The sequence below is a fragment of the Nocardia sp. NPDC056564 genome, assembly GCF_042793755.1.
In the GTDB taxonomy this organism is placed as follows: Bacteria; Actinomycetota; Actinomycetes; order Mycobacteriales; family Mycobacteriaceae; genus Nocardia.
The window spans coordinates 595,195-650,531 of the sequence record NZ_JBHTUR010000002.1 but is presented as its reverse complement, the minus strand read 5'-3'; the positions used below and the strand labels follow the sequence as shown (position 1 = coordinate 650,531).

Annotated in this window: 58 protein-coding genes and 2 tRNA genes (1 of these 60 running past the window's edge); 23 read left to right on the top strand and 37 right to left on the bottom strand. The window is 68.4% G+C overall.

Annotated features, from left to right (window positions below; genetic code table 11):
- Positions 1-895 precede the first annotated feature (895 nt).
- The 5 genes from hflX to ACFQ9K_RS07120 all read right to left on the bottom strand — a co-directional run bounded on the left by hflX (position 896) and on the right by ACFQ9K_RS07120 (position 6,249).
- Positions 896-2,350, bottom strand: coding sequence for a GTPase HflX (hflX, locus tag ACFQ9K_RS07140; RefSeq protein WP_378719167.1), 1,455 nt, complete (start codon positions 2,348-2,350; stop codon positions 896-898).
- 323 nt (positions 2,351-2,673) lie between these two features.
- Complete coding sequence (gene dapF / locus ACFQ9K_RS07135) at positions 2,674-3,567, bottom strand: diaminopimelate epimerase (RefSeq protein WP_378719165.1); 894 nt, start codon at positions 3,565-3,567, stop codon at positions 2,674-2,676.
- A gap of 33 nt (positions 3,568-3,600) precedes the next feature.
- Positions 3,601-4,437 carry a TrmH family RNA methyltransferase gene (locus ACFQ9K_RS07130; RefSeq protein ID WP_378719110.1) on the bottom strand — a complete coding sequence of 279 codons (837 nt, stop codon included), beginning with the start codon at positions 4,435-4,437 and terminating at the stop codon, positions 3,601-3,603.
- Entirely contained in the window at positions 4,434-5,366 is a 933-nt protein-coding gene (miaA, locus tag ACFQ9K_RS07125; protein WP_378719108.1) for a tRNA (adenosine(37)-N6)-dimethylallyltransferase MiaA, read from the bottom strand. The genes ACFQ9K_RS07130 and miaA overlap by 4 nt, the downstream gene beginning before the upstream one ends.
- A gap of 133 nt (positions 5,367-5,499) precedes the next feature.
- Complete coding sequence (locus tag ACFQ9K_RS07120) at positions 5,500-6,249, bottom strand: hypothetical protein (protein ID WP_378719106.1); 750 nt, start codon at positions 6,247-6,249, stop codon at positions 5,500-5,502.
- Between the two features lie 253 nt (positions 6,250-6,502).
- On the opposite strand from ACFQ9K_RS07120, the gene ACFQ9K_RS07115 reads away from it, so the two are divergent.
- Positions 6,503-7,864, top strand: a complete 1,362-nt coding sequence (locus tag ACFQ9K_RS07115) for a DUF349 domain-containing protein (RefSeq protein ID WP_378719104.1) — start codon at positions 6,503-6,505, stop codon at positions 7,862-7,864.
- 214 nt (positions 7,865-8,078) lie between these two features.
- On the opposite strand, the gene ACFQ9K_RS07110 is transcribed toward ACFQ9K_RS07115, so the two are convergent.
- From ACFQ9K_RS07110 to miaB, 3 genes are all read right to left on the bottom strand, one after another.
- Positions 8,079-8,711, bottom strand: a complete 633-nt coding sequence (locus tag ACFQ9K_RS07110) for a hypothetical protein (protein ID WP_378719163.1) — start codon at positions 8,709-8,711, stop codon at positions 8,079-8,081.
- A 110-nt stretch (positions 8,712-8,821) separates the two neighbouring features.
- Positions 8,822-8,944 carry a hypothetical protein gene (locus tag ACFQ9K_RS07105; RefSeq protein WP_378719103.1) on the bottom strand — a complete coding sequence of 41 codons (123 nt, stop codon included), beginning with the start codon at positions 8,942-8,944 and terminating at the stop codon, positions 8,822-8,824.
- Positions 8,941-10,500: a tRNA (N6-isopentenyl adenosine(37)-C2)-methylthiotransferase MiaB gene (miaB, locus tag ACFQ9K_RS07100; protein WP_378719100.1), complete on the bottom strand. Its 1,560-nt coding sequence runs from the start codon at positions 10,498-10,500 to the stop codon at positions 8,941-8,943. Before miaB ends, ACFQ9K_RS07105 begins: the two co-directional genes overlap by 4 nt.
- A gap of 370 nt (positions 10,501-10,870) precedes the next feature.
- Here miaB and ACFQ9K_RS07095 point away from each other — a divergent pair, with 370 nt between their 5' ends.
- The 6 genes from ACFQ9K_RS07095 to ACFQ9K_RS07070 all read left to right on the top strand — a co-directional run bounded on the left by ACFQ9K_RS07095 (position 10,871) and on the right by ACFQ9K_RS07070 (position 17,610).
- A complete protein-coding gene (locus ACFQ9K_RS07095; protein ID WP_378719161.1) occupies positions 10,871-11,599 on the top strand; it encodes an amino acid ABC transporter ATP-binding protein in 729 nt (242 codons plus the stop codon).
- Between the two features lie 97 nt (positions 11,600-11,696).
- Complete coding sequence (locus tag ACFQ9K_RS07090) at positions 11,697-12,533, top strand: glutamate ABC transporter substrate-binding protein (protein ID WP_378719098.1); 837 nt, start codon at positions 11,697-11,699, stop codon at positions 12,531-12,533.
- 94 nt (positions 12,534-12,627) lie between these two features.
- The gene (locus tag ACFQ9K_RS07085) at positions 12,628-13,308 is read left to right on the top strand and encodes an amino acid ABC transporter permease (protein WP_364721091.1); all 681 of its coding nucleotides are present in this window, start codon (positions 12,628-12,630) and stop codon (positions 13,306-13,308) included.
- Entirely contained in the window at positions 13,305-14,204 is a 900-nt protein-coding gene (locus ACFQ9K_RS07080) for an amino acid ABC transporter permease (RefSeq protein ID WP_378719096.1), read from the top strand. The genes ACFQ9K_RS07085 and ACFQ9K_RS07080 overlap by 4 nt, the downstream gene beginning before the upstream one ends.
- 622 nt (positions 14,205-14,826) lie before the next feature.
- Positions 14,827-15,138 carry a hypothetical protein gene (locus tag ACFQ9K_RS07075; protein ID WP_378719094.1) on the top strand — a complete coding sequence of 104 codons (312 nt, stop codon included), beginning with the start codon at positions 14,827-14,829 and terminating at the stop codon, positions 15,136-15,138.
- 363 nt (positions 15,139-15,501) lie between these two features.
- Complete coding sequence (locus tag ACFQ9K_RS07070) at positions 15,502-17,610, top strand: M20/M25/M40 family metallo-hydrolase (RefSeq protein WP_378982891.1); 2,109 nt, start codon at positions 15,502-15,504, stop codon at positions 17,608-17,610.
- An 11-nt stretch (positions 17,611-17,621) separates the two neighbouring features.
- Here ACFQ9K_RS07070 and ACFQ9K_RS07065 read toward each other — a convergent pair whose 3' ends face one another.
- Genes ACFQ9K_RS07065 through ACFQ9K_RS07055 form a run of 3 tightly spaced genes read right to left on the bottom strand, consistent with a single transcriptional unit; the run spans position 17,622 to position 19,177 of the window.
- The gene (locus tag ACFQ9K_RS07065) at positions 17,622-18,476 is read right to left on the bottom strand and encodes a helix-turn-helix domain-containing protein (protein WP_378725847.1); all 855 of its coding nucleotides are present in this window, start codon (positions 18,474-18,476) and stop codon (positions 17,622-17,624) included.
- The gene (locus ACFQ9K_RS07060) at positions 18,457-18,975 is read right to left on the bottom strand and encodes a DUF6879 family protein (protein WP_378725849.1); all 519 of its coding nucleotides are present in this window, start codon (positions 18,973-18,975) and stop codon (positions 18,457-18,459) included. Before ACFQ9K_RS07060 ends, ACFQ9K_RS07065 begins: the two co-directional genes overlap by 20 nt.
- On the bottom strand, positions 18,956-19,177 hold the full coding sequence (locus tag ACFQ9K_RS07055) for a hypothetical protein (RefSeq protein WP_135232271.1): 222 nt from the start codon (positions 19,175-19,177) through the stop codon (positions 18,956-18,958). The genes ACFQ9K_RS07060 and ACFQ9K_RS07055 overlap by 20 nt, the downstream gene beginning before the upstream one ends.
- Before the next feature lie 352 nt (positions 19,178-19,529).
- Here ACFQ9K_RS07055 and ACFQ9K_RS07050 point away from each other — a divergent pair, with 352 nt between their 5' ends.
- Positions 19,530-19,850: a hypothetical protein gene (locus tag ACFQ9K_RS07050; protein ID WP_378725850.1), complete on the top strand. Its 321-nt coding sequence runs from the start codon at positions 19,530-19,532 to the stop codon at positions 19,848-19,850.
- 743 nt (positions 19,851-20,593) lie between these two features.
- Here ACFQ9K_RS07050 and ACFQ9K_RS07045 read toward each other — a convergent pair.
- The 5 genes from ACFQ9K_RS07045 to ACFQ9K_RS07025 form a co-directional block, all read right to left on the bottom strand.
- A complete protein-coding gene (locus tag ACFQ9K_RS07045) occupies positions 20,594-21,508 on the bottom strand; it encodes a DUF6193 family natural product biosynthesis protein (protein ID WP_378725851.1) in 915 nt (304 codons plus the stop codon).
- Positions 21,509-21,567: 59 nt separating this feature from the next.
- Positions 21,568-21,777, bottom strand: a complete 210-nt coding sequence (locus ACFQ9K_RS07040) for a hypothetical protein (RefSeq protein WP_378725853.1) — start codon at positions 21,775-21,777, stop codon at positions 21,568-21,570.
- 35 nt (positions 21,778-21,812) lie between these two features.
- On the bottom strand, positions 21,813-22,361 hold the full coding sequence (gene recX / locus ACFQ9K_RS07035) for a recombination regulator RecX (RefSeq protein WP_378725854.1): 549 nt from the start codon (positions 22,359-22,361) through the stop codon (positions 21,813-21,815).
- Positions 22,362-22,704: 343 nt separating this feature from the next.
- Positions 22,705-23,748, bottom strand: coding sequence for a recombinase RecA (gene recA, locus ACFQ9K_RS07030; protein ID WP_378725856.1), 1,044 nt, complete (start codon positions 23,746-23,748; stop codon positions 22,705-22,707).
- Positions 23,749-24,009: 261 nt separating this feature from the next.
- Positions 24,010-25,032: an Lrp/AsnC family transcriptional regulator gene (locus ACFQ9K_RS07025; protein ID WP_378725858.1), complete on the bottom strand. Its 1,023-nt coding sequence runs from the start codon at positions 25,030-25,032 to the stop codon at positions 24,010-24,012.
- A 98-nt stretch (positions 25,033-25,130) separates the two neighbouring features.
- On the opposite strand from ACFQ9K_RS07025, the gene ACFQ9K_RS07020 reads away from it, so the two are divergent.
- The gene (locus ACFQ9K_RS07020) at positions 25,131-26,540 is read left to right on the top strand and encodes an MFS transporter (RefSeq protein WP_378982888.1); all 1,410 of its coding nucleotides are present in this window, start codon (positions 25,131-25,133) and stop codon (positions 26,538-26,540) included.
- Between the two features lie 176 nt (positions 26,541-26,716).
- Here ACFQ9K_RS07020 and ACFQ9K_RS07015 read toward each other — a convergent pair whose 3' ends face one another.
- Genes ACFQ9K_RS07015 through ACFQ9K_RS07005 form a run of 3 tightly spaced genes read right to left on the bottom strand, consistent with a single transcriptional unit; the run spans position 26,717 to position 28,586 of the window.
- Complete coding sequence (locus ACFQ9K_RS07015) at positions 26,717-27,166, bottom strand: nuclear transport factor 2 family protein (RefSeq protein WP_378726541.1); 450 nt, start codon at positions 27,164-27,166, stop codon at positions 26,717-26,719.
- A 24-nt stretch (positions 27,167-27,190) separates the two neighbouring features.
- Positions 27,191-28,078: a pyridoxamine 5'-phosphate oxidase family protein gene (locus tag ACFQ9K_RS07010; protein WP_378726543.1), complete on the bottom strand. Its 888-nt coding sequence runs from the start codon at positions 28,076-28,078 to the stop codon at positions 27,191-27,193.
- A gap of 46 nt (positions 28,079-28,124) precedes the next feature.
- Positions 28,125-28,586: a VOC family protein gene (locus tag ACFQ9K_RS07005; RefSeq protein ID WP_378726545.1), complete on the bottom strand. Its 462-nt coding sequence runs from the start codon at positions 28,584-28,586 to the stop codon at positions 28,125-28,127.
- A 155-nt stretch (positions 28,587-28,741) separates the two neighbouring features.
- On the opposite strand from ACFQ9K_RS07005, the gene ACFQ9K_RS07000 reads away from it, so the two are divergent.
- Positions 28,742-29,260 carry a CGNR zinc finger domain-containing protein gene (locus tag ACFQ9K_RS07000; protein WP_378726547.1) on the top strand — a complete coding sequence of 173 codons (519 nt, stop codon included), beginning with the start codon at positions 28,742-28,744 and terminating at the stop codon, positions 29,258-29,260.
- Between the two features lie 3 nt (positions 29,261-29,263).
- Here the strand turns inward: ACFQ9K_RS07000 and ACFQ9K_RS06995 are convergent, their stop codons facing one another.
- From ACFQ9K_RS06995 to ACFQ9K_RS06985, 3 genes are all read right to left on the bottom strand, one after another.
- The gene (locus tag ACFQ9K_RS06995; RefSeq protein ID WP_378726549.1) at positions 29,264-30,508 is read right to left on the bottom strand and encodes a phosphotransferase; all 1,245 of its coding nucleotides are present in this window, start codon (positions 30,506-30,508) and stop codon (positions 29,264-29,266) included.
- Complete coding sequence (locus ACFQ9K_RS06990) at positions 30,505-30,696, bottom strand: DUF3046 domain-containing protein (RefSeq protein WP_378726551.1); 192 nt, start codon at positions 30,694-30,696, stop codon at positions 30,505-30,507. Before ACFQ9K_RS06990 ends, ACFQ9K_RS06995 begins: the two co-directional genes overlap by 4 nt.
- Before the next feature lie 91 nt (positions 30,697-30,787).
- Positions 30,788-31,951 (bottom strand): glycosyltransferase, encoded by a 1,164-nt coding sequence (locus ACFQ9K_RS06985; protein WP_378726552.1) that lies wholly within the window; start codon positions 31,949-31,951, stop codon positions 30,788-30,790.
- 142 nt (positions 31,952-32,093) lie between these two features.
- Here ACFQ9K_RS06985 and ACFQ9K_RS06980 point away from each other — a divergent pair, with 142 nt between their 5' ends.
- The gene (locus ACFQ9K_RS06980) at positions 32,094-32,654 is read left to right on the top strand and encodes an HD domain-containing protein (protein ID WP_378726554.1); all 561 of its coding nucleotides are present in this window, start codon (positions 32,094-32,096) and stop codon (positions 32,652-32,654) included.
- Here the strand turns inward: ACFQ9K_RS06980 and ACFQ9K_RS06975 are convergent.
- The 3 genes from ACFQ9K_RS06975 to ACFQ9K_RS06965 form a co-directional block, all read right to left on the bottom strand.
- Positions 32,642-33,346 (bottom strand): PIG-L deacetylase family protein, encoded by a 705-nt coding sequence (locus ACFQ9K_RS06975; RefSeq protein WP_378726556.1) that lies wholly within the window; start codon positions 33,344-33,346, stop codon positions 32,642-32,644. The two genes, ACFQ9K_RS06980 and ACFQ9K_RS06975, sit on opposite strands and share 13 nt — an antisense overlap.
- A 242-nt stretch (positions 33,347-33,588) precedes the next feature.
- Positions 33,589-33,759, bottom strand: a complete 171-nt coding sequence (locus tag ACFQ9K_RS06970) for a hypothetical protein (protein ID WP_378726539.1) — start codon at positions 33,757-33,759, stop codon at positions 33,589-33,591.
- Between the two features lie 125 nt (positions 33,760-33,884).
- Positions 33,885-34,817 carry a LysR family transcriptional regulator gene (locus ACFQ9K_RS06965; RefSeq protein WP_378726537.1) on the bottom strand — a complete coding sequence of 311 codons (933 nt, stop codon included), beginning with the start codon at positions 34,815-34,817 and terminating at the stop codon, positions 33,885-33,887.
- Between the two features lie 100 nt (positions 34,818-34,917).
- Between ACFQ9K_RS06965 and ACFQ9K_RS06960 the strand changes: the two genes are divergently transcribed.
- A complete protein-coding gene (locus ACFQ9K_RS06960; protein ID WP_378726535.1) occupies positions 34,918-35,412 on the top strand; it encodes a cupin domain-containing protein in 495 nt (164 codons plus the stop codon).
- Between the two features lie 2 nt (positions 35,413-35,414).
- Complete coding sequence (locus ACFQ9K_RS06955) at positions 35,415-36,326, top strand: BTAD domain-containing putative transcriptional regulator (RefSeq protein WP_378726533.1); 912 nt, start codon at positions 35,415-35,417, stop codon at positions 36,324-36,326.
- 109 nt (positions 36,327-36,435) lie between these two features.
- Here ACFQ9K_RS06955 and ACFQ9K_RS06950 read toward each other — a convergent pair whose 3' ends face one another.
- Positions 36,436-37,224 carry a PRC and DUF2382 domain-containing protein gene (locus ACFQ9K_RS06950; RefSeq protein ID WP_378726531.1) on the bottom strand — a complete coding sequence of 263 codons (789 nt, stop codon included), beginning with the start codon at positions 37,222-37,224 and terminating at the stop codon, positions 36,436-36,438.
- Positions 37,225-37,260: 36 nt separating this feature from the next.
- Positions 37,261-37,428: a hypothetical protein gene (locus ACFQ9K_RS06945; protein WP_378726529.1), complete on the bottom strand. Its 168-nt coding sequence runs from the start codon at positions 37,426-37,428 to the stop codon at positions 37,261-37,263.
- A 382-nt stretch (positions 37,429-37,810) separates the two neighbouring features.
- Between ACFQ9K_RS06945 and ACFQ9K_RS06940 the strand changes: the two genes are divergently transcribed.
- On the top strand, positions 37,811-38,005 hold the full coding sequence (locus ACFQ9K_RS06940; protein ID WP_378726527.1) for a hypothetical protein: 195 nt from the start codon (positions 37,811-37,813) through the stop codon (positions 38,003-38,005).
- A 516-nt stretch (positions 38,006-38,521) separates the two neighbouring features.
- Here ACFQ9K_RS06940 and ACFQ9K_RS06935 read toward each other — a convergent pair.
- The 5 genes from ACFQ9K_RS06935 to pgsA form a co-directional block, all read right to left on the bottom strand.
- A complete protein-coding gene (locus ACFQ9K_RS06935; protein ID WP_378726525.1) occupies positions 38,522-39,397 on the bottom strand; it encodes a hypothetical protein in 876 nt (291 codons plus the stop codon).
- A gap of 136 nt (positions 39,398-39,533) precedes the next feature.
- Entirely contained in the window at positions 39,534-40,364 is an 831-nt protein-coding gene (locus ACFQ9K_RS06930) for a PspA/IM30 family protein (protein ID WP_150405798.1), read from the bottom strand.
- A gap of 200 nt (positions 40,365-40,564) precedes the next feature.
- Complete coding sequence (locus tag ACFQ9K_RS06925; protein WP_378722990.1) at positions 40,565-41,047, bottom strand: helix-turn-helix domain-containing protein; 483 nt, start codon at positions 41,045-41,047, stop codon at positions 40,565-40,567.
- 115 nt (positions 41,048-41,162) lie between these two features.
- On the bottom strand, positions 41,163-41,711 hold the full coding sequence (locus ACFQ9K_RS06920; protein ID WP_378722991.1) for a CinA family protein: 549 nt from the start codon (positions 41,709-41,711) through the stop codon (positions 41,163-41,165).
- Entirely contained in the window at positions 41,708-42,367 is a 660-nt protein-coding gene (pgsA, locus tag ACFQ9K_RS06915; protein WP_378722992.1) for a CDP-diacylglycerol--glycerol-3-phosphate 3-phosphatidyltransferase, read from the bottom strand. Before pgsA ends, ACFQ9K_RS06920 begins: the two co-directional genes overlap by 4 nt.
- 143 nt (positions 42,368-42,510) lie before the next feature.
- On the opposite strand from pgsA, the gene ACFQ9K_RS06910 reads away from it, so the two are divergent.
- From ACFQ9K_RS06910 to ACFQ9K_RS06900, 3 genes are all read left to right on the top strand, one after another.
- The gene (locus ACFQ9K_RS06910; protein WP_378722994.1) at positions 42,511-43,119 is read left to right on the top strand and encodes an amino-acid N-acetyltransferase; all 609 of its coding nucleotides are present in this window, start codon (positions 42,511-42,513) and stop codon (positions 43,117-43,119) included.
- A gap of 17 nt (positions 43,120-43,136) precedes the next feature.
- On the top strand, positions 43,137-43,421 hold the full coding sequence (locus ACFQ9K_RS06905) for a YciI family protein (protein WP_378722995.1): 285 nt from the start codon (positions 43,137-43,139) through the stop codon (positions 43,419-43,421).
- Positions 43,422-43,580: 159 nt separating this feature from the next.
- Positions 43,581-44,108, top strand: a complete 528-nt coding sequence (locus ACFQ9K_RS06900) for a hypothetical protein (RefSeq protein WP_378722996.1) — start codon at positions 43,581-43,583, stop codon at positions 44,106-44,108.
- Between the two features lie 15 nt (positions 44,109-44,123).
- On the opposite strand, the gene ACFQ9K_RS06895 is transcribed toward ACFQ9K_RS06900, so the two are convergent.
- Positions 44,124-45,107 (bottom strand): TerC family protein, encoded by a 984-nt coding sequence (locus tag ACFQ9K_RS06895; protein WP_378722997.1) that lies wholly within the window; start codon positions 45,105-45,107, stop codon positions 44,124-44,126.
- Positions 45,108-45,240: 133 nt separating this feature from the next.
- On the opposite strand from ACFQ9K_RS06895, the gene ACFQ9K_RS06890 reads away from it, so the two are divergent.
- The 4 genes from ACFQ9K_RS06890 to ACFQ9K_RS06875 all read left to right on the top strand — a co-directional run bounded on the left by ACFQ9K_RS06890 (position 45,241) and on the right by ACFQ9K_RS06875 (position 47,167).
- Positions 45,241-46,077 carry a class I SAM-dependent methyltransferase gene (locus ACFQ9K_RS06890; RefSeq protein WP_378722999.1) on the top strand — a complete coding sequence of 279 codons (837 nt, stop codon included), beginning with the start codon at positions 45,241-45,243 and terminating at the stop codon, positions 46,075-46,077.
- Between the two features lie 36 nt (positions 46,078-46,113).
- Positions 46,114-46,740 (top strand): hypothetical protein, encoded by a 627-nt coding sequence (locus tag ACFQ9K_RS06885; protein ID WP_378723000.1) that lies wholly within the window; start codon positions 46,114-46,116, stop codon positions 46,738-46,740.
- A gap of 271 nt (positions 46,741-47,011) precedes the next feature.
- Positions 47,012-47,083 (top strand) — tRNA-Arg (locus tag ACFQ9K_RS06880).
- A 10-nt stretch (positions 47,084-47,093) separates the two neighbouring features.
- A tRNA-Leu gene (locus ACFQ9K_RS06875) sits at positions 47,094-47,167 on the top strand.
- Between the two features lie 562 nt (positions 47,168-47,729).
- Here ACFQ9K_RS06875 and ACFQ9K_RS06870 read toward each other — a convergent pair.
- Positions 47,730-48,515, bottom strand: a complete 786-nt coding sequence (locus ACFQ9K_RS06870; RefSeq protein WP_378723002.1) for a hypothetical protein — start codon at positions 48,513-48,515, stop codon at positions 47,730-47,732.
- Between the two features lie 260 nt (positions 48,516-48,775).
- Positions 48,776-49,063 carry a hypothetical protein gene (locus ACFQ9K_RS06865; protein ID WP_378723004.1) on the bottom strand — a complete coding sequence of 96 codons (288 nt, stop codon included), beginning with the start codon at positions 49,061-49,063 and terminating at the stop codon, positions 48,776-48,778.
- Between the two features lie 132 nt (positions 49,064-49,195).
- Here ACFQ9K_RS06865 and ACFQ9K_RS06860 point away from each other — a divergent pair, with 132 nt between their 5' ends.
- Both ACFQ9K_RS06860 and ACFQ9K_RS06855 read left to right on the top strand, forming a co-directional pair.
- Positions 49,196-51,910: an AAA family ATPase gene (locus tag ACFQ9K_RS06860; protein ID WP_378723005.1), complete on the top strand. Its 2,715-nt coding sequence runs from the start codon at positions 49,196-49,198 to the stop codon at positions 51,908-51,910.
- A 141-nt stretch (positions 51,911-52,051) separates the two neighbouring features.
- On the top strand, positions 52,052-53,086 hold the full coding sequence (locus tag ACFQ9K_RS06855) for an alpha/beta fold hydrolase (protein WP_378723007.1): 1,035 nt from the start codon (positions 52,052-52,054) through the stop codon (positions 53,084-53,086).
- Between the two features lie 41 nt (positions 53,087-53,127).
- Here ACFQ9K_RS06855 and ACFQ9K_RS06850 read toward each other — a convergent pair whose 3' ends face one another.
- Positions 53,128-54,723, bottom strand: a complete 1,596-nt coding sequence (locus tag ACFQ9K_RS06850) for an ABC-F family ATP-binding cassette domain-containing protein (RefSeq protein ID WP_378723008.1) — start codon at positions 54,721-54,723, stop codon at positions 53,128-53,130.
- A 302-nt stretch (positions 54,724-55,025) separates the two neighbouring features.
- A protein-coding gene (locus tag ACFQ9K_RS06845) for an alpha/beta fold hydrolase (protein ID WP_378723009.1) crosses the window boundary here: on the bottom strand, positions 55,026-55,337 show its end. The gene runs 540 nt beyond the window's last position; 312 of the gene's 852 nt are visible here — the last part of the coding sequence; the start codon falls outside the window, past its right edge — the gene reads right to left on this strand; its stop codon occupies positions 55,026-55,028.

Here is a 55,337-nt window from a genome sequence, read left to right as displayed (position 1 = left end):
CGCTCCACGACGCCTCGCGCGCGTTCGGCAACAGTCGCTTGCTGCTCACTTCCGCACGTACCAAGGGCGACTACCCACGACTGGTCAACCGTGGGATCCCTCGGCGCCGAACCGCGTGTGCCACCCTGACCAAGTCGCACCTGACGACAGCGAACTTATCGAGCGGGACCTGGCAGCGGGGAAGCCCGGGTAAGCCCTCCACCTGGTCCCGTCCGACGACAGCAAGCACACCGAACGGGACATAGCTGCGACAAAGTGCGAGTACGCGCTCAACCAAGTCCCACGCGACGGCCGTGAACACATCGAACGGGACGTAGCCACAGCAAACCTGGCCAGCCCCCCAACCTGGCACCGCTCAACGACAGCAAGCACGCCGAAGGGACATGGCTGCGACAAAGTGCGAGTACGCGCTCAACCAGGTCCCACTCGACGACAGCAAACTCACCGAACGAGACCTAGCAACGGCAAAGCACGGGTAAGGCCTCTAACTGGTCCCGTCCGACGACAGCAAGCACACCGAACGGGACATAGCTGCGACAAAGTGCGAGTACGCGCTCAACCAGGTCCCACTCGACGACAGCGAACTCATCGAACGGGACCTAGCAGCGGCAAAGTACGGGTAAGGCCTCTACGTGGTCCCGTTCGATGACAGCAAGCACACCGGACGGGACGTGGCTGCGACAAAGTGCGAGTGTGCGCTCAGCCAGGTCCCGTTTGACGCGAGAGTCTCGTTGGGTGGGACCTGGCTGGGTGTAGGGGCGGTTGCGGCCCCAGAGGCGATAGGGCTGGGGGAGTTGGTCCGGGTTGAAGGTGGGTGTTGCGTCGGCCGGAGCCTGTCGGGCTCGGTGAGCGTGGCTTCGTCCGGGCTTGGGGGTTGGGTTTGGGACCGGTTAGGTCAGGGGTGGGGGTGGCCGTTGGATTCGGGGGTGGGAGGGCCGCCGGCGTGGGCGTATTCGGAGAGGGCGGCGGCGAGGGAGTGGGGGACTCGGGCGTGGACTCGGGTGCCGCCCTCCTCGTGGGTGGAGTCGATGATGCGGCCGTCGGCGTGGATTCGGGCGAGGAGGTCGCCTCGGCTGTAGGGCAGCAGGATGCTGATCTCGGCGTCCAGGCCGCCGAGCACCTCGGCGAGGCGTTCGCGCAACGCGTCGATGCCGAGACCGGCGCGCACGGAGACGTAGGCCGCGTCGGGGAGCTGGCCGCGCAGGCGGGTGAGGGCCATCGGATCGAGGGCGTCGATCTTGTTGACCACCAGCAGTTCCGGCGGCGCGGAGGTGCCCTGTTCCTTGATCACGTCGGTGATCACCTCGCGGACCGCCTTGATCTGCTCGGCGGGCAGCGCGTCGGAACCGTCGACCACGTGCAGCAGCAGGTCGGCGCCGGTGACCTCCTCCAGCGTCGACCGGAAGGCCTCGACCAGCTGGGTCGGCAGGTGCCGGACGAAACCGACGGTGTCGGTGAACACGACCTCGCGACCGTCGTCGAGATCGGCGCGACGGGTGGTCGGGTCCAAGGTGGCGAACAGCGCGTCCTGCACCAGGAGTCCGGCGCCGGTGAGCGCGTTCATCAGGCTGGACTTGCCCGCGTTGGTGTAGCCGACGATCGCGACCGACGGGATGCCACTGGAGCTGCGGCGGGCCCGCATGGTGTCGCGCGCGGTCTTCATCTCGCGGATCTCGCGGCGCAGCTTGGCCATCCGCTCGCGGATGCGGCGACGATCGGTTTCGATCTTCGTCTCACCGGGACCACGCAGGCCCACGCCGCCGTTGCTGCCGGCCCGGCCACCGGCCTGCCGGGACATGGACTCACCCCAGCCGCGCAGTCGCGGCAGCATGTATTCCATCTGCGCGAGCGCGACCTGCGCCTTGCCCTCGCGGGAGGTGGCGTGCTGGGCGAAGATGTCGAGGATCAGCGCGGTCCGGTCGATCACCTTGACCTTGACCACCTTCTCCAGCGCGGTCAGCTGCGCGGGGGTGAGCTCACCGTCGCAGATGACGGTGTCGGCGCCGGTTTCGAGCACCACGGCCCGCAGCTCCTCGGCCTTGCCGGAACCGATGTAGGTGGCCGGGTCCGGCTTGTCGCGGCGCTGGATCAGCCCTTCGAGCACCTCGGAACCGGCGGTCTCGGCGAGCGCGGCCAGCTCGGTCATGCTCGCGTCGGCCTGCGCGGCGCTGCCCGTGGTCCAGACGCCGACCAGCACGACCCGTTCCAGGCGCAGCTGCCGGTACTCGACCTCGGTGATGTCGGTGAGTTCGGTGGACAGTCCGGCGACGCGCCGCAGCGAGCTGCGTTCGTCGAGCTGCATCTCGCCGACCGTCGGTTCGGCGGACGTCCAGCCACCGGAGCGCTTCATCCGCGCGGCGTGCTCGGCGACGACATCACCGGTTACGGCGTCGTCGGCCCCAGCGCCGTCAGCGGCGGCGTCGAGCTGGATGTCGTCATCGGCCGTCTCGGTGAAGTCGTCGGCCGGAGTGAATTCGTATGTCTTGGATTTCGTCATCAAACCTCATCGATTGCTATCGGGACTGGCAGAAAGACCGCTCCCCCGGTAAGCAGATCGACATCATCGTTGGCACTTGGTTGTGTGCCGGTGTCCCCTCAGATTACGCCCATCACGGTTCCCTACCGCCGGAGCGCGGTCAAGCGAGTTTCGCCGGCGGGCAGTCGTCCAGGCAGTCAGAGGTGCTGCCACCAGCCCTCGGCGATGGCGCCCGACGCGACGAGTACCGACGGGCCGCGCAGCCAGGCGGTGCCGTTGGCCAGGCCGACGGTGACCTCGCCGCCGGGGATGCGGACGCGGACCTCACCGGTGCCGGTGCCGATATCGAAGCCTTCGCGCGCCAGCGCGGCTGCCGCCGCGGCGACGGTTCCGGTTCCGCAGGAACGGGTTTCGCCGACGCCGCGTTCGTAGACGCGCATGTCGACGGAGCCGTCGGCGAGCGCGGTCACGATTTCCACGTTGACGCCGTGCGGGAAGAGGTCGGGGTCGTAGCCGGGGGGCACGGACAGGTCGAGCTTGGCCAGCCCGTCGGCGGACAGCTCGGGGACAACGCAGGCCAGGTGCGGATTGCCGACATCGATGCCGATGCCGGAGTACGCCCAGCCCGCGACGGTAGCGGTGGATTCGCCCAGCTCGCGCACGACGCCCATGTCCACGGTGACCATGTCCACCGTGACGTCGCCGTCGACCGAACCGGCGGAATGCACGACGACCGGCCTGCCCCCGGCGCGGCTGCCGACCACGAACTCGCGCGCGCTCTCCAGACCGGAAGACACCAGGTAGTGCGCGAACACGCGCACCCCGTTGCCGCACATCTCGGCGATCGAACCGTCGGCGTTGCGGTAATCCATGAACCAGTCGGTCTCGCTCACCGCGGGCGGCAGCTCCGCGAGCACGCCCGCGGCCCGCAAGGCACCGGCCCGAGCCACCCGCAGCACACCGTCGGCCCCGAGGCCGCGCTGCCGATCGCACAGCGCGCTGATCCGCTCGGCGGTCAACTCCAGCTGAACCTCGAGGTCAGGCAGCACCACGAAATCGTTCTGGGTGCCGTGCCCCTTGGTGAACTCGATATCCGACACGTACGCGTTCTCCCTAACTACTCGTCATTTAGCAAACGTCCGGCGCTGCCGGGAAATTTCGTAGAGCGCGACCGCGGCGGCCGAGGGCGCGCCGAGCGAGCTCGCGGTGCCGCCCATCGGAATGTGCACCATGTCGTCGCAGGCGTCGGCCCAGGCGGCGCTCATTCCGCTGGTCTCGTTGCCGACGACGAGGATGGTGGCCTCGGTGAAGTCGTGGTCGTAGGCCGCGCGCGGCCCGTTCTCGTCGGTGCCGACGATCCGGGTGGGAATCCCGCGCCGCACCTGCCGATCCCGGAACTCCAGAACCTGGGCGGCGCCGGCCGCGCGCAGCACCGGCATCGCGAACAGCGAACCGGTGGAGGCGCGCACCGCCTGCGGGTCGTACTGGTCGGCGCCGTGCCCGGTGACGATCACCCCGCTGGCGCCGAACGCGTCGGCCGAACGGATCAGCGTGCCGAGGTTGCCCGGTGAGTTCGGGCGGTCGAACACGACGACCACGGGCGCGTCCTCCCCCGGCTCCCCCGGTTCGAAGGTGTCGAGCTCCTGCTGCCGCGACACCGCGACCGCCACCAATTCCGGTATGCCGCCGGCCTTTTCCCCCAGCTCGGCCATCAGTTCCGGCACCAGGCCGACCTGCGGCACGTCGCTGGTGTCCAGCACCTCCCTGGCCCAACTGGACAAGTCGGGAGTCCCGAGGCGGTAGAGCAGCGTCTCCAACGGCCAGTCGTTGGCCACGGCCTGGGTGATCGGGCGCACGCCCTGCACCAGGAAGCGCCCGTCGCGATGACGTTTGGTCCGGTTGTTCAGGTACGCCTGCCACACCTGGACCGAGGCATTGCGGGTGCTCACACGTCGGGTCACTGCGGAGTCCGTTCTTTCTCGTCGAGCAGGGCGAGCGCGGTCGCCACCAGATCGGGGGCGGCGCCGTCCACCCAGTGCACCCGGGGGTCGCGCCGGAACCAGGAGCGCTGCCGTCGAACGTAGCGCCGGGTGCCGATGAGGGTGCGTTCTTGCGCGTGCTTCAAGTCGTATTCGTTGTCGAGGTAGGACAGGACTTGTGCGTATCCGATGGCGCGCCGGGCGGTGACGCCGTCGCGCAGGCCGTGGTCGAGCAGGCCGCGGACCTCGTCGACGAGTCCGGCGGCGAACATCAGCTCGGTGCGGCGTTCGATCCGCTCGTCCAGGGCGGCGGTGTCCCGGTCGACGCCGATGATCACGGTGCCCCAGCGCGGCGTGCCGATCTCCGGAGCGGACGCGGCGAACGGCTGACCGGTGAGTTCGACGACCTCGAGCGCGCGCACCATGCGGCGTCCGTCGGTGGGCAGGATGGTGGCCGCCGCGGCCGGATCGGCGGCGCGCAGCGCGGCGTGCACGGCATCGACTCCGCCCTCGGCGAGCACGGCTTCCCAGCGGGCGCGCACGGCCGGGTCGGTGGCCGGGAACTCCCATTTGTCCAGCAGCGCTTGCACATACATCATCGAGCCGCCGACGATCACCGGGACACGACCGCGCGCCATGATGTCGGCCACGTCCGCGCCGGCCGCGTCCTGGTAGGCCGCGACGGTCGCGGTTTCGGTCACGTCGAGCACGTCGAGTTGGTGATGCGGAATGCCCCGCCGCTCTTCGACGGTGAGCTTCGCGGTGCCGACATCCATGCCGCGGTAGAGCTGCATCGCGTCGATGTTGACGATCTCACCGCCGAGTCGTTCGGCCAGTTCGAGGCCGAGGTTCGATTTGCCGGTCGCGGTCGGGCCGACAACGGCGATCGGGGTGATGCCGGGATCGCTCACGACTCGGCCCCGCGGTGCGCGGCGAGATCGCGTGCCGCACGCGCGTGATCGGGTCGCCGGGAGCTCGCGACAACCAGCTTCGAGGCGAACCAGGCCGGTGCGCGCCCCCGGTCCGATGCCCTGGCGCCTGCACTCATGCGGACTCCGCCGGTCGCCACAGACTCACGTCGTAACCGACGCCGAACGGAGCGTCCTGGTAGAGCGTCTCGACCACCGGATCGGTGTCGAACAAGCCGGCGAGGACCTGATACGCGGCCCGGCCGGACAGCGCCAATTCCGCGCACAACTCGAGATCCAGGGCACGTAGTCCGGCCCGGTCTCCCGCGGCCAGCGCACGGTCCACCTCGGCCTGCACCGCGGGAGCCCGCTCGTCGAGATACCCGGGAGCCTTCAGGGACAACGTCGCCGCACCATCGGCGATCACGAGCACACCGTTCCGCTCGTCTGAATTGTCTAATTCCGCGCGTAGTTTCGCGCCGAGTTCGAAGCAGCAAGCCACCGGAGTGTCCTCGGCCACAACGCGAACCTCGGCACGCACGCCCGGCGCCACCTGCCCCCGCAACCATCCAGCGATCAACACCGGCAGCGGATGCTGGGGATCCGGCTCCCCCGACGCGTCCGGCGACAGCGCGACCCGCACATCCGCGCCGAAGCCGCGGAACGTCCCGACGGCCTCGGGGCCGAACACCTGGTCGGCGGCTCCCGTGCCGAGCACTGTCCAGCGGTCTGTCACTCCCGCAAGCCTTTCCGCGGCGGCCAGCACGGCCGCCCGCAGCACCGCCCGCGGATCGTCGGATCGGCCGGGAATCGCGCCCGTCGCACCGCCGCAGAGCTCGGGCACCAGGATCGGCGGCGACGGGACCAGGGCGGCAATCGAGAACACGGGACAACCGTAACCGTTCCGCACGCCGCCCCTACGCACCGCGGGTACCGCCCGGGTTCGAGTGTCTCTGCCGCAAAGCTGGTCGAGATTGATACTGTTCGATGAGCTACAACCCAGGTCATCAGGGGTTGCAATCCCCGAGATTCCTGCACGTGAAGGCCTGGGTCGATGGTCACAAGCGCTCGGACCGGGTTCAATGGGATGAGCTAGGGCGTAACCAGGCAGCCGTGACGCGCGGCAGGGACGAGGAGCAATGACCGACAGCAACGGAACCGCGAAAGCCAGCCCCGGCGCGATGCCGCGCTCTTCCGGTGCCCCGAAACCCGGCGGCTCGGTCCAGCCTCCCAAGCCGCACGCGACGCCGGGCCAGACCCAGCATCCGCATCCCGTCGTGCCCACCACCTCCGATCCCAGCGCCTGGGGCCGGGTCGACGACGACGGCACCGCCTGGGTGCAGACCGCCGACGGCGAACGTCAGGTCGGCTCCTGGCAGGCCGGTGACGCCGCCGAGGGGCTGGCCCACTTCGGCCGCCGGTTCGACGACCTGGCCACCGAGGTCGCGCTGCTGGAAGCCCGCCTCGCGGCAGGCGCGGACGCGCGCAAGACCAAGGCCGCCGCCGTCGCCCTCGCCGAATCGCTGCCCACCGCCGCCGTCATCGGCGACATCGATGGCCTGGCCAAGCGCCTGGCCGCGATCGCCGAACACTCCGAAGAGGCTGCCGCACAGGCCAAGGAGGAGAAGGACAAGGCGCGCCACGAGCACACCGAACGCAAGGAAATGCTGTGTGCCGAGGCGGAGAAGATCGCCGCCGAGTCCACCCAGTGGAAGGCCGCGGGCGATCGGCTGCGCGAGATCCTCGACGAGTGGAAGTCGATCCGCGGCGTGGACCGCAAGGTCGACGACGCGCTGTGGAAGCGCTACTCGAAGGCACGCGAGGCGTTCAACCGCAGGCGCGGTGCGCACTTCGCCGAACTCGACCGGGAACGCGCGTCGGCGAAGACGCGCAAGGAAGAGCTGTGCGTGCGCGCCGAGGAGCTGTCCGGCTCGACCGACTGGGTCGGCACCGCGGGCATCTTCCGCGACCTGCTGGCCGAATGGAAGGCCGCGGGCCGGGCGCCGCGCGAGGCCGACGAGGCGCTGTGGCGGCGGTTCAAGAGCGCTCAGGACGTGTTCTTCGCCGCCCGCAACGCCGCCGTCACCGAACGCGACGCCGAGTTCGACACGAACGCCGCCGCCAAGGAAGAGCTGCTGGCGGCCTACGAGCACATCGACCCGGCCAACGGCCTGGAGGCCGCTCGCGCGTCGCTGCGTGAGCTGCAGGACAAGTGGGACGCCATCGGCAAGGTCCCGCGCGAACGCATGCAGGAGCTGGAAGGCAAGCTGCGCGCCATCGAGAAGCGGGTCCGCGACGCGGTCGACGCGCAGTGGCGGCGGACCGATCCGGAGGCGATGGCGCGGGCCGCCCAATTCCGTGAGCGGGTAGCGCAATTCGAGGAGCAGGCGGCCAAGGCCCAGGCGGCGGGCAAGGCGCGCGACGCGGAGAAGGCGCTGGAACAGGCCAAGCAGTGGCGGGAGTGGGCCGAGGCCGCGGAGGGCGCGGTCACCAACCGCTAGCGACCCGCACGGCGGCACCGATCGCCGAAGCCGCACACGTCCTGACGCGTCGCATACCGAATTGCATGCGATTCGGTATGCGTCTCGTCAGATGGTGTGCGGGTGATCCGTGCCGCGCATGTCGATCCGGCGAATCCCACGAACAGGTGGCGTCCAGGAGTCGTGCGCCCGCTCGCGAACGGCGTGATGCACCCGCGGAAGTTGAACCGCTACTTCACTTTTCGCCGGTGAGGCGACGGCGGTCGCGCTCCTCGGCGGCGGCCGACGCGTTGCGGCGCTGCTCTTCCGCCGCCAGTTGCAACGCGGTGCGACTCCAGACCACGCGGATCCAGTGGAACGTCAACACGATCGCCGCGATGGTGCCCAGGATGAGCCCGATGGCCGGGCCGGCGCCGTGGTAGTTGTTGATGCCGGGCGTCTGCCGGTGCCAGATCGAGAAGACGCCGAACACGCTGGTGATCGCCGTGCCCGCGACCGCGATCCAGGCCAGGAACCAGCGCCGGGTCATCAGCGCGAGCGTCGAGAAGCCGACCCCGAAGACGACCAGGAACCAGACGAAGATCCGCGACGGCAGCCCGATGTGCTCCATCCGCGCGGCCTCGGTGCCGAGCAGCACGTCGAACCCGCGCGCGCCGCCGGCATGCGGCAGCACCAGCGAGAGCAACAGGACGAACACCGCACCGGCCACCACCATGGCGCGCACGCCGGGATCGATCTCGCCGGCGATGCGCCGTTCCACCGCATCGAGATCATCGCGGAACTGTTCGAAGTTGCTGCTCTCGACCGAGTTCACTGAACCCTCGTTTCGTTCGGCTGGTTCGTGGTTCGCTGCTGTGCCCGCGTCCACTGTGCCATCACCGGGTTCCGGTGCCGCGGCCGACCCACTACCGCCGGTAGTAGGTTTGCGCTCGGGTTCCGCGCCACCGGCCACGAAGCCGTCTTCGCCGGGCTTGTCGTTCACGCCGCCCCCTCGATCCTCGGTTCCGGCTTGCGCGCACCGGCGCCGCGCTCGATCGGCCCGGCGCTCGAACCGCCTTCATGACCGAGTACGCCGACGGTGTCCGAGCTTCGCGCACTCATGCGCCGCAACCGGTCGAACAGCCGGCGGCCGCGACCGGTTCCGGCGCGGGCGCGCCGATGCGGGGCAGTCCGAGGCCGACGCCGATCGGCTCGGTCTTCGGGGTGACGCCGCGTTCGTGCGCGTCGCCGGCGGCGGTGCGCCGATGCGACTTGATCGGCGAGTCGGCGATCAGGTGATGCGGCGCGGCCTCGGTGATGTCGACGGTGACGATGTCGCCGGGACGGATCGGCTCCGGCGTGCCGCCCGGCCGGAAATGCACCAGCCTGCCGTCCCTGGCGCGACCGCTCATCCGCGCGGTGGCGGCGTTCTTCTTGCCCGCGCCGTCGGCGACCAGCAGTTCGACCTCGGTGCCGATGAGCGCCAGGTTCGCCGCCAGCGAGACTTCCTCCTGCAACGCGATGAGCCGCATATAACGTTCCTGCACAACGGCTTTCGGCAGCTGATCGGGCATGTCCGCGGCCGGCGTCCCGGGCCGCTTGGAGTACTGGAAGGTGAACGCGCTGGTGAACCGCGCCTGCCGGACCACGTCCAGGGTCTCCTGGAAGTCCTCCTCGGTCTCCCCCGGGAACCCGACGATGATGTCGGTGGTGATCGCCGCGTGCGGCATGACCGCCCGCACCTTCTCGATGATGCCCAGGAAGCGCGCCTTGCGGTAGGAGCGGCGCATCGACTTGAGCACCTTGTCCGAGCCGGACTGCAACGGCATGTGCAGCTGCGGGCAGATGTTCGGCGTCTCGGCCATCGCCTCGATCACGTCGTCGGTGAACTCGGCCGGGTGCGGGGAGGTGAAGCGCACGCGCTCCAGGCCGTCGATGTCGCCGCACGCACGCAACAGCTTGGCGAACGCGCCGCGATCGCGCGTCTCCGCCGGGTCGGCGAACGAGGCGCCGTAGGCGTTCACGTTCTGCCCGAGCAGCGTCACCTCCAGCACGCCCTGGTCGACCAGGGCCTGCACCTCGGCGAGCACGTCACCGGGACGACGGTCCACCTCCTTGCCACGCAGCGACGGAACGATGCAGAAGGTGCAGGTGTTGTTGCACCCCACCGAGATCGACACCCAGCCCGAGTACGCGGACTCGCGCTTGGCCGGCAGGCTCGACGGGAACGCCTCCAGCGACTCCAGGATCTCCACCTGCGCCTCGGCATTGTGCCGCGCGCGTTCCAGCAGGACCGGCAGCGAGCCGATGTTGTGCGTGCCGAACACCACGTCCACCCACGGCGCCTTGCGCACCACCGTGCCGCGGTCCTTCTGCGCCAGGCAGCCGCCGACGGCGATCTGCATGCCGGGCTGGTCGGCCTTGATCGACGCCAGATGGCCGAGCGTGCCGTAGAGCTTGTTGTCCGCGTTCTCCCGCACCGCGCAGGTGTTGAGCACGACCAGGTCGGCCGTCGCCCCCGGCGCGGCCTTCACGTAGCCCGCGTCCTCCAGGAGTCCGGACAAGCGTTCGGAGTCGTGCACGTTCATCTGGCAGCCGAAGGTGCGTACCTCATAGCTGCGAGCGCCGTCTGCGGGGAGCTGGTCGGGGTTCAACACCGCCTGTCCGATCGAATCCACGCGTCCAGAGTACGGGCAGCGGCAACCCCAATTTTAGGGGCATAGGCCTCGGGAACGCGCCGCCAAACGGCGGCACGTTTGGCGTCGGCCCGCTCACTTGTGGCAGCGGGCGTCCTCGCACACACCTACGCTGATCAGGCACGCTGCGTCGGCGCAGCGCCCGCCCAGGCGTTCGACGGGCGCGATTCGGACGAACCGGACGAGAGCGTTAACGGGACGTGTCTGCTCGGCGCGGCAAAACGGTGTGTCGCCGAAACTCGGGCAAATCCGCATTTTGCCTTTACAGTCTTGGACCATGACCGACGACGCCGCCGCGCCCGATACAACCGGGAACGCTTCAACCGGGGACGCCAGCGCCGCCAGCGCGCCGATGATCTCGATGCGCAACGTGCAAAAGCACTTCGGTGAACTTCACGTCCTGCGCGATATCGACCTGGAAGTCCCCAAAGGACAGGTAGTCATTGTTCTCGGGCCCTCCGGTTCCGGGAAATCGACGCTGTGCCGCACTATCAACCGCCTCGAACCCATCGACTCCGGTGACATCGCCATCGACGGTGTCCCCCTGCCCGCCGAAGGCCGCGGACTCGCCGCGCTGCGCGCCGACGTCGGCATGGTTTTCCAATCGTTCAACCTCTTCGCGCACAAGACGATCGTGGAGAACGTCATGCTCGCGCCGATGAAGGTCCGCAAGATCAAGAAGGACGCGGCGCACACCCACGCCATGGAACTGCTGAACCGGGTCGGCATCGCCAACCAGGCCGACAAGTACCCGGCCCAGCTCTCCGGTGGCCAGCAGCAGCGCGTCGCCATCGCCCGCGCACTGGCGATGAACCCCAAGGTGATGCTGTTCGACGAGCCGACCTCGGCGCTGGACCCGGAAATGGTCCAGGAAGTGCTCGACGTGATGGTCTCGCTGGCCAAGGACGGGATGACCATGCTGGTCGTCACCCACGAGATGGGCTTCGCCCGTCGCGCGGGCAACCGCGTCCTGTTCATGGCCGACGGCCAGGTGGTGGAGGACACCGAACCAGAGGTCTTCTTCACCGCGCCGAAGTCCGATCGTGCCAAGGACTTCCTCGGCAAGATTCTGAGCCACTGAAACATAGAGATCGACCCGCTGCGCCCGTGCCGAACCCTTGGCCGGCCTTGTGCCAAGACCACGGCCAGCAAACCCAGGAGAGGGAGAAGGAAACTCGATGAGGATCAACCGTGCTCTGCGACTCGGAATCGGCGCGATCGCGCTGACCGTCGTCGCCGCGACCGCCACCGCGTGTGGCGGCGGTGACAGCAAGTCGGCCCTGGATCACGCCAAGGACGGCAAGCTCACCATCGGCATCAAGTTCGACCAGCCCGGCCTCGGGCTGCGCAACAAGGACGGGTCCTACAGCGGCTTCGACGTCGAGGTCGCCAAGTACGTGGCGGGCAAGCTCGGGGTGAAGCCGGAAGGCATCACGTTCAAGGAATCGCCGTCCGCCCAGCGCGAGACGCTGATCGAGAACGGCCAGGTCGACTACGTCGTGGCCAGCTACTCGATCAACGACGCCCGCAAGCAGAAGGTCGACTTCGCCGGCCCGTACTACGTTGCCGGACAGTCGTTCCTGGTGCGTGCCGACAACACCGACATCGGCAGCCCGGAGTCGCTGAAGGGCAAGAAGGTCTGCTCGGTGAAGGGCTCCACGCCCGCACAGAACATCGAGAAGAACTTCAAGGACACCCAGCTGCAGGCCAACGACACCTACTCGCTGTGCCTGGAAGGCCTGCGCGCGGGTTCGTGGGACGCCGTGACCACCGATGACATCATCCTGGCCGGCTACGCGGCGCAGAGTACCGGCGCGTTCAAGGTCGTCGGCAAGCCGTTCACCAAGGAGAACTACGGCATCGGCCTGAAGAAGGGCGACAAGGAACTCCGCGACAAGATCAACGACGCGATCGAGGCGATGTTCGCCGACGGTTCCTGGAAGAAGGCCTTCGACGCGAGCGTCGGCGGATCCGGATACCAGGCGCCCGAGCCGCCGAAGGTCGACCGGTACTGAGTTCTACCCCGCACGGGTGGCCCGACGTCACCGGGCCGGGCCGCCCGCCGCACTCCCCTGAAAATCGAGACCCGATGGGAGGGACACGGACGCCGTGTTCGACCTGATCTCGAGGTATGACGATCAAATCCTCGACGCCTTCTGGGTGACCATCAAACTGACCGTCCTTTCGGCGGTCGGCGCGCTGATCCTGGGCACTTTAGTCGCCGCGCTGCGTGTGTCCCCCGTACCGATCGCCCGCGCGGTAGGCACCGCCTACGTCACCATTTTCCGCAACACCCCGCTCACGCTGATCATCGTCTTCATGTCGCTGGGCCTCTACACCACGATGGGCTGGAAGCTCGCCGGCGAGGGACCGGATTCGGTCGCGCAGAACAACTTCCGCTACGCCATCGTCGGACTCAGCATCTACACCGCGGCGTTCGTCTGTGAATCCCTGCGCTCCGGCATCAACACCGTGGCAATGGGCCAGTCGGAGGCGGGTCGCTCGCTCGGCCTGACCTTCAGCCAGAATCTGCGGCTCATCGTGCTGCCGCAGGCCTTCCGGGCAGTCATCGCCCCGCTCGGCAGCGTGCTCATCGCGCTGACCAAGAACACGACGATCGCCTCCGCCATCGGCGTGGTCGAGGCCGCGTTCTTGATGGCCGACATCAACGAGAACGCCGCAGACGTCATCTCCGTCGGCGCCATTTTTGCCCTCGGCTTCGTCATCCTGACCCTGCCGACCGGCCTGCTCTTCGGCTGGCTCGCCAAACGATTCGAGGTCGCACGATGACTGCTGCGCCTTCGGTGCTGTTCGACGCACCAGGCCCCCGCGGACGCCTTCGGCACCATGTCTACTCGGTCGTCGTTATCGTCGCCGTGGCATCGTTTCTGTGGGTGCTCTACAGCGGCTTCGCCGACAAGGGACAGTTCACCGCCGAGAAGTGGAAACCGTTCCTCGACCTCCAGGTCTGGGAGACGTACCTGCTGCCCGGCCTGAAGGGCACCGTCGTCGCCGCACTGTTGTCGATCGTGTTCGCGCTGGTGATCGGCATGATCTTCGGCATTCTGCGGTTGTCCGAACATCGCGTGGTGCGGGCGGTCGCAGGCACGATCGTCGAGGTGGCACGCGCCATTCCGGTGCTGATCCTGATGATCTTCCTGTACTTCACGTTCGCGAAGTACCAGGTGTTCAAATCGGACGATCTGGCGCTGGCCGCCGTGGTGATCGCGCTGACCATCTACAACGGCTCGGTCGTCGCGGAGATCGTGCGAGCGGGCATTCGCTCGCTGCCGAAGGGACAGACCGAGGCCGCGGTGGCCTTGGGCATGCGCAAGAACCAGCTGATGCGGCTGATCCTGCTCCCGCAGGCGATCACCGCCATGCTCCCCGCGCTGATCTCCCAAATGGTTGTCGCCCTGAAGGATTCGGCACTGGGTTACCAGATCACCTACGTCGAGATCGTTCGCTCCAGCCAGCAGCTCGGCTCGGCCGAACAGAACACGATCCCCAGCCTCATGGTGATCGCTATCGTCATGGTCGTGCTCAACAGCGCCCTGACCCAGGCGGCCACCCGCCTGGAACGGCGCTTGCGCACACGTAAGAAGGGCAAGGGCGGCGGCGCCGTGGTCGGGACGGAATCGGTACTCACCGACGCCGCACCCGGCATGGACCTCACCAAGAAGTAACAGCCCGACCCCGACGCGATGCGGCGGTGCCTTGGACGCGGTAATCCGCTCCAGCGCACCGCCGTTCGCGTTGAATGCCGCGTTCCGCCGCAGGTCGGAGTGCGCGCTTCGGCATTCCGATGAGTCTGAGAAGTCCGATGGAACCGATCGCAACGCTGATGCGTCAAACCTTCTGAAGAACAACTCAGAGGGGGCGCGGGCAGGCGGGGGCTGTCCGAGTCAGGTTCGTTGCCAGCACGATCATCCATCAAAGGTAGAGCTATGCGGTATGCCAGTTCAGTTCGCAAACAACCATCCTCGACAACAAGGGTGATGGCAGGCACTTTGACAGTTGCCTGCATGGGGGCATTGGTTGCGCTGGTCGGCACCGGGGTCGCTTCCGCGAGGCCCGAAAACTGCACCGACACAATCGATTCCAGAAAGATATCAGTGAACACGGTGTGCAGTTCTGGCTCAGGGTGGCACCGAGCGGTAGCGGTTTGCGAAGATCCCGGCACGGGGGAACGGTCGTTCCAATACGGGGAATGGGAAGAAGCAACCACGGTATCGCGGGCATTCTGCCGGGGAGCACAGTACGTGTCCTCCAGCGGCCTCGATACGAAGAATTAGGGGGAAACAGCACATGCGCATCAAATATCTCGCCGCCATCGGCATCTTCGCCGCCACTTCGGTCGCACAGATTCTCGGCTCACCGTCTGCCGCCGCAGGAACGCCGACAGATTGCGTTACGAAATTGATCGGACGAGGCGCGATCGTCACGTGCGGAAACTCGAACGGCGGGAGCTATCGAGCCACCGCGATATGCATCAGCATCGATGGCACACAGGAAGTTCCACGCACCGCGCCGATCTGGGTACAAAATGGGGCGTCCATGGTGACCTGCCCCGAATTCACTATCGAGACGCATCCCGGAGTAGAGACCAGGGACTACTGAGCACGACTGGCAAGAGGTCACCGGTTCGGATTCGGATAGACGACTCGGCGGTGTGCTGGAAGCGGTAATGCGCTCCAGTGCACCGCCGTGTGCGTTGCTGGAGACTGCGCCGATGCTTTGGTCGAAGCGGCGTGACCTCGTGGTGCCCTGTCTTCGGGGGATGGCGTGAGGATTGGGGGCGGGTGGGTGTCGGAGGGGGCGGCTAGCATCGCTGGGGTGTGGGTCGGGCGAAGGGTTTCCGGGGTTCTGGCGTTTGTTGTGCTGCTTGCTGTAGTTGTGGGGACGGCTTGGGAGCAGCAGCCGCGGGGGTATCGGGGGGAAGCGGCGGCGGGGGACGTTTTCAGTGCGGAGCGGGCGTTTCGGGTGGTGCGGGAGATTGCGCAGCGGCCGCATCCGGTGGGGACGGCGGAGCACGATCGAGTTCGGGATCATCTGGTCGGTGCGTTGCGCGAGCTCGGGGTGGATACCGAGATCCAACAGGGGGTCGGGCGGTATCCGGGGTCGCTGCGGCGGGATGTGGTGGGGATGGCGCGGGTGGCGAACATCGTCGCCCGGATACCGGGGACGGATTCGACCGGGACGGTTTTCCTGACGGCGCACTATGATTCCGTCGCTTCGGGGCCCGGCGCGAACGACGACGGGGTCGGGGTGGCGGCCGTGCTGGAAGCGGTGCGGGCGCTGCGGGCGGGCGGCACCGCGTTGCGCAATGACGTGGTGGTGCTGCTGACCGATGCGGAGGAGACAGGGCTGCTCGGGGCGGAGGCGTTCGTCGCGTCGGGCAAGGACGGCCGGGCCAACGGTGTGGTCGTCAACCACGAGGCACGCGGGGCGGGCGGGCCGGTGCTGCTGTGGCGGACCACCCATCCCGACAGCTCGCTGGTCGACGCCGTCCGCAAGGTCGCGCCGTATCCGAACACGGACTCGTTGACCACGACGTTGGCGGGCGCGCAGACCGGGAGCAATACCGACTTCGCCTCGTTCGAGCCGGGCGGGCTGCGGGTGCTCGACTGGGCCTATGCCGGTCGTAGCGCGTACTACCACAACATCTTCGACGATCCGGCGCACGTCGACCTGGCGACGATGCAGCAGATGGGTGACAACAGTCTCGCGCTGGTCAAGGAGTTCGGCGGCAAGGATCTCCGGGTCGAGGACGACGCCGATCGGTCGTTCTTCCAGCTGCCGTTCGGGCTCCTGGTGGTGCTGCCGTTCTGGGTGATCATGGCGCTCGCGGCGGCCACCGGCATTGCCGTCGCGGGGCTCAGCTGGCGGCTCCGGCGGGCCGGCGAGGCCAGTCTGCGGAAGATATTCGGTTCCGCCGCAACGGCTTTGGTCGCCGCCCCGCTGGCGACGGGCGCGGTGTACGGGCTGTGGGAAGTGGTGAAGATGATCCGGCCGGAATACCGGCCGCTGTTCGTCGATCCCTATCGGCCCGAGTTCTATTACGTGTCGATCCTCGTGTTGTCCGCCGCGGTTCTCCTGGCTTGGTACGCGATCGCGCGACGACTGTTCGGCACCACGGCCGCCATGGCCGGGCTGCTGTGCTGCCTGGCGGTATTGGGCGGAATCCTCGCGATCGTCGCGCCCGCCACCGCGCATGTGCTGGTCGTGCCCACCTTGGGTGCGACGGTCGGGGTGGCTGCCACCTTCGTGGTACCCGAACGATGGCGGCTGCCCGTGCTGACCATCTTCCTGGTACCGGCGGCGGTATTCCTCGGCAGCGCAACCTGGCCCGCGTTGCAGACCGGCATCACCACCGCCCCGTTCCTGGTCGCGCCCGCCGTGGTGCTGCTCGGCGGGCTGCTCCTGCTGCCTCTGGCCCAGGCATGGCCGGATCGGCGCGGCTGGGCGATTCCGTCGACCGCGTTCGCCGTGGCCGTCGCATTGGCCGCCACAGGTCTGGCGGTCGATCGTTTCGATGACCAGCATCCGCTGACCTCGCAGCTCGTGTACGCACTCGACGCCGACCGCAACGAGGCCCGCTGGCTGTCGCGGGACTCCCCCGATCGGTGGACCCGCAACTTCGTCGGCGAGAGCGCACCGAGCGGGCCGTTCGCTCAGCTCTGGCCGACCACCGTCGCCAGCGGCCCCGCACCGGCCGCCGAACTCTCGCCACCGACCGCCGAAATCCTCTCCGACACAACTGAATCCGGACAACGAACCGTCCATCTGCGCCTCCGTACCACGCGCGCCGCCACGAGCATCGCCCTGCGCTACGAGACGGCACCGACCGCCCTTCGGGTGGCCGGGCGCGACCTGACCCCGGTGCCGAAAACGGGCTTCCAGTTCTACGCCCCCGCACCCGACGGCGTCGACGTCGAACTGGTCGCGCCGGCCGGTCCCCTGTCGCTACAACTGGTCGACTACACCTGGCTCCCCGACTCCGGCATCCCGGCGTATCGAAATCCCCCGGGCGACATCTATTTCCGACAGGACAGTGCGGGCGCGGTCTTCGTCTCCATCCCGGGGCTGTGAGCTTCGCGACCCTATTCGTCCAGCTCGCTCAGCACCTGCAAGATCAAACCCCGGGCCTCCCGGCCATACACGGCCGCTCCCTTGAGCACCTCGAACATGCGGGCATACAACGCGCACTCGGCCGGCTGGGTGACCTGGATACCCGCGGTCGGCGTCTCGAGCGCGACCATCGCGTCGTCGAAGATCCAGAATCCGGTGGAACCGACCGCCTCGCGTTCGGTCATGAGCGGAATGATGCCGAGCGAGATGTTCGGCATCGACATCAGCTCCAGCAGCCGGCCCAGTTGTCCCGCTTGCACTTCCGCCGTGCCGAACCAGGTGCGCAGCGCCTGCTCCTCGAGCACGGCGACGAACCGCTTGCCACCGCGGTGCAACACCCGCTGCCGATCCATGCGGACCGCGACGGCTTCCTCGAGATCGTTGGGCGTTTCGAGGAAACGGATCCAGAACGACAGCATGGCCGCCGTGTACTCCGCCGTCTGGAACAGGCCGGGGATGACGTTGTGCTCGTAGATGCGGAACACCTTCGTCGCCTGGTACCGCTCGGGGGTGTGCGCGCCGAGCACTCGCTTCATGCCGGCCCGGCTCTGCCGCCGGTATTCGAGATAGGCCGAGTCGACCGCGCGCAAGGTCGCCATCAGATCGAGTTCCTGATCGACGGCGGCACAGACCCGGCACCAGGCGCTGATGTCTCGATCGGTCGGGAACTGCACGCCGTTCTCGATCTTGGACACCCGAGTGAAATGCTGACCGGTCTCCGCGCCGAGCTGACGGATGGTGATACCCGCGGCTTTGCGGATATCCCGCAGCCGGTTGCCGAGGGCCCGTCGAGCCTCCTGCGCGGAACTAGCTGGGCCGGTAGTCACGGTGTGGGATGGACAGCCGCCACACGGCCTCGAAGGCGTTGCGGCACAGCTGAATATCGTGCGGATCGAGGGAGGTGACCTGATCGGTGGCCACGCCGCCGCCCGCGTAGTGGAGGAAGATCACGAGCCGGTTGTCGAGCAGGTAGAAGTCGTTGCCGGGCATGGCGACCGAGGATGTCCGGCGCCGAGGCACCCAGCGAATATCCTCGCCGGCCTCGACCATCGGTGCGGCGATGCTGTGCGACCAGCGCTGATAGTCGCTCAGCGGCTCGGACACGACCCTGGCCCGGCGCACCGAGCGGCCCGCCGCGACGTGGGCGCGGACCGTCGTGCACCAGCCTTGCAGCCAGGCCAGGTCGTCGGGTTCACCGGCCGTCCACTGCGCGATATGCGGCAGCTCGGCCGCCGTGCTGTAGGTGTCCCGAGTCTCCAGATGCACTGACTCCACCGCGAACTCGCCCAGTAATCGCTCGAACTCTTCATAGGCTATCGATGCCACGGTCTCCCTTCCTGAAGAACTGAATCATTCGGTCCGGGATCTCCACGCACGTTTCGCCTTGCGGAATGTTCATGTGGGCAAGAGCCTCGGGGTCGGTGACTACCCATCCCTGGACGATCCACGAATCCCGGTCGGTGCGGTACACCGTGGGCGAACCGTTGGGGTTCGAGCCCGGATCTTCGCCGATAAAAGTCAGACGCATCGTTGACCCCTTGTCCTGGGATGTTGCGAACTGTTGCCCCGAGCGCGTCGATTGTCGCGCTCCGCCGGACCGCCGGTCAAGGCCAGGTTTGCTGGTCAAGTGATCGAATAAGCGTGTGGTGCAGGGAAATCCGGGAAGGTTCCAGTCAGGAACCGCCCGCCACCGATGTCCGCAACTTTTCGCAACATGCTGTCCATCCGGCACCGGCCACTTCTAACCTCGGAGGTTGCACGCGAGACGGAAACCGAGGAGAGGGCAACTGGGGATGTGGGGACGGCCTACGGCGATCGGGTACCTGCGCCGCGATGTGTCGGGGGTATCGCAGGTCTGGGACGAGACGCAGATTCGCAGTGTGGCAAAGAGACTCGGGTATGAACTGACCAAGATCGTGGTGTTCGGCGCGCAGACCGAGCAGCCGGTGCAGCAGTTGCTGAACGCCATCGAGCGGGTAGGGGCGGATGCGGTCGTCATGCCGAATCTCGCGCATCTCGCGGACGAGCTGGATCGGGTGGTGCGGGTGTGCGACGTGATCACGGTGAATCCGGAGAACACCTACGCGCGCTGGGTTCTGCCCGCGGACCGGTGGCCCGCGCCCGGAACCGGAGAAGCGGCAACCCCCCTCGACGAGACCGGCAGCGACCAGCACCCGGACGGGTTCGAACGCCTGGACTGACGTCAAGCGGGCTGGTCACCACCGTTCGGGTCGCGGGCCCCGCGCAACCGACGTCGCCCCGCGCGGGTGTACCGATCTGGTCGCTCGCCCCGCCGACGTCTGTGCCGCGATTGATTCCCACTCGAGATGCCGGTGGTGACCACGACGGCAGGTATCGCAGCGAAACAATCACCTCTACATAAGCGACGGGATTATCGGAAAAAGTATGTACTACAACTGATTTCACCCAGAGACCTGGGTACCGTGCTCATCGGACCAGCGTACCGATCGGATCCGAACTGGCCGACGAGACGACCCTGCCGGTGATCGGTATCCAGTCGCCGACTTCGCCGGGGTGCGGCGCGGCGGCAGGCAGTTCATCGGCCATCGCCGGGGTGCAACAGGAATGAATGAAGGAGTGTGGAGGGTTTCTGTGGTTCGCAAGGGTGGAATGGTCGGTGCGCTCGCCGCGGTGACGATCGGTGCTGTCATATCGATGGCTGGACCAGCCGGTGCACACAGTGAACTACCCGCCCCCGGTGCACAGGAGACGGCAGCCAGCTCACCAGACGATGGCAAGAGCACTTCGGCCCAGGACAGCCGAGTCACGCCCGAGGCGCCGACCCGCTCGACGGAATCGGAGATGGGCGACTGGGCACCGGTGAACGCGATGGCCGTATGGAACGGTAGTTGATCAGGTCCGGAGCCGCTGGCGCGCGCGGAGACACATGCCTGGATCTAGCGTCATCCGCGCCGCACGGCCGTCAGAGGTGGGTTCTTGCCGAGGGCGTGGATGTATCGAGGTCCTGGTACGTGCCGATGATGGCGGGCCCGCAACCTTCGGGAAGGTGCGCCACGGCTAGTGCGACCGCATCTTCAGCCATATCGACAACAGCGATCGTTTTCGGCCCTTCGGGCATGTAGCGGCCACGCAAGACGTAATACTTCCCGCCAGTCGAGCACACGGAAGGCACGTCAAAGGAGAACGGGTACCGTGTGCAGCGGCTCAGGATAAGAGTCGTGCTGACGCTGGTGGCCGGGAACAGCATTCGCAGACGCGGTTGCGCATAGGCCGCTTCGATCAGGCGGTGGTCCAGGTCAGGGCGTTGGGTTCGCAAGAAAGCCCATCGGGCCGCCACCGGGTCGTGCTCATCCGCCTGCGCCCGAAACTCTTTGTACTCGACGAACGACCACGCCTTGTACAGCGCCCAGCTGGTGGTGCCGGACTGCCACTGCACCGCCGCAGCTGCGCAAGCCGCCAGATCGGAGGTGGTGCCGCCGGCCATCAGCACCCCATACGCCCGGAATCGCATCACGAACGCCCGCTTGGTGGTGTCGAGGTCGATACTGAGGCTTCGGATGCCGTCGTCGATTCGCGCGCTCACGAATCGCTTGTCCTGCTCACGTGCTGGCAGCACGATCACATCGAACCCGGTGCTGTCTATCGCGGTCTGCAGCATGCTCAGGAGATTGTCGGCCGACTCGAGTTCGGGATACCACGGCAGCAGTCGTTGCAGGCTCTCCGAGAACACAACTCCAGTGTGCCAGCGACTGAAACAGGCAACCAGGTAACCGCAGGTCAAGTTTGAAAGCCGTGCTGGAACAGTGCCCCAGCGCTTCAAGCCGCCGAGCATGTCCGTGGCTTCGGCGAAATGCTCACCATGCCGCAGGGCAAACATCTACTCGGATGGATCGCTTCTGTCCGCTCCGATGACCTGACGCGGCAGACGCAGGGTCGTTATTGGTTGTTCCGGTGGCGGTACCGCCTGGTCAGTGCGATCGCGGCGACGATCCAGTTGAGGGTCACCAGGATCGCCAGGGTCCAATCTAGGGGCGATGCGGTACCGCGGAACACATGGATCAGGGGGAAGGCGCCCAGAACGGTGACGAGCGTGGTCATCACGACGAAATAGGTATCGGCTTGCGGGATGGCAAAGAACTTGCTCATGGCGTCGCCTCCACTGGTTCGGTCGTAACGGGTGCCTAGTCCTGTTCCAGATCCGAGGTATCGAATTCGGCTTGGGCCAGTTCGGTTTTGACCACGGTGAAGGCCGTCGATTGGCTGTATCCGCGGCGGGCGAGCATGCCGACCAGCCGGCGGATCGTCTTCTCGCGGTCGAGGCCGGACGGGATGCTGCGGAGTTTGCGGCGGACGAGTTCGCGGGCGCGGGACTCCTCGTCGTCGGAGCTGATCGCGTCGAGGGCGGCGTCGGCGTCGGATTGGGCGACGCCCTTGCGGCGAAGTTCCTGGGCGAGCGCCTGTTTGCCCTTGCCGGAGAAGGTGTGCCGGGCGTGTACCCACTCCTCGGCGAAGGCCGCGTCGTTGATCAGGCCGACCTCGGTGAGCCGGTCGAGGGCGCGGTCGGTGATCTCGGCGCTGTAACCCTTGGTCGCCAAGCGCTGAGCGAGTTCGGCGCGGCTGCGGGCGCGGACGGCGAGCAGGCGAAGACATGCCTCCTTCGCCTGCTCGACCGTCCCGCCTGGCGGAGTGAGCTCCGTGGAGCGGCCACCCCGCTCGGATCCGGCCGCCACCGGATCCGCCCATCGGCCTTCGGCATGTTCGGAATCAGCCGACTGGGAGTCTGTGCGCCGGGACGACTTTCGTCGTCCGCGGCCGGACCCAGTCGAACGCGCCCGCTGCGGATCGGACGCGCTCGACCGAGTTCCCAACGTGTCCGCTTCGGCCGAACCACCTTCGGCCGAACGAACTCGTCCGGGGTCCTGTTCGCCGGGCCAAGATCCGAGTGGATCGGTGGAGGCACCAGAGGCGGACAGGAGTTCATGAAGCCGACGGCGCATCTCCTGCACCGGCTCGGACCGCGACTCATCGGGCGCGGTCCGGCGCGGCTGGGGCGAGCGTCGGCCGTTCATCGGATCAGAAATCGGCGGGGACCTCGGTGCCCGCGTCCGCGGTCACATCGGCGCCGATGCCGAGCTTCTCCTTGATCTTCTTCTCGATCTCGTCGCGGATGTCGGTGTTCTCCAGCAGGAACTTGCGGGCGTTCTCCTTGCCCTGGCCGAGCTGGTCGCCCTCGTAGGTATACCAGGAGCCGGACTTGCGCACGAAGCCGTGCTCGACGCCCATGTCGATGAGCGAGCCCTCCTTGGAGATGCCCTGGCCGTAGAGGATGTCGAACTCGGCCTGCTTGAACGGCGGGCTGACCTTGTTCTTCACCACCTTCACCCGGGTACGGTTGCCGACCGCGTCGGTGCCGTCCTTGAGCGTCTCGATGCGGCGCACGTCGAGGCGGACCGAGGCGTAGAACTTCAACGCCTTACCACCCGTGGTGGTTTCGGGGGAACCGAACATCACGCCGATCTTCTCGCGCAGCTGGTTGATGAAGATGGCGGTGGTGTTGGAGTTGCTCAACGCACCGGTCATCTTGCGCAGCGCCTGGCTCATCAGACGAGCCTGCAGGCCGACGTGGCTGTCACCCATCTCGCCCTCGATCTCGGCGCGCGGCACCAGCGCGGCCACCGAGTCGATGACGATGATGTCGATGGCGCCGGAACGCACCAGCATGTCGGCGATTTCGAGCGCCTGCTCACCGGTGTCCGGCTGCGAGACGAGCAGCGCGTCGGTGTCGACGCCCAGCTTCTTGGCGTAATCCGGGTCGAGGGCGTGCTCGGCGTCGATGAACGCGGCGACGCCGCCCGCCGCCTGGGCATTGGCCACCGCGTGCAGCGCGACCGTGGTCTTACCCGAGGACTCCGGGCCGTAGACCTCGACGATGCGGCCGCGCGGCAGGCCGCCGATGCCGAGCGCGACGTCCAGCGAGATGGACCCGGTCGGGATCACCGCGAGGGGCTGACGTACCTCATCACCGAGACGCATGACCGCGCCCTTGCCGAAGTTCTTCTCGACCTGAGCCAGTGCGAGTTCGAGAGCCTTGTCGCGGTCGTACGCCTGTGGTGCCATGTCTTGATCCCCTTTTCGACGGGTAAGTCTCTGCTGTGGTTGGCGCCAACATTAGAGGGCGGCACCGACAAGTTCTGACGGCAAGATTAGACGAACACGTGTTCGAGTCAAGCGACGCGGCCGGTTACCGCTTCCCGAGTTTTCCGGCCGGGCTCGTGTGCGCAGCTCAGTGCCGGTGGCGGCCGACGGTAAGTCGCAGGTCAGGTTAGCCGGTGCCCGAGCGGTTCCTCGCGTCCGCCCGAAATCCGGGTTCGACCTGGGTCAACGCACCAGGGATACCCGATCGCTGTGCAGCAGCGTCTGCGCCTGCTTGAACACGCGTAACGAGGGGGTGACCTCGAAGTCGGTGATGCCGTCCAGCGGGCCGAGGCGCTCGGTGATGTAGCGATAGAGGTGGGGCGTGTCGCGGCAGATCATCGACGCCATCAGGTTGGTCGGGCCGGTGGTCGCGGCCACGAACACGATCTCCGGATGGGTGGCCAGCGCCCGGCCCACCGCGTCCAGTTCGGCCGGGCGGACCCGCAGCCACAGCGCCCCGCGCACGCCGTACCCCATGCGTTCGATCGCGAAGTCCAGGTCGAAATACAGCACGCCGGACCGGGCCAGCTCGGCCATGCGGCGCGCGACCCTCGGTGCGGTCCAACCGGTTTCAGCGGCGATCTGGGCGTACGGCGCGCGGCCGTCCCGGCCGAGCAGCGCGAGCATCGCCTCGTCCTCCGGCGTCAGGTCCGGCGGCGCGTCCGGCTCGGTCCCCTCCAGCCGGGAGCGCTGTGGACCCAGCGCGCGCAGTTGCTCCGCGGTGAACAGATGACCGAAGCGCGGCCATTCCTCGTCGGCCTCGAACCGGTGCATCACCTCGTGCGCGATCACCTCGCGCACCTGGCTGGCCCGCGGCAAGGTGTGCAGCAGCAGGGCGTCGCGGCGTTCGATGGAACGCGGCCGGCTCACACAGGTCACCTCCGAGCCGGTGGACAGCAGCGTGACCCAGCTCAAATCCGGGAATCCGGCCAGTGATTCGGCCAATCGCAGCGCCTTGTCCGGGGTGGATTTGATCCGCAGCACCCAGCGCGCGTGCCCGAGCGGGACCGCGTTCACCTGCCCGGAGACGTGCATGATGCCGCGCTCGCGCAGCGAACGGTAGCGCCGGGCGACGGTCTGTTCGGAGACGTCGAGGATGGCGCCGAGCGTGGTGAACGGGATCCGGGCGTCGTGCACGAGTGCGTGCAGGATCTGCCGGTCGAGAACGTCCAGCGCGGAGGATTCCGGAGCATCGTCGTGCCGCATAGGAGGAATCTAACGCAGCAGCCGATCTGACTAGGGCGATACGTTCGATTGCCGCACGCTAGGCGTCGATATCGTTCGATTCCGCCGTGGAGGCACCTGTGAAGAAATGGCTCCCCCTGTTCGCCGCGTGTCTCGGCACGCTGATGCTGCTCATCGACGTCACCATCGTGAACGTCGCGTTGCCCGACATCGCGGTCGACCTGCGTGCCGGGTTGTCCAGCCTGCAATGGGTGGTGGACGGGTACGCGCTGGCCTTGGCGGCGCTGCTGCTGGTGCTCGGTTCGCTCGCCGATCGGGTCGGCGCGAAACGCGCCTACCTCGCCGGGCTGGTCCTGTTCGCGCTCGCCTCGCTCGGTTGCGGGATTGCCGACACCGCGTCGAATCTCATTGCGGCGCGGGTGCTTCAGGGAATCGGCGGCGCGGCCATGTTCGCGACCACGCTGTCGCTGCTGCATTCGACCTACACCGGACGCGACCGCGGCATCGCGTTCGGCGTCTGGGGTGCGGTGTCCGGTGCGGCGGCGGGCATCGGGGTGGTGCTCGGCGGCGTGCTGACCGAGGCGCTGTCCTGGCGGTGGATCTTCTTCGTCAACCTGCCGATCGCGGTGCTGGCAATCGCGTTGACCGTCAGCGTGTTTCCGGCGTCGGTGCGGCGGGCGGACAAGGCCGTCGACGTGCCCGGCATGCTCGCCTTCGCCACCGCGGCGACCGCGCTCACCTATGGCGTCATTCGTGGTGGTGAGCATGGCTGGTCGGATGGTCGTGCGGTGACCGCGCTGGTCCTGGGCGCCGCCGCGACCGCGATCTTCGCGGTCGTCGAGAATCGTGGCGCCGCACCGATGTTCCCGCTGGCGTTGCTGCGCAATCGCGACTTCGGCGCGACGCTGCTGGGGGCGAGCGGCCAGACGTTCGCGGCGTTCGCCTGCACTCCCCTGGTTTCGCTGTGGCTACAGCAGCAGTTGCGGATGACGCCGCTGCACGCCGGCTTGGCCCTGCTGCCGATGGCCGCGACGGCATTCCTGGTCGCCGGGGTGTTCGGCCGGTTGATGCACGACGTCGCGCCCAAGTGGACCATCGGCGCCGGGCTGGTGGTGGTCGGCATCGGCACCGGACTGCTGACCGTGATCGATGCCGGATCATCCTGGGCGGCACTGGTTCCCGGGTTCGTGGTGATCGGCGCGGGCATCGGCGTCAACGCGCCCGCGCTGGTATCGGTCGGCATGGCCGCGGTGCCGCCGCAGCAGGGCGGCACCGCGGCGGGCGCGGTGAATACCGCACGACAGCTCGGCCTGGCCCTCGGAGTCGCGGTGCTGGGCACGGTGTTTCGCGGCGTCTCGGGCGACGACCAGCCGGTGACGTTGCCGCACTTCGTATCCGGCCTGGACGCGGCCTTCACCGTCGCCGCGGCGGTCGGCATCGTCTTCGGCGTGATCGCCTTCGCCCTGCTCCACCACCGGCGCCCCGCCGCAGCACCGGACAACACCCACCAGAAAGTCGCCGCCGCCTGACACCGCGCATCAATTCTCCACACGCAGGTATTCACTAGCGACATCCTTCGTGATCAACGGGACATGACGGCGGCTCCACTCGTACTCTGCCGCCGTCATGTCCCGTTCGCAGCGCGGCACCGGGCGGTTGCGGTTTAGGTCGGGCGGGTGGGGCGCTGCTCGTGGGTGGAGAGTGATTACTGCTGGGGTAGAACCGAATCGTCGCCTGGTTCGCGGGGGCCGTGGATGCGGCGGGCGGATTCGGGGATGCGGACGTCGTTGATGCTGGCTTCGCGGCGCGACATCAGGCCGTCGGGGGCGAATTCCCATTGTTCGTTGCCGTAGCTGCGCCACCATTGGCCGGATTCGTCGTGCCATTCGTATTGGAAGCGCACGGCGATGCGGTTGCCCTCGAAGGCCCAGAGGTCCTTGCGCAGGGCATAACCGTTTTCCGAAGCCCACTTGCGGGTGAGGAATTCGACGATGGCGGCGCGGCCGGTGAAGAACTCGTCGCGGTTACGCCACACCGAGTCCTCGGTGTAGGCGGCGGCGACCTTCTCCGGGTCGCGGGTGTTCCAGGCGTTTTCGGCGGCGAGCACCTTGACCTTGGCGGATTCGAGATCGAACGGTGGCACTGGGGGTCGCACGGACGACTCCTTCTCTCTGGTGGTTCAGGGATTGACGGGGGAAAGTTCGGGCGGACCCCAGCGCAGTGGGCCCGCGCCGGCGCGTTCGACCACCTCGGCGATGGTGAAGTCGATCGAGCATTGCGCACCGGTGGTGAAAGTTTCCGGCGCCCAGGTCAACTCGGCGGTTCCGGTGAGCTGGAGGGTGCCGCCGGTGGTCCAGTCCGGGACGAGGACGCCGCAGCGCGGGTTCACCTCGATGTTGCCGAGAGTCATGAACATCGAGTTGCCCCGATAGTCCGGCCAGCGCAGGTGGGTCGGCGAAAGTACCTGCAGGAAGCCGGGATTGCCGCCGCGATGCGAGGCGTCGGCGTTACCCTCGGCGTCGGCGGTGGCGACGAAGAACGCGTCGGCCGCGCTGATCGCGGCCTGCTGACCGGCGTCGAGTTCGGTGCCGCGCCGCGGCAGCGGCGGCTCGACCTCCGGGTGGTAGGACTCGATGTGCCTGCGGGTGATGTACTTCGGGCAGTTCGCGTAGACCTGCTCGGTGGCGATGCGCAGACCGCCGACCGCGGCCGTCGCGGAGCCGTTGACCCGCATCCGCCTGCGACGCTGCGGTTGCAGCGCGATCATGCCGACCCGGGCCGGACGAGACAGCGCCTCCCGCAATGGATCTCCCACCGCGGGCCGCGCGTCGACGGCGATGGTGTCCGCGTCGACGGCGTGCATGAAGCCCGGCGGCCCGACCAGCTCGCTGGCCCACAGCCGGCCCGCGTCGTCGGCGGCCGCGATCACCACCATGGGCTGTTCGGCCAGGAACGACGCGGCGACGGCCGGGATGTCGGCGCGGATCGACCGGCCGACCCGGTCGGCGATCTCCGCCTGCCCCATCCGCTGCTGGACGGCGAGCTCACCGGAATGGAAGGGCGACATCGCAATACTCCTGTCCGGCGGGTAATCCGTTAAACAACGCTGCGGCTCAGAAGAATCCGCAGGTCGGCGCCGCGCCGCTGGGTGCGGGCGCGGACTCGGCGCCGCTCGGCGCGTAGACCTCGAGCCGGATGCCGTCGGGGTCGGTGAAGAAGATGCCGCCGGACGCGGTGCCCTCACCGTGCGCGACGACGCCGTCATGCAGGATCCGCACCGACTGCGCGCGCAGCGCCGCCTCGACCGCGCGCACCTGATCGATCGAGTCGACCTGGAACGAAAGATGGTGCAGGCCAGGCGTTTCGACGGAGAACGAGCCCGCGCTCTGCTGCCACAGCGTCAACGAGAGCTTGCCGCCCGCGCCGAGGAACGCCCATTTCCGCTCGCCGTCGGTGCTCGCGCCGAGCTGCTCGAAACCCAGTGCGCGACGGTAGAAATCGACCGAGCGCTCCAGGTCGGAGACGTTCAGGCCGATGTGTCCGGTGGCGAGCTGGGGTGCGGCGACCGTGGTCATGTGATCCTCCTCGACGGGCGAAACCGTCTGCAACGGTTTTACTGGTTAGACGATAACCATCGCCCGCCACCGCCGTCAACCTGTAAAATGACTTTTAACGGTTATATACCCGCCCTGTCGCCCCGAGCACCGGAAGGAGCTGGATACCCTCAGTCATGCACGATCCACGCCCCCACCTCGGCGAACCGCTGTCGCTCGACCTGCTGGACACGCGGTGGAACCAGCACGGACAGCTACAGGACCTGCTCACCGATGTGACAGGTCTCGGCATCTGGCTGGCCTCGGCGGGGCTGACCGACCGCGCGACCGCCGACGAGGCGACCCTCGCCGCGGTGCTGACCGCACGCACCGCCATCTACGACGTCGTGCGGCACGCCGCGCACAAGACCTTGAACGAGGTGCTCGAGCACGGACGAATCCGGCGCACCCTCACCGACGCCGGCCCCGAGAACGTCATCGACGTCCCCGACCCCACCTGGCTGCCCGCCTGGCTGGCGGCCGACAACCTGCTCCACCTGCTCGCCGAAGCGCCGGACCGCATCCGCCAGTGCGCGCACCCCGACTGCGTGCTGTTCTTCTACGACACCTCGAAGAACGGCACCCGCCGCTGGCATTCGATGGCGACGTGCGGAAACCGGACCAAGGCGGCCCGGCACTACGCGAAGAAGCCTTGAGTCTCAGAACAATTCGTCGAGCAGGCGGTAGTACTCCAGGCGCCGGGGATCCGGGTCGGTGAGACCGTAGGCGGTAAAGAAGGCGCGCACCTCGGCGTCGCCGAAGTCGTCGCGCAGGTCACGCGCGGCGAGAGCCAGGTCGCGATAGCGGTCGGCGACGCCGAGCGCGCCGACATCGAGCAGGATCGAGCCTTCGAGCACGTTCGGCGGGGTGAAGTCGCCGTGCGCCACGACCAGGTCCTCCCGGTCGGGACGTTCGGTAACCAGTTGCGCCAGTATGTCTTCCGCGCCGAGGTCCCGGTTTTCCGGGTCGAAGTCGTCGAGGTCGACCAGCCCTTCGATCACGTGCCGACGCGCCTGTGCCAGCACGACGTCGAGCCGTCCGTCGAACGGGCATTCGGCGATCGGAATGCTGTGCAACCGGCGCAGCAGCTCGCCCATGACCGTGCCGACCGATGTCGCGCCCGACCCCGCGTCGGCACGCGCGGCCAGGCTCGAGACGCCCGCATCGGCCAGTACCAGCACGTCGCCGTCGAACACGAGGACCTCCGGCAGCCGAATTCCCCGGTCGCGCAACCAGGTCAAGCGCTCGTGCTCCGCGACGGCCTTCGGCCCGCGCTTCACCCAGAACGCCTCGTTGACGAACGCGACGCCGCCGCTTTGCCCCTCGTGCTCGTCCGACCAGGTCGGCTCGGTGCCGAGCAGCGCGGCGGCCTTCGGCGGCAACGGAATCGGCAGCGAGGCCAGCCGCTCCAGCGCGACCCGGGTCGATTCGATCTGTTCGGGATCGCCTTCGGCCGTGCGCAGGTCGAGCGCCTCGCGCAGCAGCGAGTGCGCTTCGGTCAGCTGATCCTGTTCGGCCAGCGCCTTGCCGAGATGCTGCACGGCGAACGACAACACGTCCGGCGCGGCCACTCGCGCGTGCTCGACGGCGCGGCGGTAGAGCGTCTCGGCGGTGAACGCGTCGCCCCGGTAGCGGTAGACGTCGCCGAGGTTGATCCACACCGTGATCCGGCGCTCCTCGGTGTCCACCAGTTCCAGCGCCCGGTCCAGCAGATCCAGGGCCTGGTCGTAGCGGCCGAGCAGCATCGCCTCGATCCCGGTCTGCCGGTATCCGGCGAAGTCGGCCGGTTCGGCCTTGGCCAGCCGCGCGGCCAGCCGTTGCGGGTCGACCGGAATCATCCGCTCCCGCTCGTCGAACCGATACAGCGGACCGTCGTGATCCACCGCCTGGCCCGGCACGCTCACCACCGCCCCCGCGGCACGTCGAACTCCGAGCAGAGCGCCCGCCACACCTCGCGCGGATCGACCCCCGCTTCGATGGCGTCGGACCCCGTCCGCCCCAACGACGGGATCACGTGATCGGCCAGCAGGGCATCTCCCCGCGCCGTCCCGAATTCGGTATGCAACAGCTCCTGGAACTCCGTCAATCGCACCGTGCCCAAGATACCCCCGCGCAGCCGCCACCCCCACCGGCCCCGCTACTGGCCGACGCCGGCCGCGCGCAGCAGCGACCGCGGTCGGCCACTACCCCGCTCGGACCGTATCGAGTACCTGGTGGCAGAGCTGGATCGGGTCGGCGACCTCGGTGGCGGTCGAGGCCGCTTGTTTCGCGGCCGCGGCGAAGGTCGGCGTGCCGAGGATGTCCAGGACCGCGGCGCGGACCGCGGCGGGGGTCAGCGGGCGGACGAGCAGTGAGCTGCCTTGCCGGACCGCCCGATTGGCGAGTTCCCACTGGTCGCCGCCGCCGGGGACGGTGACGATCGGGACCGCCGCGGAGAGGGACTTGGCGAGCAGGCCGTGGCCGCCGCCGCCGACCACCACCGCGGCGTGGGTGAGCAGTTCGTCCTGACGGCCCAGACCCGCTATGGCCCAGGGGGGTAGGTCGGCGGGCGGCGGATCGAGCGTCGAGATGGCCACGCGGACATCGGCTCCCGCGAGGCCGTCCAGGACCGTTTCGACCATGCCCGCGACGCCGGTGTGGGCGGTGGACGGGGCGATCATCACCAGGGGTGCGTCGCCCGGCGGTGGCGCCAGGATCGCGTCCGTCGGTTCCCAGAAGAGGGGGCCGATGACGTGGGCGTTGTCCGGCCAGTCGGGACGCGGCACCTCCAGGGCGGGGAGGGTGGCGATCAGGCGGGCGTCGGGCCCGGGGTCGGTGGCGGGCAGGCCGACGCTTTCGCGCGCGTGGCCGCGCTGACGCAGGCCGTTGCGGATGTCTCGAGCGGTCATGGTGCGCAGCAGGCCGTCGCGCATCCGGCCGCGCAGCCCCGCCCCGGGAGCGAGACCACTCCCGATGGGCGGCAAGGCTTTCGACGGCAGATAGAGCGGGTGCGGGGACAGTTCCACCCAGGGCACGCCGAGGCGTTCCGCGGCCAGTCCGCCGCCCGCGGTGAGCACATCGGAGACCACCAGTTCCGGCAGCATGGCGCCGAGGTCGGGCATGATCTCGGTGGAGATGTGCGCGGCGCGTTCGTGGATGCGCTGGCCGGCGTCGGTGTCGTCGTCGGCAGGTCGGGGCGCCAGGCCTTTGAGCCGGCGCACGCCGATGCCGGCGTCCCGCGCGGCCTCGAACCAGCGCGGGGCCGTGAACAGCACCGGCTCGTCGCCGGCGGCCAGGAAACGCAAGCACAACGCGATGGCGGGAAACGCATGTCCCGGATCGGGTCCCGCGACTACGGCTACTCGCATCCGCATAGCGTGCCACACCGCCGGGCGGCTCGGTCACACCCACGTCCCGCGTCTTCACCTGCTCGTCAGCGGAACTTCACGTGACCTCCGCCGCCGGTCGCGATATGGTCTAGACCAATCAATAGCCGAGAGGGAGCGGATCGTGCGGGTGTCCACGGTGGACGAATTGATGGTGCTGCTGGCCGACGGCGAGGACGTCTGGGACATGCCGGACCGCAGCGGCGATCCGGTCGACATCCTCGACCACGACCGGCAGTGCGCGGAACTGCTGCGGCAGCGGTATCCGCGGGATGAGCAGTTACAGGTCGCGGGGCTGGTGCACGACATCGGCCACCAGCTGGTGCCGGGTGACGACGCGGGGCACGGCAGGCATGGCGCGGCCGCGATCCGCGAGCTGCTCGGTGCGCGCGTTGCCCGCTTGGTCGAGCTGCACGTGGTCGCGAAACGCTATCTGGCGGCGACGGATTCGGCGCACACCGCGGGTCTGTCCCGCTCCAGCCAACGCACCCTGATCACCCAGGGCGGGCCGATGAACGCCGCGGAAGCCGCCGCGTTCGAGGCCGACCCGGACTTCGACGCCGCCCTCGCCCTGCGCCGCGCCGACGACGCGGGCAAAGTCGTCGGCCTCGCCGTGGCGCCCCTCGACTCCTGGATTCCGGTCATCGAACGGGTCGCCGAGCGGGCGCTGCGTCAGCTGAAGTAGTAGAGCTCGAAGCCGACGGCACGTTCGGCGGGGAACCCGTCGATCGGTCCGGTCCCCCGATCCACGATGGCGCGGACCTGGTCTTCCACCGGCTCGGAACTGAGCACCTCGAGGTAGCGGCGGTGCTGGGCCAGCGAGGCCTTCGCCTGCTCGATGTGCGCGCTGACGTCGACGGCGTGAGTTACCTTGGGGCCCACCACCGCTCCCCATCGCGGCGACCACGGGACGTCGGTCAGTTCGGGGAAGATCCACTCGTTGCCCGCGTCGGCGATGGCGTCCAGTGCGGCACGGCCGACGGCGCGATGATCGGCACTGTTGGCGAAACCGGGAGCCCAGGTGTCACCGAAGTTGAAGAGCACCACCAGTTCCGGCTGACGCCGGCGGATCGCGGCGGCCAGATCGCGGCGCAGCGCCAACGACTCCTCGACCCGGCCGTCCGGGTAACCGAGAAACTCGACCTGTTGCACGCCAACGGCTTTGGCGGAGGCGATCTCCTCCCCCTCGCGCACCGGCCCGGATTCCGCGGGCGGCAGTCCGGCGATCCCCGCCTCGCCGCTGGTGACCAGGACGTACCGAATGTCCTTGCCCTGTCCCGTCCAGCGGGCCACCGCCGCGGCGGCGCCGTATTCGATGTCGTCGGGATGCGCGACGATCACGATTCCGCGCTGCCAATCCTCCGGCACCTGCTCCACCAACCGACCCCTTTCCTAGTCCTCGGGTCAGCCTAGAGGGCCAGGTCCGGCGGGCGGGCAACAGTGACGAAGGGGCCGTGCGCGGTCCCCGCATCGGGGAGCGCACGGCCCCTGGCCCGGACGGTTCGCGACTTCGCTCGCGCCTCCCGGTGGCATCCCGGCCACACCTGGATCCGTCCGACCACCGCCCGCACGGCCGCGCAGCGCTACCCGGCGCGCGCCGGCCGCTCCGCAGGCGGAAGCTACAGCTTGCTGACCGAGTTGTCCGAGCCCGACACCGCCTTGTACAGCAGGTACAGCCCGAACACGATGGCGCTGATCACCAGAATCGGGAACAGGCCCTTGATCAACGCACCGATGATGGCCAACGCGATCCAGACGACCGCGACGATACCGATAATCTTCCACAACATGTGCCAGCCTCCGAGGGTCTAAGCGAACCGTCTCCCACGATCCGACAGGTTCCACTCTGACAGCTGAGCGACGATAAATCACCAGGTCAGCAACGATATCCGGGGAAGATCAGGGTGAACCCTGACTACCCGCCCGTCGTGGGTAGGACGCGAGTCGCGGCGCCCTCGTCGATCAGTTCGGCCGCGACCTTCGTCGCGACCCGGATGAAGGCCGCGACCAGCGGACGATCGTCGCCCGCGCGGCAGGCGACGGCCAGCACCGAGGGCGCGACATCGAGCAGCGGCCGGGTGATCACGCCCGACCAGGGGAAGAAACGCGACACCGAGGCGACCGAGACCGCGACCGCCTGACCACTGCCGACCGCGGCCAGCAGATCCTCCAGCGTGGCCACCTCGGCGCCGATGGTCGCCGGGCCGTCGCGATAGTCGGCCAGCGTCATGAAGTCGCGGGCCGCGAGATCGCGGTTGTCGGTCCACCACGCGAACGGCTGGACGGCCATGTCCGCGGGCGGGACCGCGGTGGCGGCCGCGAACGGATGATCGGCAGGCAGCAGGGCGATCCGCTCCTCCCCCAGCAGCGGCGTGACGTCGAGCCCGTCCGGCGCGGGCAACCAGATCAGCCCGACATCCGACGCGCCGACCAGCACACCCGCGCTCGCGTCGTCGAAGCCGACCTTCCCGACGGTCACCGCGACGTGCGGATACTCGGTCGCGAAGGCGCGCAGCACGCGGGGCGTGATGTCCAGGCCGGTGACGCCGCGGATGCCGACGATCAGCTCGGTCCGCTGACCGGACTCGGTGTCGCGGGTGTCCGCGATCGCCGCGCCGACGGTGTCCAGGATGTCGGGCACCCGGGTCAGCAGCGTGCGGCCAGCGTCGGTGAGCGTCACCTGACGGCTGTTGCGCTGGAAAAGCGTCGCGCCGATGCGGGTTTCGAGCTGCTTGATCTGGTTGCTCAACGCCTGCTGGGTCAGGTGCAGCTGAGCCGCCGCCCTGGTGAAGTTCAGCTCGGTCGCCAACACGTGGAACGCGCGCAAGTGCCGGAATTCCACATCCACAACTCCGGATTGTAGATCCGACAGCCGATCGGTGTTTCCGTTCCGGGTCCCGCGGATCGAGCATGGTCACAGCGGGTTGTTCGAATCGAGGAGTGCCACCGTGCCGGAACAGCGTCAGGAACTCGAGCCGCACCGGCCGATCGCGGAGTGGGCGTTCGGCTGCCTGGTGATTTGGCATCAGCGCGCCGAGACCACGGGCGGGGTGCTGTCGCTGGCCGAGGTCGTGCTGCCGCAGGGTGACGAGCCGCCGATGCATCTGCATTCGCGGGAGGACGAGTTGTGCTTCGTGCTCGAGGGTGAGCTCACCGTGCATCGCGGGCTGGCCCGCATCCAGGCCGGGCCGGGCAGCTCGGTGTGGCTGCCGCGGGGGATTCCGCACGGGTTCGCGGTGCATACCGCGACGGCGCGGGTGCTGCACCACTACACGCCGGCGGGGGTGGAGCGGGCGCATCGAGCGTTCGGTACCGCGGCGAGCGAGCTGGTGTTGCCGCCCGCCGATGCCCGGCGACCCTCGGTCGCGGAGGTGGAGGCGGAGTTCGCGCGCTACGGGGTCACCGTCGTCGGGCCCGCGCCGTCGAAGCGGAAGGAGGAGTGAGAATGACTGTGCCGCAGAGCATTGCCTATGCGGCCCCGGTCCCCGAGCCGGGGTACGCCCAGGTGCGCGTTCTCGGGCCGGTGTCGGTTATCGACGGGGCGCGGACCATCGGGGTGGACCGTCCGATGGAGCGGGCCGTGCTGGTCCGGCTCGCGCTCGGGGGCGGGGTGCCCGTCCCCGATCGGCGACTGGCGGCCGACCTGTGGGGTGACGGCGAGCTGTCGCGTCCGGTCGAACGGTTGCGGGTGGTGGTGTCGCGGTTGCGAACGGCGTTGGGACCGTACGGCGCGACGGTGTTGCGCACGCCGGCGGGATATCGGACGACGATGGTCGTCGGCGATCTGCTCGCCGCGGAATCCATCGCGGATCGATTGCACGCCGCGCAGCGCGCCGGTCGGTACACCGAGGTCTGGGCGGCGGCCGACGAAGCGGGGCGGCTCTGGCGGGGACCGGCGCTGGCCGACCTACTGTGGGCCCCGTACGCGGCGGTGGAGGCCGCGCGGCTGGACGCCTGGCGGCTCGAATTGGCCGTCGCCGGACTGGAGGCGGCGCTGCGGCTCGGTTCCGGGCTCGAATGCCTCAGGGGGATGGGCATTTTGGCGGGTGAGCATCCGCTGCACGAACCGCTGGCCCGGCTGCACGCGCTGGCCCTCTATCGAGCGGGCAGGCAGGTCGACGCGCTCGATCGGCTGCGCGGCTTACGGTCAGCGCTCGCCGCGCAATTCGGTGCGGCGCTCGCTCCGGAGACCGTCGAGCTCGAGCTGCGCATCCTGCGGCACGACCCGGGCCTGCATCCGGTCCCGCCGGTCGTAAGACCGAGCAGCCCAGCGCATTCGACCGTGCGGCGGATCATCCGGTACCGCGACGTGGCGACCTCGGCGCATCGTTTGCGGCGGCCCGAACCTGGGTTCTGATCGATCGGCCTGCGCAATATCGTTGTCACCCTGGATGATCCGATAGATCTGGGTGCGGATCAGGTGCACCCTGATCCACACCCAGTGATATCAATCGAGGCGGCGACGGTCACTGGCGCCGCGGGTCACGCCGATCGCGGTCGACACCCTCGGTCTCGATCCGCTCCTTGCGCACCGTGTCGGACACGGTCTGCTCGTCCTGGACCTCGTCGACGGCGAGGCGGACGCGCTCGACCGGCACCGTCTCCTTCTGCACCGTCACCCGCTCCTCGTGCAGGGTGACCTCGGCCTCCTGCTCGCCGATGTCGGCGCGGCCGACCTGCGAGCGGTCGGTGATCGGCTCGCGCTCGATCCGGACCTCCTCGTGCGTGGTCGGCACGGTGACGGTCTGCTCCTCGGTCACCACATACTTGTGCAGTCGCGCGTGACCGACCTCTTCGTTCTGCTTGCCGACCGCCAAGCGCTCCTCGGAGCGGACCATGCCCTGGTCGTCGGCGGGCCGACCGGCGTCGGGGCGGCGAGTCTGCTCGTCGGGTCGGCGTCCGCCGCGCATCTGCTGCTTGCCGCCCATGTCCATGCCGGCCCGGTTCGGGTCGATGTGGTAGTGGTCGAACAGCTCTCGTTCGGCCTCCGGGCTGATCAGGCCGTCGTGCTCGAGATGCGGCGCGGTCTTCACGTCCTCCTTCTCCACGCGCACCTGCAGGGCCTCCGGGTCGTGGCGCAGCTGGGCGCCGGCCAGCGGGACCAGCGAGTCACCGCTGAACATTCCGGTGGTCACCGACACCCAGGTCGGGGCGCCGGAGGTGTTGTCGACGTAGATCCGCTTGACCTTGCCGATCTTGTCGCCTTCCGGCGAGTACACAGCGCTTCCGATGAGTTCTTCCAGCATTCCGGTCATGATTCGATTCCTCCGCGTGCGTTCGATGAGAGTGATTCAGGCATCTGCTCGGTGATCGGACTGGCCGAGATCCTGGGCGATTCGCTGCGTTTGCCGCGAGCGTCGGACCGGATCGTCGACGTTGCCCCAGGCCAGATATCTGCTGATATCCAGGCGTTGCGTGTCCTGGTCGATCGCGGATTTTCGGTAGGCAATATCAAGCATCTGTCTGCTCCTGCCCTTGTACTGAATGTTCCCGATCCCTGTGCTGGAATCGGACCGATCAGCTACATGAAGGCAACTACCCGGCGTGATCTACACCAAACGCCACGTCGGCGAAATCGGCCGCGGACCGGGCGATGTGTCGCGGGCGAGCAGTGCGGGCGCGCGAAAGTCGGTGTTTCGGACGGCCCCGCCGCCTATTACGCTTCGCGAAAGGCTTGGGTTTTGCGCTCTCCCGGCCGCGCGGTCGGTCAGTGTACGGTTGTACTCTGATCTTGCGCGCAGCTCTCCGGATAGCCGCAGTCAGGAAGGGATGGTCGACTTATGTACACACCTTGTTCGGCACACACTCATACACTGAATCCCACGTGACGGTCGGTGGCTGATGGAAAACGAACTCGCACAAGAACTGGCCGCGGCGGCTCGTCGCCACGGCGGAGCGATCGCCGGAATCGTCGGCGGCGCGGCCCGCAAGGCCTCCTGGGAGGTGCTCGACCTGGTGGCCGAGGGCCGCGAGCTGGTGAACGCCGCCCTGCGCGCCCGAGCCGAGGAACTACGGCGCAAGGACACCCTGCGCTGAATCAGCTCCGGTAGCGCACGATTCACCGGTAGTCCCTGTCGACTGTTCGGCGGATATACCCGGGTCCGCCGAACAGCGACGATGAACCCATGAGCGATGCCTCACCGCCCGACTACCCGGTATCGCACCATCGGGATTCACCATGCCTACCCCTCTGCGACCCGGCCCCCCGCTACCTGACGGAACAGTATCTGGGTCCGCCCTATACACCCCCGCGGAACACCACACCTGAGCACCCAGCGCCGCAGCGCCGAGGCGTGCCAGCGCGGCGAACGGCCGCCCCGAACATCGTAAAGCTCACAGCCGCAGCACTTTTCGTGCTTGCGGCGGCCCTTCTTGTGCGCCCGCTCGGCAAACTACGCCGGCTCATTTCTCGCCCGAATCGGGCCACCCGAGGCGTCACCACCGACCGGTGACTGCCTGTCCGGCACCCTCCTCCCGCCGGACAGGCCAAAGGCCACCTTCCTTCGCCGCTGAAATCGAAGGAAGGTGGCCCGCACCGTGTTCGGGCGACGATCAGGAGTGGCCGGGGTGGGAGGTCGGGATCTGCTGGTCGGCTACCTCGGTGAGGGCCTGGGCCCAGCCGTCGAGGCGGTCGGCGGCGTGCCGGAGGTCGGCGACGATGGCATCGAAATTGTGGCGGAGGACGGCACTCTCCGGGACGGCGAGGATGCGGCCCGCGGCGGCGACCACCTGTTCGTACTCGATGACGCCGGTGTCGAGCCGGCCGAGGGCGAACTGGAGGTTGTCGGTGAGGGCTTCCGCCGCAGGGGATTTGGCGCGGCCCATGGCGCCGAGCGCCTGTTCCATCGCGGTGACGTCGGCGGCGAGCGCGTGCAGGGCGGCGGAACCGGAGCCCGCGGTCTCGAGCATGTCGGTGAGTTCGTCGTCGGGCAGGCGGTTACCGCGGGCGATCTGCGCGCCGAGACCGTGCAGCGCCCGTTCGGCACGCACCAGCCTGGCGATGGGTCCGCGCGCCCGGGACCACAGCGGTGGTTGCTTGCGGGGAATGAACGTGGCCTGCGGCAGCGGTGCGCCGCGCAATCTCAGGTAGCGGCGGGCGCTGAGTGCGGTGCCGGTGACCAGCGCGACCGCGCCGCCGCCGAGCACCACCACGATCCAGGCGGGGGCCGAGATGACCACGAGCCCAACGGCTCCCGCGGTGGTGAGGCCGGAGGCGGTGCCGAGCTGGAAGCTGCGGCGGCGGACCCGGCGCCTGCGGCGCAGTTCCCGCTCGCGCGGATCGGCCCAGCGGCGCACCGCGACGAGGGCGTGCTCGCCGGCCTCGCGCAAACTGTCGGGCAGGCTTCCCGGTTGCGGCGCGAGCGCGGCCTGCGCCCGCACGATCGCGGCGTCGCGCCTGCGGCCCGGAAGCGACTTATCCCGAGTCATGCCATCTCTCCCACTGCTAGCGCGGATCGGACCAGCACGGTCCCGGTGCGGCCGACGGCCGGCCCACCGGGTACCCGTGCAGTGTCTGCCAGTGAACCATCCACCACCGACAAAGTCCTGGCCGAGCTTACGGCCGTTACTGCTGCGCGGCCTGCCCCTTGTTCATCTGCGGCTGCGCCGGATTGGCCTGGGCCGGTGCGGGATTGACGGCGGGCTGCGCCGCGCCGCCCGCGGGCAGCTGATCGCCGCGCATCGACGCGCGGATCTGCTCCAGCTTGCTGTGCCCGGCCATCTGGATGCTGGCCTGCTGCACCTCCAGCATGCGTCCCTGCACGGTGTTCTGCGCGAGCTCGGCGGAACCGAGCGCGTTGGCGTAGCGGCGCTCGATCTTCTCCCGCACCGCGTCCAGGCTCGGCGTGGTGCCCGGCGCGGACAGCGTCGAATCCATCTGCTGCAGCGACGCGGAGACCTGCTCCTGCATCTTGGCCTGCTCGAGCTGGCTGAGCAGCTTGGTGCGCTCGGCGACCTTCTGCTGCAGCAGCATCGCGTTCTGCTCGACCGCCTTCTTGGCCTGGGTGGCGGCCTGCAGCGACTGGTCGTGCAGCACCTTCAGGTCCTCGACCGACTGCTCGGCGGTGACCAGCTGCGCGGCGAACGCCTCGGCGGCGTTGGTGTACTGGATCGCCTTCTCGGTGTCGCCCGCGTTGGCGGCCTGATCGGCGAGCGTGACCGCCTGACGCGCGTTGGCGTTGAGCTTCTCGACTTCGTCGAGCTGCCGGTTCAGCTTCATCTCCAGCTGACGCTGGTTGCCGATGACCGACGCGGCCTGCTGCGAGAGGGCCTGATGCTGGCGCTGAGCTTCCTCGATAGCCTGCTGAATCTGGACCTTCGGATCCGCATGCTCCTCGATCTTCGAATCGAAGAGGGCCATCAGGTATTTCCAGGCCTTGACGAACGGATTAGCCATCGATTGATCCCGCCTCCATCTGACGTGCCGCGCCCTCGACGCGGCTCCAGTGCGCGACCGTCACGCACTCGATATGTGCCTATCCTCCACCATGCGGCCGCCGGGCCGGGTGTACCCGGCCCAACCGACGCCTAGTGAGAATCTATCCGCTTTGGGCGCCGCTCCGCAGCGTTGCCGCGGTGGCCACCTGTCGCTCGGCGTCACATGCCCTTCACCAGGACCAGCATGTCGGCCTTGGGTGCGGGAATGACGATTCGGGTGTCCATGGCCAGCGGCAGCGGACGACCGGCCGCGCCGGCCACCGACAGGCTGGCGCTCGCGGGGGCGAGCGCGGGCACGGCGGCGGGTGCGTCCGCGGCGGGCACGGCCTCGGCGGGCACGGTGGTCTCCTCCGCGTCCACCGGCAGCGGCGCGGCCGCCGCGTCGGCCGGGGTGCGCGTGGGCAGGCCGTCGGCGCCGGCCATGATCGTGCTCACGTCCCAGAGCACCCGGGACAGCGGCACGTCCAGGGCCGCGCAGATGGCGGCCAATAACTCACTGGAGGCCTCTTTGCGGCCCCGCTCGACCTCGGAGAGATAGCCCAGGCTCACGCGCGCGGAGGTGGATACCTCGCGCAAGGTCCGGCTCTGGGCGAGACGAGCACGCCGCAGACTGTCCCCGATGGCCTCTCGCAGCAGCGTCATCTCGTTCTCCTTCGCTCCCTGTCAGGGGACCCGCGCGGCACTCACGAGTGCCACGCACGCCGTTCTTTCTGGCACAACGTCGGACATGGGCCGGTTGGTTCCCGCCCGGCGCAAATCACTCACCTTGCCCGTCCTGCCCGGCCGGACGTTGATCCGGCCGTCGTACACAGCGCAGCAATTCGCGCACCGCGGTGTGCGCCGCACTGATCCTGATCGTCCATCGGTCACCGACGAGTTTCAACCGCATCACCTCGGTGTGCCCAGGACCGGCCAGACCGAGGAAAACCGTGCCGACCGCATGTCCGTCCTGCGGGTCGGGCCCGGCCACACCGGTCAGTGCCACCCCCCAGTCTGCCCCGCAATGCGTTCGCGCGCCGACCGCCAGTTGCTCGGCGGTGCTGGCGGCGACCGGACCTTCCGTCTCCAGTACTTCGTCGCTGACGCCGGCCAGGCTGTGTTTGAGGTCTGTGGCGTACACCACGAGCCCGCCGCGCAGCACGGCGCTGGCGCCCGGAACACCGGCGATGGTCGCGGACAGCAGTCCGGCGGTGAGGGATTCGGCGGTCGCGACGGTCTGCCCGGCGGCGGTCAGCGCGTGCACGAGCTCGGCGACCGGCGCATCGGCGGTCAGCGGATCGGCCGAGACCGACGACGTCGCGGTCATGCGCCGCGCGTTCGGCCCGGCCCGCCCGCGAACCACACGCGCGTCGCCTGGCCGACGTAGTCGAGGCCGGTGAGCACGGTCAGCGCGACGGCCACATACATCAGCCACATGCCCGCGCTCGCGAGCCAGCCGCCCAACGGCAACAGCAGCGCCGCGATCGCGAGGGACTGCACGAGGGTCTTCAGCTTGCCGCCGCGTCCGGCGGGAATCACGCCGCGGCGCACCACGGCCAGCCGCAGCAGCGTCACGCCGATCTCGCGACCGCAGATGACCAGCGTGATCCACCAGGCCAGATCGCCGAGCACGGACAACCCGATCACCGCGGATCCGATCAGCGCCTTGTCCGCGATCGGGTCGGCGAGCTTGCCGAAGTCGGTGACCAGGCCGTATTTGCGCGCCAGTTGCCCGTCGAATCGATCGGTGATCGCGGCGATGCCGAACAGCGCGGCCGCGATGATCCGCCAGGCCGGGTCGTGCCCGCCGTCGACGAACAGCGCGACCACGAACAGCGGGACCAGCGCGATCCGCAGCATGGTCAGGATGTTCGCGATATTCATCAGCGGCACTACCGGTTCGGCGGGCGGCGCGGAAATGCCGGATCGGATGGGACTGGCCCCGGTCCAACGCCGCTCGATCTCTTCCGGCTGGGCGCTCATGGACACTCCAGACTCGACACGGCATGACAATGACCGGCGCCGGCCCGGCGCGCGTCATGCCTGACCCACTGCGGGGAGCGGGACGACTGGATGTGCGGCACACGTTCAGCCTATCGGTAACCCACCCGACTACTCTGCACCCCATGAACTCTCGGGGACCACTAGGTGGCTCGACCAGCGACGCACATCCCGGCGTGCCTCTGAACACGCAGCGTCCACCCGCCCCGTCGACTGCGTCGACCGCCACCCCCGTGAGCACCGCTGTGGTCGTCCGACGCGCGCGAACCTCCGACGTGCCCGAGATCAAACGCCTCGTCGATGTTTACGCCGGCCGGATACTGCTGGAAAAGAACCTGGTCACGCTCTATGAGGCGGTGCAGGAATTCTGGGTGGCCGAGCTGGACGGCCGGGTGGTCGGCTGCGGCGCGCTGCACGTGCTGTGGGCCGATCTCGGTGAGGTGCGCACGGTCGCGGTGCATCCGGATGTCAAGGGCGGTGGCGTCGGCAGGCTCGTGGTGGAGCATCTGATCGCGGTGGCCCGCGAGCTGGAGTTGCGGCGGGTGTTCGTGCTGACCTTCGAGGTGGAGTTCTTCGCGCGGCACGGTTTCGCCGAGATCGAGGGGACGCCGGTGACGGCCGAGGTGTACGCGGAGATGTGCCGGTCCTACGACACCGGCGTCGCGGAGTTCCTCGACCTGAGCTACGTCAAGCCGAACACCCTCGGCAATACTCGGATGCTGCTCACTCTCTGACAGGAAGCGATTCACCCGTGCCGATCTTCGCCGTTCACTACACCTACTCCGCGGCCACGGTCGCGGGCCGGGACACTCACCGCCCGGCGCACCGCGGCTGGCTCGCCGATCAGCTCGCGGCGGGCGCCCTGCTGACCAGCGGGCCGTACCCGGACGGGTCCGGCGCGCTGCTGCTGTTCCAGGCCGCGGACGCGGACGCGCTGAACGCGTTGCTCGCGGCGGACCCGTTCGCGCGGGAGGGGCTGATCGATGACGTGCGCGTCGTCGAATGGCTGCCGGTGCTGGGCGCTTTCGCGTCCTGAACCCGCGCTCCGCTCGCCCGTCCTGCTTCCCCTTTTACCGGTTCTTCCTGCGGGGAATCAGGCGGCGAGGCCGGGTAGTTAGCCGAAGACAGCTAACTTCCGGCGACACACCGCGCACGATACGGACATACCTCCTACCACAGCGGCAGACTCGCGGCCATGCGCACATCCGTAGCGGTTTTCGCGTCGACGGCCGCCACCGCCGGCCTGCTGTACGCGTACCTGGGCGTACCAGACAAATCGGACCCAGCAACCTCCTCGTCGGCCCGTCCGCTGATCCAGCCCGGTGTCGCCGACCCGGTGCTGTATCGCAACGCCGACGGCTATTACTTCCAGACGCCGGACCGGCAGATCACCTGCGGCATCCTCGACCAGCCGACCGGTCAGCCGCGGCGCACCGCCGGTTGCCAGGGCGCGACCGGCCCCGCGCCGCCACACATGCGCAAATGCTGGAGCACCGATCCGGCGGCCGCGGCCGTGGCGGTCGGCGAGGAGGCCGGGTACCTCTGCGTGAACCAGGGCTTCTACACCGGGCCGCGGCTGGAGGCCGGCCCGGTGCTGCCCGCCGGAACCACGCTGCACGCGCACGGATTCACCTGCCGCGCCGACACTTTCAGCGTCACCTGCAGCAATGATGAAGACGGGCACGGGTTCGAGATCGCGCCGGACAGCAACCGGGTGTTCTGAACGTCTGCGCCCCGCTCAGTTCGACCGGGCGCGGGCGCGGGTACGCAGCAGGCTGGCGACCGTCGCGATGACCAGGATGCCGATGATCACACTGAGCGAGACCCCGGTGGAGATTTCCGGCACGCTGACGTGCTCGCCGCCGTTGATGAACGGCAGCGTGTTCTCGTGCAACGCGTGCAGCACCAGCTTCACGCCGATGAACGCGAGAATCGCGGACAGGCCGTAGGACAGATAGACCAGTCGATCGAGGAGTCCACCGATCAGGAAGTACAACTGCCGTAAACCCATGAGCGCGAACGCGTTTGCGGTGAATACCAGATACGGCTCGCTCGTCAGACCGTAGATCGCCGGGATCGAGTCCAGGGCGAACAACAGGTCGGCGAAGCCGATCGCCAGCAACGCCAGCAGCAGCGGGGTCACCGTGCGACGTCCGTCGATCCGGGTGACCAGCTTGTCGCCGTCGTAACTGTCGGTGGTCGGCAGTATCCGTTTGGCCAGCGCGACGACCCGGCTGTCGCGCTTCTCCTCGTGCTCGGCCTCGTGGCCGCTCTCGGTGATCAGCTTGATCGCGGTGTAGATCAGGAACAGGCCGAACAGATAGAACACCCAGCTGAACGCGCTGATCGCGGCGGCGCCGACGGCGATGAACACCCCGCGCATCACCAGCGCGATCACGATGCCGATCAGCAGCGCCTTCTGCTGATACATCCGCGGCACCGCGAAGGTGGACATGATGATGAGGAAGATGAACAGGTTGTCCACCGAGAGCGCCTTCTCGGTGACGAAGCCCGCGTAGTACTCCCCCGCGAACGTCGAGCCCCAGCGCCAGGCGACGAAACCGCCGAAGGCCAGGGCGAGGCCGATGTAGACGGCAGACCAGAATCCGGACTCACGGAAGGTCGGTTCGTGCGGGGTGCGCACGTGGGCGAAGAAGTCGAAGACGAACAAGCCGAGGATCACCACGCAGGTGATCACCCATTCGAGAGCGGTTACCTGCATGCGGTGCGTCGATCGGTAGCGAAGGTCATGGCGTCCATCATGCCCGATTTGTCCGTTCTAGTCGGCTAGCGGATTGGTTGCTGACCATAATTTCACATGCGCTCGCCGGGGTGTCCGTGCCAGAGTGACCCCCGTGACCGACGACTACCTCCGCCTCAACCGGGCCAACTGGGACGAGCGCGCACCCGTGCACGCCGCGTCGCGCGACTACGCGGTGCACCGGTTTCTCGCGGAACCGGATTTTCTCAGCGAGGTCGTCCGGTTCGATCTGCCGCTGCTCGGCGAGGTCGACGGGTTGCGCGGGGTGCACCTGCAATGCCACATCGGCACCGACACCCTCTCGCTGGCCCGGCTCGGCGCGACCATGACCGGGCTCGACTTCTCCCCCGCGTCGCTGGCGCAGGCGCGGTCGCTCGCCGAAAAGACCGGGGCGCAGATCGATTTCGTCGAATCGAGCGTCTACGACGCGGTATCAGCGCTCGGCGCAGCACAATTCGATCTGGTGTACACCGGAATCGGTGCGCTGTGCTGGCTTCCGAGCATCGACCGCTGGGCGCAGACCGTCGCCGGGCTGCTACGACCGGGTGGACAGTTGTTCATCCGGGACGGCCATCCGATGCTGTGCACGATCGACGAAACCCACACGGACCGACTGGTTGTCGGCTACCCGTACTTCGAAACGCCGGAGCCGATGGTGTTTTCCGACGGCGGCACCTACGTCGAGACCGACGCCGACTTCGTCCAGACCACGACCCACGAGTGGAACCACGGGTTCGGCGAGCTGGTGACCGCGCTGCTGCGGGCCGGCCTGTCGATCACCGGGCTGACCGAGCATCGAACCGTGCCGTGGGAGGCGTTGCCCGGGAAGATGACGCGCGGCGAAGGTGACGAATGGCACCTCACCGAACACCCGGAGCGGTTGCCGCTCAGCTTCACGGTGCAGGCGCGCAAACAGCCCGGCGCGTCCTGACCGACAGGCTCGCGGACGCGGTACAGAATGCCCCTCATGCAAATCCGAGGAGCTCGTATCGCTGTGGTGCCCTGCGCCGTCGCGCTGGCGTTGCTGGCCGGGTGTGGCAATGACGACAAGGGTTCGGGCACACCGACAACCCCCGGCTCGGCGACGCCGAGTTCGCCCGTCAGCAGTTCTCCAGTCGCGTCGGCGACCCCGGCGCCGACCTCCTCGGCCGCGCCGACCACGACCCGCGGCCCCGTGTCGGGTCCGGTCGATCCGGCCCAGTACCGGCAGGCGATGGGGTACTACTTCCAGTCGCCGAGCGGGTCGTTCCTCTGCGCGATCCTCGATCAGCCGATCGATGACAACGCCCAAGCCGGTTGCCAGGGACCGACTTCCCCCGCGCCCGCGCAGGTCAAGGACTGCTGGAGCAAGCATCCGCAGGCGAGCGCGCTCACCGTCGGCACGCGCTCCGAGGCGCTCTGCTTGAACCAGGGCGTGTTCGTCGGCGCGCCGACCGACGGCGGCGATCGCGGCGGCGGCCGGGTGCTGCCGTACGGTGGGATGCTCACCGTGGGGGCGTTCACCTGTGACTCCGCCGAAAGCGGAGTGACCTGCACGAACGACACCACCGGGGCCGGGTTCAAGATCTCACGGGAGTCCAACCGAACCTTCTGAGTGGAAAATTCGGTTCCCATCGGGAATTCCGGATGTTAACGTCGGTACCAACAAACCACACGATCAGGAAGGCGAGGACGATGACCGGTACCCAGCGGCGACAGATGTCGCGCCGTGGTGCCTGGCAGTCGTGCGCCGATGCCGTGCTATCGACGGTCGCCTATCGACGGCTGACCGTACGGAGCGGCCTCTGAATCGTGTCTACCCATAGACCCGAGAAAGGGGTCACTCCGCGGCAAACGCCAAGGAGTGACCCCTTTTTCGTGTTCGCATCCGAGTAGCTCAGTGGAAGAGCGGCACCGTCCGAAGGTGCAGGCCGGTGGTTCGACTCCACCCCCGGATACGAAACCCGATCCCTCGTAGCCCAATCGGTAGAGGCACCGGACCTAGATTCCGGGAGGTGCGAGTTCGAATCTCGCCGAGGGAACCGACACCACCTACACCATCCGGAAGCGTCATAGCTCCGAATACGTGGGGACACGGGTGAGCCGGATCAGCTGGTCCACCTTCGACGGATGGGAACCGCTATGCGCCATGCCTTCGCACGCCTCTTCACCTTTGTCTCGGCGTGTGTCGTGACCGCCGCAGTCGCAGCGACTGTCGCGCCCACGGCCTACGCCGCAGTAGTGCCCAAGTATTCGTGCGACGACGGGCAGCTCCAGGGAGACGAGATAATCATCCGCACCAATTGCAAAGCCACCGGTGACGCGCCGACCAAGCACGGAACCCATAAGGGTCCGTTCATCCTCAGCGGTAGCGGTTTGACCGGAAAATGCGAATCCGCGAGGGTTCTCTTGCCGCACCAAGTAATCGGCTCGAATTGCACAAAGCAGGACTGAAGCAGTAGGCCGCGATATCCTCCCGCCGCCGGGGCAGCGTGCTTCCCCGGCGCAATGGCTTGTCGCTCCCGGCATACCGAAACCTGCGCGAGTTCAAGCGGTCAGCACAGCTGGCGAAGAACGTCGAGCAGGAGCAGCGGAGATCGCTCTTCAGGAATGCTTTTCGTTTTCGTCGAGGACCTGTAGCAAGGTGCGGAAGTACTGATTGTTTTCGACCAGTTCCGGGAAGCTGTCGCGGATTTCGGCGGCAGTCATTTCGGGTGCGTCGAGGCGGGTGATCCAGACTACGGTCGGGATGGTTTCGTGGTCGAGGTATGCGCGGAGTTTGTGGTGGCCGTCGATGACGAACCCGCTCATGGGAAATCTGCTGAGGGTTCGGAGCGCGATCACCGCCGGACGCCCGCCGTCATTGATCAGCTGTCGATAGTGGGCGACGGCGGCGTCATCGGCCGGTGGCCAACCCTCCGTCGGAACCAGGTAGGTGGAGTCGTCCGGCCCTGGATAGAACCAGATGGGCTCGGCGGGCTCCGCGCATACGACCGCCAATCGCGAGACCGTGGTCCACTGCTTCTGCACTGCTTCCGGATAATCCGGCCACAATGGCTCTGGCCCACGGAGTTCGTAGCGACTCGGAGCCAGCAGTTGCAGCAACGGCTGCAACGACTCCCGCAGTGGAAGACCCGTGGCGGTGCCGGTGGTCAATTCCCGGAGAGCGGCCAAAGCCGCTGGCCGCGGTGGCCGCGCGGGAACACGAGCGACGAGCCGACCGACGCTGCCCTCGTATGCGGACGTGTCGAGATCGGTGACATCGCCGCCGATACGCAGCAACCCATGACTACTCCATCCACCGGCCAGATCCAGGCGATGCCCAACTCCTCGAACGTCGATCACTCCACTGCCGTCGCCGACGGCAACCTCCTCGACGTGGGTACTCATGAGCTACTTCATAGCAGGTAAACCCTGCGATCTGTCGCTCTGTTCCTGCTCCACGCTGGTTGGCCCAGCCCCGAAAAGGCTGGCGGGTCGAATCTTCTCGGGCTCAGCGATTTACGGGTGGTTGAGTAGATCTCGGATGGTGGGGCCGCGGCCGTGTAGGAGTGCGGTCTCCGACCAGATCCATAGTGCGGCCGGGATGGTCGAAAGTGTTGTCGCACTGAGTTGGTCGGCCCAGTGGAGCAGGCGGGTGAGTGGGGACATCAGGCGGACTTCAGTGGGTGGTGCAGGGGTTTGCGTAGGGAGGGTGGTCCGATCAGGGGGAGCGATGTGGGCAGGAGTTTGCTGCTGGCCGGGTCCCGCTGGTGGCGGGATCGCTCCCATGCGGCGGCGGTGATCTCGGCCCAGGTCTCGCGGCGGCCGTGTAGGACGAAATGGTCGGCGTCGATGGACGGCCACGGCTCGGGGCGGGTGGGGCCGAAATCGGTGAGCACGCGCACGGCCTCGGCGGGGGTCGGCGTGGACGCGAGGTGGAAACGAACGGTAGCCATGGAAATACCTTCGCCATCGGGGGGTGGTCGGCGAATCAGTCGGATGACGCTGGGTTGACGTATTCGCGGGTCGGATAGGGTCGCGACGGGTCGGCGATATCGCCGGAGGACCCGGAGAAGGGATGCCGCACGATGCCGCTGGTCGGACGAGACGCAGAGCTGAAGGCCCTGGCCGCGCTGCTGGACGGGCCCGCCGAACAGAGCGGAATCCTGATCGAGGGCGAGCCGGGCATCGGCAAGTCGGCGCTGGTGGAGGCGGCGGTGGCGGCCGCGGCCGTCGCGGGGCTGCGGGTGCTGCGCGCCACCGGCGTCGAGGCCGAGCACAATCTGCCGTACGCCGGACTGCATCGGCTGGTCTACCCCCTGCGCCGGAGCTTCGAGGCCCTGCCTGCCCGCCAGGCCGAGGCGCTGACCATCGCTTTAGGCATGTCCGACACCGCGGGCGACCCGAGTCCCTATCTGGTCGGCCTGGCCGCGTTGACCGTGCTGACCGACGCGGCCGCCGATCGGCCGCTGCTGGTCGTCGCCGAGGACGCGCACTGGCTCGATCCGGCCAGCGCCGACGCGCTCGCCTTCGTCGCCCGCCGCATCGAGTCCGAACCGCTCGTCCTGCTCGGCACCCTGCGCGACGGCGGCACCTCACCGTTGTGCGACGCCGGACTGACCGCGCTGCGGCTGGACGGGTTGTCCGACGACGACGCGACCGCGCTGCTCGACCGCTCCGCGGCGGACCTGCCCCCGGCGGTCCGGCGGCAGGTGCACGCGGAGGCTCGGGGCAACCCGCTGGCGCTGCTCGAATTGCCCATGGCGGCAGCGGAACTCACCGAGCCTGCCGACGCATTGCCGTTGACCGAACGACTGGAACGCGCCTTCACCGCACGCGCCGCCGCACTGCCCGCGGGTAGCCGCTCGGCGCTGCTGGTCGCGGCGGTCAACGACAGCGACTCGCTGGCCGAAACGCTCACCGCCACCGGCATTCTGCTGGGACACCCGGTCGAGCCCGAGATCCTCGCGCCGGCCGCCGCGGCCCGGCTGATCGAAATCGGCACCGGCACAGTGACCTTCCGGCACCCACTGATGCGGTCCGCGCTCGCGGCGACGGCGCCCGCCGCCGACCGCCGCCGGGCGCACCGCGCCCTCGCCGAGGCACTCGACGCGCTGCCGGATCGCCGGGTCTGGCATCGCGCGGCAGGCACCGTCGGCCCCGACGAGGAACTCGCGGCCGAACTCGAAACGACCGCGGAACAGGCACGACACCGAGCGGGCGCGGTCGCGGCACTGGAACGGGCGGCGGCGCTGAGCGCCCGTCCCGACCTGCGTGCCGATCGTCTGCTTCGCGCGGCCGAACTGGCCGTCGACTCCGGCCGCCGCGACTCCGCCGAACGCCTGGTCGGCCTCGCGCGCACGCTCGCGCTGACCCCGCGGCACGCGGCCACGGCCAGCCGGCTGCTCAGCGGGTTCGACGACGGAATGCGCGAAAGCCCCTCGCGGATAGCCGAACTGGCCGCGTCCGCGACCGCCGTCGCGGCCGACGGGCACACCGACGCCGCCCTGCGCATCCTGTGGGGCGCGGCCATGCGGTGCTTCTGGGTCGAACCCGGACCGGACACCCGCCGCGCCCTCCTCGCCGTCGCCGACGCGCTCCCGATTCCGGGCGACGACCCGCGCATGGTCGCGATTCAGGCGTACGTCGCTCCGTTCGAGCGCGGCGACCGGGTCCTGCGCCACCTCCGCGCACTGGTCTCGACCACCGGCCGCGACCCGGAGGTGGACCGCTTCCTGGGCAGCGCGTCCCTTCAGGTCGGCGCCTTCGACCTGGCCGTCGACTTCTCCACCGCCGCCGCACCGGGACTGCGCGCCGCCGGGCAACTGGGGCTGCTGCCCCGCGCGCTCACGGTGCAGGCCTGGAGCCTGGCCCGGCTCGGTGACCTCGCCGCCGCCGCACCGGTCGCGACCGAGGCGGCCGACTTCGCGCGGGAGACCGGCCAGCCGTTCATGCACGGGCTCGCCCTCGCGGTGCAGGCCGAAATCGCCGCGCTGCGTGGGGATTACCCGCAGGCGGTGACGCTGACGGCGGAGGCGGAACGGATCGGGCTGGCCTCGGGCGCGCGGCCGGTGCTGGCCACCGTCCAGCTCACCCGCGGACTCATCGCCCTCGGCGAGGGCCGATTCGACGACGCGTTCGCCGACCTGAACCGCATCCACGATCCGCGCGATCCGGCCCATTCACCGTTCCTGCGCGGGTATTTCCTCGCCGAGCAGGCCGAGGCGGCGGTGCGCGCCGGACAGTCCGACGCGATGCAGAAGTTGGTGCGCGAACTGGAGCCGGCGGCCGCGTCTACCTCCTCACCCGCGCTGCACATCGGAATGCGTTACGCACAAGCCGTTTTCGCCACCGACGCGGCCGACGAGCGGTTCACCGCCGCACTGTCGGCCGATCTGCGCCGCTGGCCGGCCGAGCGCGGCCGCCTGCACCTGGCCTACGGCGAATGGCTGCGCCGGCAGCGCCGGGTAGTCGAGTCCCGGACCCATTTGCGCACGGCCAGAGAGACTTTTGACGCCCTCGGCGGCACCGCATGGAGCGAACGCGCCCGGGTCGAACTGCGCGGCGCCGGCGAGACCAGCCCGGACCGCAGACCGGACGCCCGCGACCGGCTCACCCCGCACGAGCTGAGCATCGCGCAACTGGCGGCGCAGGGCTTGACCAACCGGGAGATCGGGCAGCGGCTGTACCTGTCGCATCGCACGGTCAGCACCCATTTGCACCGGATCTTCCCCAAGCTCGGCATCAGCGCGCGCGGCGAGCTGGCCGCGCTGCTGCCTGCCCTCGGCGACACGAACTCGTAGCCAACGCGCCGCCCGGCGCCGCTGACCGACACTGATTACGTCATCCGACGCTCGCGGCGGATCCCGTGCGCTCCCTAGCGTCGGTACCAGCGGTGACGGACCTCGCCGCGGATCCGCCGAGAACCGAGAGCAGGAGCGCAGATGGACATCAGCAGACGATTCTTCGGTGGCGCGCTGGCCGCCGGCGCAGTGGCCGCGCTGGGCGCCTGCGCCACCGACTCCACCACCGCGCCCGCGACCACGGCGCCCGGCTCGGACCCGCGGGCGGGCTCGGGCGCCAACACCACGCTCGGCCCGATCAAGCAGATCGACGCCGGAGCGTTGAATGTCGGGTACGCCGAATTCGGTCCCGGCACCGGACAACCCGTGATCCTGCTGCACGGCTGGCCCTACGACCCGTACAGCTACGCCGACGTCGGTCCGCTGCTGGCGGCCGCCGGGTACCGGGTGATCGTCCCGTTCCTGCGCGGCTACGGCCCGACCACCTTCCGGTCCGCCGAGACCGTCCGCAACGGGCAGCAGACGGCGATCGCCCGCGACATCGTCGACCTCATGGACGCGCTGCACATCGACCGCGCCGTCCTCGGCGGATTCGACTGGGGCGCACGGACGGTCGACATCATCGCGACCCTGTGGCCGCAACGCTGCAAGGCGATCGTCGCGGTGAGTGGATACATCGTCACCCAGCAGGCGGCACAGCAGCAGCCGCTGTCGCCGGAGGCCGAACTCGGCTGGTGGTACCAGTATTACTTCGCCACCGAACGCGGCCGCCTCGGCTACGCCCGCAACCGGCACGATTTCAACAAGCTGATCTGGCAGCGCGCCTCCCCGCAGTGGCATTTCGACGACGCGACCTACGACCGCAGCGCGGCCGCGTTCGACAACCCCGACCACGTCGACATCGTCATCCACAACTACCGGTGGCGGTTGAGCCTGGCGCCCGGCGAGCCGCAATACGACGCCTACGAGCAGCAACTCGCCGCCGGGCCGGCCATCACCGTGCCCGCCATCACCATCGGCAGCGATTTCGACGGCGCGGCCAAGGACGGAAAACCGTACCGCGGCAAGTACTCCGGCAAATACGAGCATCGCGTGCTCGACGGCATCGGGCACAACGTGCCGCAGGAAGCGCCGCGTCCGTTCGCGCAGGCGATCATCGACGCCGATCGCTGGTGATCGGCCGGGGCCGGTGACGCACCACCGGCCCCGCCGCCGCGCTACAGGTAGGCGCGTTGCCGGAGGCCGCCGCCGGACTCGAGCTCGAGCACGGTGTCGACGCCGATCCGGCGCAGGAACGGATAGTCGTGACTGATCACCAGCATCGCGCCGCGATAGTCGGCCAGCGCGTCGACGAGCTGGTCGACGCTGGCGATGTCGAGGTTGTTGGTCGGCTCGTCGAGGATCAGCAATTGCACCGGTGGATCGGCAAGCAGCAAGCGCGCCAACGACACTCGGAAACGCTCACCGCCGGACAAGGTCGAGACCGGTCGCTCGACGCTGTCACCGCGCAGCAGTAGCCGGGCCAGCTGATTGCGGATGGTGGCAGGCGGGGTGGCGGGGGCGGCCGCGTGCACGTTGTCGAGCGCGCCGGCCCGCTCGTCCAGGCCGTCGAGGCGTTGCGGGAGGTAGCCCACCCGGTCGGTGTACAGGGTGCCGCGTTCCGGGGCACGACCGTGGATCAGGTCCTCGATCAGTGTCGTCTTTCCCGCGCCGTTGCGGCCGATCAGGGCGACCCGCTCCGGGCCCTGGATGACGATGCCGCGCTCACCGTCGCGCAGTTCCGCGATGCGGCGGCTGCGCGGCACATCGGGGTCCGGCAATTCGAGATGGATGTGTTCCTCGCGCCGCACCCGCGCCGCCGCGGAGGCCAGCGCGTCCTGAGCCGCAACGACTTTCGCGTCCAGCGTGGTACGCATGGCCCCGGCCGAAGCCTGCGCCCTGCTGGCCCGATTGCCCGCCAGGATTCGCGGGATGCCGCCGTTCTGCTGGGTGTTGCGCCCCGTCCGTTCGCGTCGGGCGAGTTTGGTCTCGGCCTCGACGCGTTGGCGTTTCTCGACTTTCAACGCCTGCTCGGCGGTGCGGGCCGCCTGCTCGGCCGCCGCCTGTTCCTGTTCGATGTGCCGCCGCCAGTCACTGTAGGGGCCGCCGAACACGTCCAGGGTGGCGCCGCGCAGCTCCGCGGTGGCGTCCATCCGCTCCAGCAGTTCCAGGTCGTGGCTGACCACCACCAGGGTGCCGGGCCAGGTGTCGACGAATTCGGCCAGCTGGGAACGGGTTTCGCGATCGAGGTTGTTGGTCGGCTCGTCGAGCAGGGTGATCGGGGTGCGCTGTACCCGCAGCCCGGTGATCGCGACGAGCACCGCCTCGCCGCCGGAGATCTCCCCCACCTTCCGATCCAGATCGGCTGCGCTGAAACCGATTTCGTCCAGGGCCTGGTCGGCGCGGGCCTCGATGTCCCAGTCGTCGCCGACGGTCTCGAAGTGCCGTTCCGCGCTGTCGCCGGACTCGATCGCCCGCAGCGCCGCGAGAGTGTCGGCGATGCCGAGCAATTGGGCGATGGTGGCGTCGCGGCCGAGGGTGAGGGTCTGCGGCAGATAACCCACCGCGCCGGTGGTCTCGACGCGTCCGGAGGTGGGGGTGAGGATTCCGGCGATCAGGCGCAGCAGCGTCGATTTGCCCGCGCCGTTGCGGCCGACCAGGCCGGTGCGCCCGGCGGTGAGGGTGCCGTCGACCCCGGACAGCGCGACGGTGCCGTCGGGCCATTCGAAGGTCAACTGCTGCAAGGTGATCGCGGATTGCGTGGATATGGACATGGTTGGTCGACTCTTTCCTGCTCGCTGAGGAGCGGGCCGCACGTTGCGCGCCGAGGTCGCGAAGACCATGGGCGCGGGTGATTTCGGAACGTTGCGGAAGCAGACGGAGGCGAAACAGGCGCAGGCACGAAGACCTCGGACCGTCCCCGATACGGGACGCCGAGCGGAATGTGCGATCGAGACGCCGCCCCCGACTGGGCGGCTACAGTCTGTCGACTTCCTCCATGATCACCGGATCACCCTAACATTCGGCCCGTCGGGGGCGAGGTAGACCGCCCCCGGCGAACTCCGCGGACCGCTGCTCAGTGGGCGGCGGTGGCGCGCGCGGCCTGCTCGATCACGTCCGCGACGGCATCGGGATGCGCGACGGCGACCGAGTGCGACGCGGCGATCTCGGTGACGTGCGCGCGGGCCCGCTCGGCCATGAATCGCTGCGCCGCGACGGGGATGTTGAGGTCCTGGGTGGTGATCACATCCCAGCTGGGCTTGTCGGTCCAGGCGGCGACCATGGCCTTCTCCGCCAGCGCGGCCTGCGCGATCGGACGCTGGGCCGCGGCCGCCAGCGCGGCACGATCGGCGGGCACGTCGGCGGCGAATTGGGCGCGGAACTTGTC

Bases quoted from the DNA above. Each gene is read 5' to 3' on its own strand.
- ACFQ9K_RS06900 (WP_378722996.1), top strand. From the start codon at position 43,581: ATGCGCACATCCGTAGCGGTTTTCGCGTCGACGGCCGCCACCGCCGGC.
- ACFQ9K_RS07000 (WP_378726547.1), top strand. From the start codon at position 28,742: ATGCACGATCCACGCCCCCACCTCGGCGAACCGCTGTCGCTCGACCTG.
- ACFQ9K_RS06910 (WP_378722994.1), top strand. From the start codon at position 42,511: ATGAACTCTCGGGGACCACTAGGTGGCTCGACCAGCGACGCACATCCC.
- hflX (WP_378719167.1), bottom strand. From the start codon at position 2,350: ATGAAGCGCTCCGGTGGCTGGACGTCCGCCGAACCGACGGTCGGCGAG.
- ACFQ9K_RS07040 (WP_378725853.1), bottom strand. From the start codon at position 21,777: ATGAGCAAGTTCTTTGCCATCCCGCAAGCCGATACCTATTTCGTCGTG.
- ACFQ9K_RS07005 (WP_378726545.1), bottom strand. From the start codon at position 28,586: ATGACCACGGTCGCCGCACCCCAGCTCGCCACCGGACACATCGGCCTG.
- recA (WP_378725856.1), bottom strand. From the start codon at position 23,748: ATGGCACCACAGGCGTACGACCGCGACAAGGCTCTCGAACTCGCACTG.
- ACFQ9K_RS06870 (WP_378723002.1), bottom strand. From the start codon at position 48,515: ATGAGTACCCACGTCGAGGAGGTTGCCGTCGGCGACGGCAGTGGAGTG.
- ACFQ9K_RS06985 (WP_378726552.1), bottom strand. From the start codon at position 31,951: ATGCGAGTAGCCGTAGTCGCGGGACCCGATCCGGGACATGCGTTTCCC.
- ACFQ9K_RS06850 (WP_378723008.1), bottom strand. From the start codon at position 54,723: ATGTCCATATCCACGCAATCCGCGATCACCTTGCAGCAGTTGACCTTC.
- pgsA (WP_378722992.1), bottom strand. From the start codon at position 42,367: ATGAGCGCCCAGCCGGAAGAGATCGAGCGGCGTTGGACCGGGGCCAGT.
- ACFQ9K_RS06930 (WP_150405798.1), bottom strand. From the start codon at position 40,364: ATGGCTAATCCGTTCGTCAAGGCCTGGAAATACCTGATGGCCCTCTTC.
- ACFQ9K_RS07055 (WP_135232271.1), bottom strand. From the start codon at position 19,177: ATGCGTCTGACTTTTATCGGCGAAGATCCGGGCTCGAACCCCAACGGT.
- ACFQ9K_RS06895 (WP_378722997.1), bottom strand. From the start codon at position 45,107: ATGCAGGTAACCGCTCTCGAATGGGTGATCACCTGCGTGGTGATCCTC.
- ACFQ9K_RS06865 (WP_378723004.1), bottom strand. From the start codon at position 49,063: ATGGCTACCGTTCGTTTCCACCTCGCGTCCACGCCGACCCCCGCCGAG.
- ACFQ9K_RS06855 (WP_378723007.1), top strand. From the start codon at position 52,052: ATGGACATCAGCAGACGATTCTTCGGTGGCGCGCTGGCCGCCGGCGCA.
- ACFQ9K_RS06950 (WP_378726531.1), bottom strand. From the start codon at position 37,224: ATGACCGGAATGCTGGAAGAACTCATCGGAAGCGCTGTGTACTCGCCG.
- ACFQ9K_RS06860 (WP_378723005.1), top strand. From the start codon at position 49,196: ATGCCGCTGGTCGGACGAGACGCAGAGCTGAAGGCCCTGGCCGCGCTG.
- ACFQ9K_RS06885 (WP_378723000.1), top strand. From the start codon at position 46,114: ATGCAAATCCGAGGAGCTCGTATCGCTGTGGTGCCCTGCGCCGTCGCG.
- ACFQ9K_RS07080 (WP_378719096.1), top strand. From the start codon at position 13,305: ATGACTGCTGCGCCTTCGGTGCTGTTCGACGCACCAGGCCCCCGCGGA.
- ACFQ9K_RS07025 (WP_378725858.1), bottom strand. From the start codon at position 25,032: ATGCGGCACGACGATGCTCCGGAATCCTCCGCGCTGGACGTTCTCGAC.
- ACFQ9K_RS06925 (WP_378722990.1), bottom strand. From the start codon at position 41,047: ATGACGCTGCTGCGAGAGGCCATCGGGGACAGTCTGCGGCGTGCTCGT.
- ACFQ9K_RS07010 (WP_378726543.1), bottom strand. From the start codon at position 28,078: ATGTCGCCCTTCCATTCCGGTGAGCTCGCCGTCCAGCAGCGGATGGGG.
- ACFQ9K_RS07095 (WP_378719161.1), top strand. From the start codon at position 10,871: ATGATCTCGATGCGCAACGTGCAAAAGCACTTCGGTGAACTTCACGTC.
- ACFQ9K_RS06940 (WP_378726527.1), top strand. From the start codon at position 37,811: ATGGAAAACGAACTCGCACAAGAACTGGCCGCGGCGGCTCGTCGCCAC.
- ACFQ9K_RS07115 (WP_378719104.1), top strand. From the start codon at position 6,503: ATGACCGACAGCAACGGAACCGCGAAAGCCAGCCCCGGCGCGATGCCG.
- ACFQ9K_RS06935 (WP_378726525.1), bottom strand. From the start codon at position 39,397: ATGACTCGGGATAAGTCGCTTCCGGGCCGCAGGCGCGACGCCGCGATC.
- ACFQ9K_RS07090 (WP_378719098.1), top strand. From the start codon at position 11,697: ATGAGGATCAACCGTGCTCTGCGACTCGGAATCGGCGCGATCGCGCTG.
- ACFQ9K_RS07045 (WP_378725851.1), bottom strand. From the start codon at position 21,508: ATGTTTGCCCTGCGGCATGGTGAGCATTTCGCCGAAGCCACGGACATG.
- ACFQ9K_RS07105 (WP_378719103.1), bottom strand. From the start codon at position 8,944: ATGAGTGCGCGAAGCTCGGACACCGTCGGCGTACTCGGTCATGAAGGC.
- ACFQ9K_RS06970 (WP_378726539.1), bottom strand. From the start codon at position 33,759: ATGTTGTGGAAGATTATCGGTATCGTCGCGGTCGTCTGGATCGCGTTG.
- ACFQ9K_RS06945 (WP_378726529.1), bottom strand. From the start codon at position 37,428: ATGCTTGATATTGCCTACCGAAAATCCGCGATCGACCAGGACACGCAA.
- ACFQ9K_RS06955 (WP_378726533.1), top strand. From the start codon at position 35,415: ATGACTGTGCCGCAGAGCATTGCCTATGCGGCCCCGGTCCCCGAGCCG.
- ACFQ9K_RS07075 (WP_378719094.1), top strand. From the start codon at position 14,827: ATGCGCATCAAATATCTCGCCGCCATCGGCATCTTCGCCGCCACTTCG.
- ACFQ9K_RS06920 (WP_378722991.1), bottom strand. From the start codon at position 41,711: ATGACCGCGACGTCGTCGGTCTCGGCCGATCCGCTGACCGCCGATGCG.